Here is a 55,584-nt window from a genome sequence, read left to right as displayed (position 1 = left end):
TGCCTCAAGGTCAAAGACCCCCGGCGCTTCCTCGTAACTCACCTTGATCAGCGCGGTAGCGCTGCGCGCCTGCTCAAGGGTGTCGGCCACCACCACCGCAATCGCCTGATGGTAATGCTCGATAACGTCGCCCCCAAACAGCCGTGCGTCGTTACTTTTGGCGCGGCCCAATGGCTCAATCTCTAGCGTTGTCACCACGCTGACGACGCCCGGCGCGCCACGCGCAGCCGACGCATCCATGTGGGTAACTCGCCCATTGGCAATGGTGGCGCACAATGGGTAGCCGACCTTTTGATTCGCCACCACGTCATGACGCTCGTAGGCGTAAGGTGCACGGCCCGTGACTTTTAGGATGCCGTCAATCCGCGCATGGGGCTTGCCGATAATACGGGCGCGATCAAACAGGTTGTCTTCGGTGGGTTGATTGAAATCCATGGGGTCACTCCTGAGCCAGCAGCGCGGCAAGCGTTCGCTCTGCCAGGGTAAGCTTGAAGGCGTTCTCTTGCGTGGGGCGGGCGCCGTTGAGCAAGCGCTCCATTAGCGCAGTTGCCCCCTTCGGCAACGCCGCATCAGCTTCCTCGCGCCGCCACGGCTTGGGGGCAACGCCGCCCAGCGCCACACGCCCGCTGCCGTCAGGGGTCTTGATTAGCGCAACGGATACCAGTGCAAAGGCGTAAGAGGCGCGGTCGCGCACTTTATAATAGGCGTGACGCCCTTCGACAGGCGCTGGTAGAACCACGGCGGTAATCATTTCGCCTGGTTCCAGCGCATTTTCCACCTCGGGTGTGTCGCCAGGCAGGCGGTAAAACTCATCAAGCGTGAGGCGCCGAGTTTTGCCGCTGGGCATGACGGTCTCTATGTCAGCGTCCAATACCCTGAGCGCAACGGCCATATCCGAAGGGTGGGTGGCGATACACCGATCAGACGTGCCGATAATTCCCAGTTGGCGCGACGTCGCGCCATCACCCAGTGCCGCACAGCCCGCGCCAGGCGCACGCTTATTGCAAGGCATCGCCGTATCATAAAAGTAGGGACAGCGGGTGCGCTGTAAAAGGTTGCCGCCCGTAGTGGCTTTATTACGCAGCTGGCCCGAGGCGCCCGACACCAGCGCCCGGCTTAATACGCCATAATCTCGGCGAATGCGTGGGTCGGCCGCAAGCCCGCTATTGCGTACCATTGCCCCCACGCGCAAACCGCCGCCGCTGGTGGGCGTAATATCATTGAGCCCGGTTCCCGTCACATCGATCAAGTGCTGCGGGATTTCAATCTCGTGCTTCATCAAATCAAGTAGATTGGTGCCTCCGGCGATGAATTTAGCGCCGGGCACCTCTGCAGCCCGCGCGGCCGCTTGGGCCGGGTCGCTCACTCGTTCATAAGAGAAGGCTCTCATGCGCGCTCCTTAGCGACCTGAGTAATCGCTTTTAAAATATTGGAGTAAGCACCGCAGCGGCACAGATTGCCCGACATCCGCTCACGAATTTCGGCATCGGTTATTTCGATCGGTGCGGTTAAATCATTGGTTACATGGCTGGGAAAGCCTGCCTGCATTTCTTCCAGCACTGCGCTGGCCGAACAGATTTGTCCTGGGGTGCAGTAACCGCACTGAAACGCATCATGATCGATAAACGCTTGCTGCATGGGGTCGAGCTGGTCGGCTGCTGCTCGCCCCTCGATGGTCAAAATATCATCACCGTCGTGCATAACGGCCAGCGTCAGGCAGGCGTTAATCCGCTCGCCATTAACCGACACCGTGCAGGCGCCGCACTGCCCATGGTCGCAGCCCTTTTTTGTGCCCGTCAGCTTTAAACGCTCACGCAATGCGTCCAGCAATGTCGTGCGGTTATCCAGCTCAACGTCGTGTCTTGCTCCATTGACCACGAAAGAGACGCTTGAGCTCTCAGCGCCACTGCGTAAGGTGTCGTCACGCCTTTGAACGCTACTAGGTGGGTTCATAAATGATGCCTTCCTTGCTCACTGCGGTCGTTTAATGAATGACATAACCGCTTTAGCATAGCCATAATTGTTGTAAGCAACCTGTCTCCTGAGCCGAAATTGCTTAAAAAAACATGTCGTGAGATGACGGCCCACGCCAACACGGGCAATGGAAGCCGTTTGCTAACAAGGGGATGCGTTTGAAATGCAGCATTTAGATCGACAGGTGATCGAGCAAGCCATCGCGTGGGCACAGAAAAGTGAAACGCTTTGGCTGTGCACCGTACTGGCAACGTTTGGCTCATCGCCACGCGCCCCCGGGTCATGGATGGTGGTCAGCCAAACGGGACAGTTTATCGGCTCACTATCAGGGGGCTGCGTAGAAGAGGACTTTATACAGCGCCTGGGCGCGGGTGAGTTTGATCAGCCGATCACCGTCATGCGCTATGGCGACCCTAACGACGCGCAAGGCGCTCACCTCGCGCTGCCCTGCGGGGGCATTCTAGACGTGTTGATCGAACGTCTACCCGCCGAACCCGAGACACTTGAACACCTAACGACCTTGCTGGCCGCCCTGCAAGGCCACCGCCGCGTGCTACGTAACGTGCATTTATCCAGCGGGGAGCGTTACTTTACCGATGAGCCCGGCCTAGGCCCGCGGGTAATACACGATGCTGAATCAGGCATTGTTCAGATGCGCCTCGCCCCCGCCAGAAGGCTCATTATTGCCGGCATTTCACCGATTTCAGCCCCGTGCGCTGCCTTCGCTGTCACCCTGGGGTTTGAAGTCATTGTCTGTGACCCCGATGAGGCAGCCTGCGAGGACTTTTCAGTACCCGGCGTAGCGGTTAAAGCGTTACTGCCTTCCGTTTATATCGCTGCCGGTGCTTGCCATAGCGCCACCGCAGTTGTAGCGCTCACCCACGACCCGCGCATTGATGATTTGGCCATGATAGAAGCGGTGCGCACGCCGGCTTTTTATATTGGTGTAATGGGCTCAAGACGCACATCAGCTGCCCGCGCCGGGCGGCTGCTGCGCTCCGGCGGGCTAAGCGAAAAAGAAGTCAACCGACTGCATATGCCGATTGGCTTAGCGTTAGGCAGCAAGACCCCGGCGGAAATCGCTCTCGCCGTCATGGCAGACATTGTGCGAGTGCAGCATGGGCGCGCCATTAATGAGCTCTAGCCACGTTGTCGCCTTAGTGATGGCCGCCGGCTACTCCCGGCGCTTTGGCCAGCACGACAAGCGCAGCGCGATGCTAGCCAGCGGGCAGTCGCTGCTGGCAACGTCCGTCGCCCATGCTGAGTATTCCTTTACGCTGCTACGCGTGGCGATTCGTGAAGACGACACGCCAAGCTTACTCGGCCTGGCCGACACCATGGCGCTAATTCAGCTGCAAACAGCGCACTTGGGCCTGGGATCAAGCCTCGCCGAAGCGGTAGCCGCGCTGAGTCATGACCCGCGTCTGGATCACGTTCAGGCGGTCGCGATTTTATTGGGCGACATGCCCTGCATTGAACGCAAGACGCTGCTAACGCTGCAGCGATTAGCCACCCGCGACACCATCCTGCGGCCCTGCTATGAAGGACGACCAGGCCATCCGGTGATTTTTGGACGAGAATTCTGGCCAGCGCTTGAAATGCTAGGTGGCACTAGTGGCGCTCAGCCGGTTATTCGTCGCCATTTATCCCAGTATCGAGAATATGACGTGCAGGATGACGGCACGCTTATCGATATCGACGCGCCAGAAGACATAGCGAATCTCGATAGCAGGCGCACAGAACAAGCCCCATAAAAAAGCGCTACGGGCGGTTTACGAGGCTTTCACGACCGTAATTGCCAGCATTACCCAGCCTAACATCAGCAACAGGCCACCTATCGGCGTGACGATGCCGACGCTAAGCCCCGCCAGCGCCATTAAGTAGAGTGACCCCGAAAAGCCAGCAACACCCAGCGCCCAGCAGGCTAATATCCAGCGCTGGCCACTTAGCGGCTGTACCCGCTTCCATACCAGCACTATCATCATGGCAAGCGTGTGCCATGCTTGATAACGTACGCCGGTTTCAACAGCGCTGACCATTGCTTGGGTCGTCCGTGCCTGCATGCCATGCGCTGCATAGGCACCCAGCATCACCATTAATACGCCCGAGAGCGCCACGACACACCACCACACTTTATCTGTTCGCTGCACGTTGCTCTATTGCCTCCCGTTTGATTGCGCCCTACGCGCTGATTGCACTCATGGCGTACCTTGAACGGCTCGAAACCGCTACAATAGGCAACGCATTGCCACGACGAATGAGACACTCCTATTCATGTCTACACAAGCTATGCCCATACAAATAGAGCTAAACGGTGAGCCACATACGCTGGCGGCTGGCCTTACCGCCGCCGACCTAGTGGAACAGCTAGGCCTTAGCGGTCGTCGTATCGCCGTTGAAATTAACGAAGAGATTGTCCCCCGCAGCCAGCACGCCAATACCTGCCTGGCCGATGGTGACCACGTGGAAGTCGTGCATGCCATTGGCGGCGGCTAAAGGAAATACTATGACGCAACCTACCTCTGCACCGCTAGCCGATGCCCCGCTAACCATTGCCGGGCGCGATTTTCACTCGCGCCTGCTGGTTGGCACCGGCAAGTACAAAAATTTTACAGAAACCGGCGCCGCCATTGCCCAGAGCGGCGCTGAAATCGTCACGTTTGCCGTCCGCCGTACTAACTTAGGCCAGGATGCCGGTGCGCCCAATCTGTTGGACGTTATCTCGCCCCAGCGCTACACCCTGCTACCTAACACCGCTGGCTGCTATACCGCTAAAGACGCGGTGCGCACCTGCCGCTTAGCCCGCGAGCTGCTTGATGGCCATAACCTGGTCAAGCTGGAAGTACTCGGTGACGAAACCACGCTTTATCCCAACGTGGTAGAAACGCTAAAAGCAGCCGAAACACTGCTTGCCGACGGTTTTGATGTGATGGTGTACACCAGCGACGACCCTATTGTGGCTCTCGAATTAGAAGCGATGGGTTGCTGCGCCATCATGCCGCTGGGCTCGCTGATTGGCTCTGGCCACGGCATTCAGAACCCGCACAACGTACGCCTCATTGTTGAGCGCAGCAGCGTGCCGGTGCTGGTGGATGCAGGTATTGGCACTGCGTCAGACGCGGCCATGGCCATGGAGCTAGGCTGCGACGGCGTGTTGCTGAATACGGCCATTGCTCACGCCCGCGAGCCGCTACGCATGGCCAACGCCATGAAGCTGGCCGTTGAGGCCGGACGCGATGCATTTTTAGCCGGCCGCATGCCACGTCGGCAATCCGCCGACCCTTCCTCACCTTTCGCAGGCCGTATTAACGGTTAATTGATTCGAGACCCCATGACTGAATCTAGCTCTGAAAACAGCCCTGAAAATAGCGATTCTCAAGACAGCTCCCTTGAGAACAACACCGGCCCAGAAAGCCAAGATGCTCCGTTGCACCGCCGCGGCATTAAAAGCTATGTGATTCGCGCGGGCCGAATGACCCCGGCACAGAACCGCGGATTAGACGATGTATGGCCGCGCTTTGGCTTGACCATCGCGCAAGGCCGTCAAGACCTAGACGCACTCTTTGGACGCCAGGCGCCACGCGTAGTGGAAATCGGCTTTGGCATGGGTAACTCGCTTATCGAACAGGCCCAGACTCACCCAGAGACTGACTTTATTGGCATTGAAGTCCATGCCCCCGGCGTTGGCAAACTACTTGATGAAGTCGACAAGCGCGGCCTTAGTAACCTGCGCGTTTATCGGGAAGACGCTCTAGCAGTGCTTGAGCAGTGCCTTCCCGAAGGTTCGCTGACCACGCTGCAGCTGTTCTTCCCCGACCCATGGCCGAAGAAAAAACATCATAAGCGACGCATCGTGCAACCAGCGTTCGTCGAGCTAATTCGTACGCGCCTGATGCCCGGCGGCACCTTTCACTTAGCAACTGACTGGGAAGCCTACGCCGAGTGGATGGCCGAGGTGATGGAAATAGCCCCCGGCTATGCCAACACGGCCACCCAGGAAACGGCCCCCTATGTACCCCGCCCCACGTTTCGCCCGCTGACCAAGTTTGAAGCACGCGGCGAAAAGCTCGGCCACGGCGTATGGGATTTGATTTACCAGCGTCAAGATTAAGCTATTTTTAGTGCTGCCTATTCAAACGCAGTGCGCGCGCCGTCAGCATCTTGGGGGGCGCATTTAGCGTTCAACACCTGATGCATCGCCCCTTCACCACTTTCAAAGGCGTCGATATTGGCTAGGGTGGTCTCAGCAATATTCGTTAAGGCCTCTGTGGTGAAGAAGGCCTGATGGCCGGTGATCAGCACATTGTGAAAGGTTGTCAGACGCATAAACTGATCATCGCTAATCACTTGTTCGGATAAGTCTTCAAAGAATAGCTGCTCCTCCTCTTCATAGACATCCAAGCCAAGGCGGCCGATTTTGCCGCTTTTCAGGCCGGCGATGACGGCCTGGGTATCAACCACGCGACCGCGACCCGTGTTTAGAATCATGACCCCAGCTTTCATTTGCGCGATGGCATCGCTATTAATCAAATGATGAGTGTCAGGCGTTAGAGGGCAGTGCAGGGAAATAATATCGGCTTTAGAGAACAGTGTTGGTAGCGGCACGTACTTTATAAATGGTTTTGCATCCGAGTTGGGAAAAGGGTCATAAGCCAACATCTGGCAGCCAAAGCCATGCATGATATCGGCAAAAATCAGCCCGATTTGTCCCGTGCCAACAACGCCGACCGTTTTGCCATTGAGATCAAAACCCAGCAGGCCATCCAGAGAAAAATTTCCCTCACGCACGCGGTTATAGGCGCGATAGGTCATTCGATTCAGGCTGAGCAGAAGCGCCACAGCATGCTCAGCGACCGCATGCGGCGAATAGGCGGGAACGCGTACAATCGTCATGCCTAATCTAGCCGCTGCCGCTAGATCCACATGATTAAAACCAGCTGAGCGCAACGCTACCAGCCTTGAACCGCTTTTATAGAGCATTTCTAATACCGCGGCATCAAGGCAATCGTTGACGAAGGCGCATACTCCGTCAAAACCCTTAGCCATAAACGCCGTGTCAGCCGTGAGGCGCGTATCGAAAAAGCTCAATGTATGCTTGCCAGCCGTATTGGCGCGGGTCAGAAATATCCGGTCATAGGGTTTAGAACTAAAAACGGCAATGCGCATGACCCAGTGCTCCCACAAAAAATCTATTCACAAATGCATTAAGAAATAAGCGGTGATAACGACAGCATAGGCGACGAGCACAAAACGAGTAACGCTAATTTGCGCAGAGCATTAGCAAGGAGAGGTTATTAGCGAGAGGTAGAAAAAAGAAAGCCACTCCAAAGGAGTGGCAAAAGACCGTGACTAGCAATGAGAGGGAGAAACCATGACAGTCAACTGACGCTGATCTTTGCGAAGTATCTGTCTTGGTCGTGGCGTCTCATCAAACGCCACAAACACACTGTAATCATTCTCATTCAAGCCGTCAATACAAATACGAATATTTTTTATTTAGTTTCTTAATTAGCTTACCAGCTTCAGCCATAGCGGCAGTGTGAGCATTGCTAATAATGTTTGCCCCGTGATGATGGCCGCCATCAGCTCGGCATCGCCTCCCAGCTGACGCGCTAGAATATACGCGGACGTGGCGGTCGGCAGCGCTGCAAACAGTAGCGCCACGTCCCGGCTGACAGGGTCTAGCTGTAATATCCAGGTTAATATCAGCACGAATGCCGGCATTAATAACAGCTTAACGCTGTTAATGGCCAGCACGCCACGGTCAATACGTAGCAGCGCCGCTGGGCGTAGTGCAACGCCTACGGCTACCAGCCCAAGCGGCAAAGCCGCGCGGCCTAGCAAGCCAACTGTCGCATGACTCCAGCCGGGTAAACCGATGTCCGAGACATTCAGACCAATACCCACGAGACAAGCCAAAATCAACGGGTTTTTAACCAGCGCCATAACGCTTTTACCCAGGCTTGCACTGCCCAAGGTTCCTGCGCCGACAAAGCTTGCGACACACATGACGTTGACCACCGGCACCATCAGAGCAACAGCGACCGCAGCGGTGGTCGCTCCTAAGCTGCCGTGTAGCGCGGCGGCACCGGCAACGCCAACATAGGTATTAAACCGTACGGCGCCTTGGAACACAGAGGTAAACGCAGCGGGTGCGAGCCGTAACCAGCCACGCAAGCGCCATAGCAGCAGCCCAAAAAAAGCCATCGCGCCCAGTAACACTAGCGCTAAACGGCCGACCGGCACCTGGGTCACATCGGCGGTGGCCAAGGTGCCCACCAGCATCGCTGGGAACAGTACAAAGTAAATCAGCCGTTCCATCTGCGGCCAAAAAGTATCGCTTGGCCACCGCCAGTTACCTAGTACTGCACCCAGTAAAATCAATAAAAACAATGGGCCTAAAGCGCCGGTGATACTCTCCATTTGCGTTCCTTATACCTGCGACACTCAAGCACAACGATATCGACTTGATTACTGTTACCATGGCAATCATTTCCGCCTGACGCCTTGCGTAGCGATTATTCTGCCATGAAGATGATGTCCAAAGCTGCATCCCCTGCAGCCTTCCCCGTATTAAGGGTACTGATACTGATCACCGGCTTAGCGCTGGCCGCCTGCGCATTGATGCATTAGCGATATTACCACTGGAAGTAGCAGTAGAGGGTGTGAAAGCCACGCAGATGGACGTTGATTTTATTGGCCGGGACATGGATGTAGGCTTACATCGTTTTGGCCTTACCGCCCGTTCGCCGGGCCACTTTCAAGGCCAAGGCCAGGTAGGCATCTGCACTCAGGCAGTTATGCCTTGGCGAGCGCGAGTCATACTAAAAACGGCCGACGGCAATGTCGGCAGCTGGTTTGATTTTGATGTCATTCGGAGTTAATGAAAATGGCCAGTAAACCGCTATGGCTTGAAGTAGGTGTTGCCGCATTAGAAACTGAGCTAGAGGATTAATCGATTGGCTCTGGCGCTGTCTGAAGGCGATCGAGCATTGCCATCAATGCGCTAATTTGAACCCCTTCGCGGGTATCGTATTGAGGGCTTACCTGCCAGGTGCTTTCAGCAAATCCCCACCAGTCCCAGCAACCCTGGGGATTGGTCATGCTGCTTTCTGCCTGAGGATAAAGCACGATTTGTTGATGCGCTGCAGCCCAGTCATTTAACCCAGAATAGCGGATGAACGTATCACCAATCGCTGCTTCATTCATTTGGCAGCCGTGAATTGCCAGCGTTACCGGGCAGCCGCCCGCCTCGCAGTCTTGCGGTATAAACACGTAGCCCGTGTCAGCCAACCCTTTTGCCGCAAATTCCGCTTGATCAAAGGCGATTAGCGCCCCGCTCTCTTCTCCACTGGAGCTAGCGTCATCTGAGACGTCGCGCTCGGGATAGAGCCAATCCAGCATTTCGCCAGCAATGTCTTCATCGCAGGATAATACATAGCTACCGCCGCCTTGATGGCAGTCGCCCCACTCATGCGGATCAGAAGCGGCGTTACTGGGCAAACGCACCGGCCAACCATGCCCAATATTTTCGCTACGCACAACGCGCAGCTGGTCGGGCGAAGCAAGCCAGCCCTGCCATTGCTCGGCTAATAAATCACCGAGTTCAGGCTCAACCACTTCATCATCTTCACCGTGCCACAGATAAGCCCGGAGCTGACTAAGGGCATCTGTTTTACCCACAAGATCACGTGCTAGGTAACGCTGATGGCGGGTTTGTAAGTCGTCCAATGACGGCGCGCCGTTGCGAGTCGTTAGGCACTGATTCAACGCCAGTCTGAGCGAGCCTTGGGCACAGCTCCAAGGGCCTGCCGCCAGTACACCCAAGCCGCTAAAACGCTCGGGCCATGCCACTGCCAGCTGGGTAGCCATGTAGCCGCCCGACGATAGGCCCACTACGCTTGCGTCATCAGAAGCGGCGCCCAACGCAGGCAGCGCATTGTGCTCGCTGGCGGCCTCGGCTTGAGCAATCAGCGGCACACACATGCTTACGCAAAGCAGCGTGAAAGCAAGAGGATGCACCGCTAAAGCCGAGGCTGGCAGCATCGCTTATTCGACGCCTAGCAGTTCAACGCGGAAGGTAAGCATCTCATTGGGTCCAATCGGGCCCTGGCCGTTTTCGCCGTAGGCAAGCTCAGCCGGGATATACAGCATCCAGCTATCGCCCACGCTCATCAGCTGCAGCGCTTCCTGCCAACCTTCAATCACTTGATTGGTCTGAAAGCTTACCGCCTCGCCACGTTCAAATGAGCTATCAAAGACCGTGCCATCCAACAGCATACCTTCGTAGTTCACTTCAACAGTGTCTTCAGCACCTGGGGTCGCGCCGTCACCAGATTCAAGCACTTCATACTGAAGGCCAGAATCTGTCACCGTGACTTCTTCACGCTCAGCGTTCTCGGCTAGAAAGGCTTCGCCTTCATCAAGATTCATCTGCGCCATTTCTTCGGCTTCAGCTTCACGTGCCTGCATCGACTGCTCTTGGAAAGCCATTAACGCTTCGGTCATCTCTTCTTCCGTCAGCGCGAGCTCAGCATCTTCAAAAACATCGCGCATGCCGTCGTTAAAGGCATCCAAATCAAGGTCTTCAATATCCGCCTGCATGCTTTCACCCAGGGTAACACCCAGGCTATAAGCCAAACGCTGTTCGTCGGTTTCTGGCGCTGCTGCTGCAAAAGGGGCGACCAAAAGCAGCCCCGTAAGAGCCGTTGTAGAAAGCAGTAGTTTCATGAAAGATCCTTTTAAAGCGGCGCCGAACGCCTATCAGTGTCACCCAAAGACTAACACCCACCGCTCGTCAAATGCATCTGCCGAGCGGTGGGTGTTTAATAAGACCACAAAATACTAAAGAGGTTTAGCGATTAAACCACCAGCGTTGGACAATCCGCCGCGCCCGCTACACGCTGGGAGACGCTGCCAAGTAACGGATTTTTTTCGCCATTGGTGCCCTGTGCACCAATGACAATAAGGTCACATTCACGCTTATGGGCAAAACGCACGATGATCCGCGAAGGGCGACCGCCCTTTACAAAAGCCCGCACGCGGGAAGCATCAGCGCCAAGCTCAACAGCATGGGATTTCGCATGGACGGCAATTTCCGTGGCGTACTCTTTTAACGCATCGTCGGGAAGATCCAGCTGGCTGGGCCGCACCATAGAAAGTGAGGCTTCCAACAGGCTGTGGTGCTTAAAAACGCACAGTAAATAAAGCTCAGCACCGGTCAGCAAATGCAGCCCCACCGCTTTTTCCAACGCCTTGATAGCGCCTTTTGAGCCATCCACCGGGACTAAAATGCGATTAAACATTCGTGTACTCCTCGTGGCCGCTTACCGAAAGGCAACATCACGCAGAAACAGCGCAATCTGCGGGAACATGATCAGCAGCGCGGCGGCCAAGATCAGCATGAAGATGAACGGCGGCGTGCCTTTAATGACATCCCAATAAGGGCGTTTAAAAATCGCAATGGCGGTAAATATATCGCACCCAAAGGGCGGTGTTGCCGACCCTATCGCCACCTGCAGGGTAATTAATATACCCACCAACACCGGATCTAAGCCCGTTGCAGCAATGGCCGGCGCAAAAATCGGCGTTAACACCAAAATGACCACAATCGGGTCGACAAACATACACGCCACAAAGAACGAGATACAAATGGCAATCAAAACGCCCGTTGGCCCAGCGTCATTGACACCCACCGTTTCCAAGATCATCTGCGGAATTTGCGCGAAAGAGATAATCCACGAAAAGCCATTACCGACAGCGACCAAGATAAACACCACGGCCGTAATCAGGCCCGTCGATTTGGCGATAGCATAAATGTCGTGCATCTTCAGCGAACGAAACACCACAAACTCTAGCAAGATGGCGTACAACACGCAGGCAGCAGCGGCTTCGGTTGGACTAAACACACCCCCGTAAATACCGCCTACGATAATGACCGGAAAGCCTAGCGGCCAAAGCGCTTGTTTTACCGCCAATGCGCGCTCTTTCCAGCTCGCCTTTGGCTCGGTAGGCACGTCTTTAACGATGGCATACACAATGCTATAGGCGGAAAACATCACCAGAATCATTAACCCTGGCCCAATCCCCGCAATGAACAGTTCACCAATGGATGTACCTGAGATTACCCCATAGATGATCATGCCAATGCTGGGGGGAATCAAAAAGGCGATGTCACTGGCGTTAATGATTAGCGCTAACGTAAATGAATCGGAATAGCCTGCCTTAAGCATCTTGGGCCGCAGCGGTGAGCCAACGGCCACCACCGTTGCCTGCGTTGAGCCAGAAACAGCGCCAAACAGCGTACATGAGGCAGCGGTACTGACGGCTAGGCCACCTTTGATATGGCCGATAAACGACATGACCATTTCGATCAAACGGTTAGCCGACTGCCCGCGGGTCATAATGTCCGCGGCTAGGATAAACATCGGCACGGCAATTAATGAGGCGGGGCGTATGCCTGCCATCATCTGTTGGATCAGCGTATCCATCTGTCCAAAGCCGTTAAACATCATATAAAAACCAATTACCGCGGCGGTAATTAGCGGAATCATCATAGGAAAGCCCAGCAGCAGCAGGGCAATCATAGCGGTGACCATTATCGTCGTCATATCTGTTCCCCTAGAGTGCAATGCCCTGCATCAGACTTCAGTTTCGGTATCTTTGTAACCATCCACGACGCCCGTCGAGAGATACACATCGTCAGAGGTGACGTTTTTAACCGCCGTCAGCAAATACTGAATACCGGTAATCAAAAACCCCATTGGCACCCACAGGTAAATAATCCATACAGGCAGCCCCAGCGATGGCAGAACGCGACCTTTGCTGTATAGATCAAGAATATAAACGATTGAATAGTAAAGCAAAAAGAACATCACTAGGGATGTAAACAGGGCGATAAAGATCATCAATACTTTGCGCCCACCGACCGGCAACGCATCGTAGATAGCCGACATGCGGATATGACGACCATGGCGGGCGGCATAGCCGATGCCTGCAAAGGTAATCATGATGATCAAAATCCGGTTTAGCTCACCGGAGAACATAATACTGTTACTAAAGACAAAGCGCGCAATGACATTGGTGACCGTATTCAGTGCCATTAGCAAAACGCCTACCGCAAGAATAACGGCTTCAATTTTGCTAATTGCAGTGTCGATCACTCCCAATATCCCCGGCAAACCGGAGTGGTAGCTATTTTCCATCTCTTCATCGGTCATGGCCTGACTCCTCTCTAATGGCTCTAACGGCAGCTCAATGCCCTCAGTACAATCAATACAGCGTTTTCCAGACCCGTCTCGCGCTATTGAGCAAGAGATTATCGCTAGCGTAACGGCATGCTGATGCAGATGTTTCAACGCTAGATGTACGTAACCCACCCGTAGCGCTTACAAGCCCTAAAGTGAATATCCAACTCCACGTCGGCGCAACAAAAAAGGGGCAGCCTTCGCTGCCCCTTGGGTACATCACCCATTTTGCCCGTATGGCTTATAAGGGATGATTACTCGTTGGTAACGGTCTCAAGGTCTGCTTTAAACTGATCAAGCAGCGCTTGACCACCTTCACCGGTCATTTCAAGGAAGGCTTCTTCAACCTGCGGAGCACGCTCACGGAAGGCCTGAATCTGCTCTTCGTTCAGACGCGTCACCGTTACTTCATCAGACGCCGCCTGAATTTTTTCTAGCGCTTCATCGGCTAAGCCTTTGATGTGCTCAATCGTCTGATCATATGCGGCTTGTGAAGCTTCTTGCACCAGCGCTTGGTCTTCTTCAGACAGGCCTGCATAGAAATCCTGGTTGGCCATCATCGCGGTGGTAAACCAGCCGTGACCAGTGAACGTCAGGTGTGGCGATACTTCATACAGACCGCCTGATTCGATCCAAAAAATCGGGTTTTCTTGACCATCAAGAATACCGGTCTGCAGACCACCGTACACTTCACCCCACGGCAGCGGCGTAGGCGTTGCGCCGAAGGCATCGTAAGTTTCCGACAGCAGCGGGTTGGTCATGGTACGGATTTTCTTATTATCCATATCCTCCGGTGAGCTAATCGGCTCATTGGTAGTAATGACCATTTCGCCTTCTGGATACATTTTCAGCAGCTCTAGGCCTTGCTCGGCATAAAGCTCCGGAAACATTTCGTTGATGGCTTTGCTTTCGTCAAAGAACGTCAGCACAGTTTCTTCGTCGGTCGGCAGCAGGTAAGGAATAAAGAAAATTTGCGCTTCAGGGATCAGCGCCCCCGTGAAACCAGGCGACTGGTTCACAAACTGCAGGATGCCGTTCTGCGTCTGTTCCATAATGTCATCAGACTCGCCCAGCTCACCAAAACGATACACCTGCACCGTGTTGTCAGAATTTTCTTCAATATATTCTTTAAAGGCATAGGCAAAGACATCTTGAACGTCGCCTTCGTACTCTTCGTGAGCGTAACGCCAGTTGTCTGCTTGTGCCACCGACGCCATGCCTAACAGCAGTGCGCCAACGCTGGCAGTAGTGATTAACTTCGTGGTGACAGAACGAGTAGAAACGGTTTTGCTTGCCTTCATGCGATGTTCCCCTTGCAGTGGTAAGCGCGCGATACAAATGCGCAACATTATTTTTAAAGCGAACTGCTTAGCATCTAACGTTTAAAACCAACCCATCGTCGCGTTTCTCAACGCGGCATTATTGTTCGCTAATAGGCAAAAATGCGTCGTTAACTGCGTGCTAGCGGGCAAATAACGCTAGGTGATTCAAAACTAGCTTAAATTCAGGCTAGCGCGCTCCTTGATGAGGGTCAAGTTGACGAACGAGCGTTTGCAGCGCCTGAAGCGACGCCGAAGGCGTGTTTGAAGAACCAGTAAACTGGAAGGCTTTTTCACCATGATTCAGCTTTTTTTCAAGCCATTCAGCTACGTTAGAAGGCTTTTCAACGATGTTAGTGACGCATTTTTCATCGATTTTTACTTCCAAAGCCCATATTTGCCAACGTTGAAGGTTCTCACGTTCGGCCATCAGTTCCGCCTGTTTAATGGTCTTGCGCAGCGCTGCCACAGCTTCGTTCGAGGCAGCCGACGACGTTAAGTCGCGGCGCAGTGCGCGCAAAACATCCGTTACTCGAGCCTGCCAGTGAAGACGCTCCTTGCGCACGGCAGACACGGCTGTCGACACGGCTTCTAAGCCGCATGAATATAGCCAGCAATGAAACAACACTTCGCAAACATCTAATCCCGCCTCGTCCTGTAACGTTAAGCACGCCGCTTCAACGCCTGGCTTGGCGTAAAACGCGAGCGCAAAATCCCATAACGGTATCTGCTGCAAGCGCTGCAATCGGGTAGAATCAAGCGCAATAGAATCTGGCATCGTATGACCCACATTTTTTTCGGGAGAAGGCATGATCGCACTGCGCCAAGTCGCCCTGCAACGCGGCACGCAAACGCTACTCGACAACGCGGACGTTACTCTTAATAACGGGGTAAAGGCCGGCATTATCGGGGCAAACGGCGCCGGTAAATCGAGCCTGTTCAAACTCTTGCTGGGCGAGCTTGCGCCCGACCAGGGTGATGTCGAGATGAGCGGAGGCCAGCGTATTGCGCATATGGCCCAGGAAGTTGACGCGCTTGACCGGCCTATTATCGAGTATGTGCTCGACGGCGACCTGGCATTACGACAGGCCGAGGCCGACTTACTTGCCGCTCGTGAAGCCGACGACGCCCATCGCGAAGCCGAACTGCATGGCTTAATTGAAACGCTGGACGGCTACCGTGCTGCGTCCCGCGCGGCACAGCTGCTGGTCGGGCTTGGGTTCTTACAAGCTGACCTGACCCGCCCGCTGTCGGCGTTTTCCGGCGGGTGGCGAATGCGCGTCAATCTCGCCCGCACCCTTTTCATGCCTTCTGACTTGCTACTGCTGGACGAGCCCACCAACCATTTAGACCTGGATGCTTTACTGTGGCTGGAGCAGTGGCTGACCCGCTATCCCGGCACGCTGCTGCTGATTTCTCACGACCGCGACTTTTTAGATGCGGTGTGCGACCACATCGTGCATATGCACCACCAAACGCTGGAGCTTTACCGCGGCAACTACTCCCAGTTTGAGCGCACCCGCGCCGAAAAGCTTGCCCTTCAGCAAGCCGAAGCCGTCAAACAGCAGGCGCGTCGGGAAGAGATCGAGCGCTTTATCGCCCGCTTTAAAGCACAAGCGACCAAGGCGAAGCAGGCACAAAGCCGGGTCAAAATGCTTGAGCGCATGGAAGATATCGCCGTTGCCCACGTGGACTCCCCGTTCCACTTCACGCTGCCCGCTGCCGATAAAACGTCACGTCCGCTGCTGGTGCTGGATCAGGCTCAGCTAGGCTATCGCGGTAAAACGGACGACGGAAGTGACGATAACATCCAGCTGGACAAGGTCAACGTTACCCTGCTGCCCGGCAGTCGCATTGGCCTGCTAGGTCCTAACGGCGCTGGCAAATCGACGCTGATTAAATCACTGACTGGCGAGCTTGAGCTACTTAATGGCAAGCGCGTGCCCGGCGAGCATTTAGCGATTGGCTACTTTGCTCAGCATCAGCTTGAAAGCCTGGACGTTTCATCGACGCCCTTTGTGCATGTGCAGCGCCTCTCGCCCACCGCCAGTGATCAGGATATTCGCAATTTCCTGGGCGGATTTGGCTTTAAGGGCGACGATGCGTTTGGCGTCGTTGGTAACTTTTCCGGCGGCGAGAAGGCACGCCTTGCGCTTTCTTTAGTCGCTTGGCAGAAGCCTAACCTGCTCTTGCTCGATGAGCCGACCAACCACCTGGATTTGGAGATGCGCGAAGCATTAACCCAGGCGCTAGCAAGCTTTGAAGGCACGGTTATTCTGGTGTCTCACGACCGTCACCTGCTGCGGGCGACCGTGGATGAGTTCTGGCGAGTAGCCGATAATCGCGTCGAACCGTTTGACGGCGATCTAGAGGACTATCGGGTTTGGCTTAAAGCACGCCTGGAAGACAGCCGCCGCGATTCACGCGGTGAAAAGGCCGAACGTCAAAGCCAGCAGCCTAGCGGCGACAGCCGTGAAGCGCGCAAAGCATCCCGTAAAGCGGCCGCCGAACTGCGCGAAAAATTACGCCCGTTGAAAAAGCAGCGCGACCAAGCCGAAAAGGCCATGGAAAAGGCCCAGCAAGAACTGGAAGAGGTAGAACACGTGTTGGCTGACCCTGAACTCTACACAGACAGCGCACGTAAAGCGGAGTTGACCAAGACGCTTAGCCAACAGGCTGAGATTAAAGCACGGCTGGATGAGGCAGAGCGGCAGTGGCTCAGCGCCGAAGAAGCGCTAGAGACAATGGAAGCCGAGCTGCTGGCCAGCGAAGAAGCGGTTAGCTAGGCCTCGCCAGATCTCACTAGCTTTCCAGTAAAAACGTGACCGGGCCATCGTTGACCAGCGCTACCTGCATATCGGCACCAAACTCACCGGTGGCCACGTTAGGCCAAGCAGCGTTGGCCTGGGCGACAAGGAAGTCAAATAACCGCGCGCCTTCGTCCGGCGGCGCGGCGCTGGAAAAGCTGGGGCGCAGCCCTTTACGAGTATCCGCTGCCAAGGTGAACTGAGAAACAAGCAGCAGCCCGCCGTTCACCTGCTGAAGGTTTTGATTCATTTTACCGTCAGCATCGCTGAACACGCGGTAATGCAGCAGCTTATGCAACAGCTTGCTAGCGGACGCCTGGTCGTCGCCCTTTTCTACGCCCACCAGCGCTAGCAACCCATGCTCGATTGCCCCCACAGTTTGACCTTGCACCGCTACGCTGGCGCGCGTCACCCGCTGAATCAGCGCTTTCATCATGCTTCTCCTTGGCTGCTAACGACAGCGACTGCCGCCACTGCTCGCTAGCCTCTTCCTAACAGCGCATCGCGAAAATCTTCACCCAAAGGGCGCTCGCCTAGCCAGATACTAAACATGGCGCTGGCTAACTCAGCGTTATCCTCTGCAAACAGAACCTCGCCATTGAGCGCCAAACGTAGCTGCGTGCCGTCCCAGCTAAGTAGATAGCGGTCGCCGGGCACTACGTCACTATAGCGCTGATTAAGCTGCTCTAGGGGCGCTTCAATCTGAGTGAACTCATAAAGCGTCAGCGTGTCCCGCAGTGTTTCTTCCGTGGCTTCGGCAAAATCTGACGCTTTAATGGCATGGAAATAAGCCAGCTCTAGCCGCCTCGGCTGGTTACCCAGCGGCTGAGGTTGCGTATCACCTTCAAGCTGATAGTACGCTCCAGCGTAGGCGTTCCAGACCATATAGCGAAAAACGCCGCTGCCAATCAGCGTATAGCGCTGCCCGTTCTCGTCAACGACGCGTTCAAAACGCTCACCCCGCTCAGAAACGCTGCTGGCAAAGACAGCAGACGTTATCAACATCATACATATCGCCAGTAATGCGCCCAGCGCGGGATGATGGTTCAGCCTTAATCGCATGGTGATACCCTCCTGTTAACAGCGTTTTCTCGCAAACTCTCAGCGCAATACCTAATGCCTAATAAATCTTGCCAAACGGCGCTAGCGTTACCACCACGCATGAAAGTGATGCACTGGACCACGCCCTTTACCCACGTTTAGACGGGCACTTGCTTCTAATGCGGCATGCAGCCACTGCTTGGCCTCGCTAATCGCCATCACGGCTGCATTAGCGGGTGCTAAAGCCGACTGCTTGGCTAAACAGGCGGCGATCGCCGAAGAGAGCGCGCAGCCGGTACCGTGTAAGTTATCAGTATCAATACGCGACGCGGGCAGCCACTCATGGCCGCTGGGTGTTGCCAGCAAGTCAGGGCACGTCGCCCCGCGCAGGTGGCCGCCTTTGAGCACCACATACGGCGCGCCTAGCTGCATCAGCCCCGGCAACATTGCCTCCATTTCCTCTAAGCTAGTCGGCGAGGGTGAATCGAGCAGTACGGCTGCTTCTGGCAGGTTGGGAGTGATGACGTCGGCTAGCGGCACCAAAATATCCCGCACGGCTCGAATACCGGCGTCATCCACCAATATATCACCACTTTTGGCCACCATGACGGGGTCCAGTACGATCCAGCGCGGACGTTTCTGGCGCAGTACGTCAGCGATCACTTCGGCGACTTCGCGGCTAGCCACCATGCCAATTTTGACCGCGTCTAGCGTGACGTCTTGAAGCAAATGCTCTAGCTGTTCACGAATCACCTGCGGCGACACCGGATAAACTGACGCCACACCGCAGGTATTCTGGGCAATCACCGCCGTGATCACGTTGGTGCCATAGACCCCTAATGCTGAAAAGGTTTTCAGGTCTCCCTGCAGGCCTGCGCCCCCGGAAGGGTCAGAGCCTGCAATCGTCAGTACATTGGCAATAGGATGCATGCTTTCCCCTTACATCAACGAAGGCAGCCATGTGGCCAGTCCAGGGAATAGCGCCAGCGCTAACAGCATGCCGAGCTGCATGATGATAAACGGCACGACGCCGCGATAAATCGCCGATGTCGGCACACTTTGCGGTGTCACACCGCGTAAATAGAACAATGCGAATCCAAAGGGCGGCGTCAAAAAAGAGGTCTGGAGGTTGACGGCAATCATGATGCCCAGCCAGATGGGGTCAACCCCCATCGCTAATAGCACCGGACCAACAATGGGCACCACCACAAAGGTGATCTCGATAAAGTCGAGTATGAACCCGAGCAGGAAGATGACCAACATGACCACAATGGTAGCGCCCACCACCCCACCGGGCATCGAATCAAACATATGGTTGACCAGCTCTTCGCCACCAAACGCTCGAAATACCAGCGAAAACAGTGTCGCGCCAATCAGGATCAAAAACACCATGCTGGTTACCTGAGCGGTGGAGCGCACTACCTCACCCAGCATCGAAAAGCTTAACCGCCGATTGGCCGCTGCCAGCAGTAGCGCACCGAAGGCACCCACTGCTGAGGCTTCCGTGGGCGTGGCAAAGCCGCCCAAGATCGAGCCCAGCACGGCCACGATTAGCAGCACGGGCGGTAAAAGTCCTTTCAGTAGCAGCGGCCAGATACTGCCGGTGTGCCCCAACTCCTGCATCAATCCTTCACGATCCGCCGCCGGGGCCGTACTGGGCTTTAGCCACGCCACTGTAAGCAGATAGATAATATAGGCTAGCACCAGCAGCAGGCCCGGTACCAACGCGCCGACAAACAGATCGCCCACCGAAAGCGTCTTGGGGCTCCAAGCGCCCATCGATAGCTGTGCCTGCTGATAGGCATTGTTGAGAACATCACCTAGCAGCACCAAGGCGATGGAAGGCGGAATGATTTGACCCAGAGTGCCCGTGGCACAAATGGTCCCGGTCGCCAGTGCCGGTGAATAGCCGCGTTTGAGCATGGTGGGTAGCGAGAGCAGGCCCATGGTAACCACCGTTGCTCCCACAATACCGGTAGACGCGGCCAGCAGCATGCCCACCAATACCACCGCAATGCCCAGCCCGCCGCGCAGGGCGCCAAATGCCATGGTCATCGCATCCAGCAGCGTTTCCGCCACCCGTGACTTCTCAAGCAGGACACCCATCAGCACGAATAAAGGCACCGCCAGCAGGGTATTGTTCGTCATGATGCCGTAGATCCGGCTAGGCATTGAGCCCATCCAGCGTGCCTCGAAATGCACCGGAACGCCCAGCGATTGCAGCAACCAGCCTAATCCGGCAAAGGCCAGCGCCGTTCCCGCAAGCGACAGAGCCACCGGATAACCCAGCATCAAGACGCCGCATACCGCGGCAAACAGTAAAAGCGGCATGCCTTCCAATAAAATCGCCAGCACTAGACCATCTCCTCATGCACAGGGGCAGAACTGGATAGCTTGCCGCGGATAATCAGCACCTGACGTATCAGTTGCGCTACCGCCTGTAAAAGTAGCAGTGCCACCATTCCCAGAATCAGCGTTTTAAGCAGGAACACGGCCGGAATGCCGCCGTCCCCCGACCGCTCCATAATGGCCCAGCTGGTAATCACATAGTGGAAGCTTGAAATGGCGATAAATGACATGACGGGAATCAGCAGAAATAGCGTGCCGAGCAGGTCGACCCACGCGCGGCCACGCTCAGACATCTTGCGGTAAAAGATATCGACCCGCACATGGCCATCGTGACGTAGCGTCCATCCGGCGCCGAGCATGAACACGGCGGCGTGCATGTACATCACCGACTCTTGCATCACGATGCTATTGATACCGAAAATATAGCGCAGCACGACGATGGCGAACTGCACCAGCATCATTATCACAACCAGCCAGGCAATGGCCCGGCCCACTCCCTCAGTCACGCAGTCGAGCCAGCGCAGCAAGCGCGGCTCATGGGCATTGGCGAGCATGTTAAATGTCCTGGAAAAGAAACGGCCCAGAATCATCGCTGATTCTGGGCCGAACGTCATCCCTAAAAAGGTCTGGGTGGGCCATAAAGCGGCCTAAATTGCTCTTAGCAGCTTATTGAGTTGCGCTGGGTGCGGGTGTCGCCTTTTTAATAGCCAGTAGGCAGGCGGCTGGTAAGGGTAAATCAACCGCAATCGGCAAGTGATCCGAAAACAGGTGATCCATTACCCGCACCTCAGCGGCCTCCAGGGTTTGCGATAGCAAAATGTGATCCAACGCTTGCCTGGGCTGCCACGATGGGTAGCTCAATAAAGGTGTAACGGGATGCAGCGGCAACGAGGTGCTGAATCGCTCATGGGCGTGCAGCTGAGCCGGAGTGCAATTCAGATCGCCCATCACCACCACATGCCGCAGTGGCTGGATGATCTCGCTTAAGTAGTTAAGCTGGCGCACCCGGCCACGATGGCTAAGCGCCAAATGTGCGACAAAAATATGTAACGCATCCGGCCCGTTACCAAAACGCACGTGAATGGCACCACGCCCAGGCAAGGTCCCGGGCAGGCGGTGCTCTTCAATTTTGGTGGGCACGAGACGCGAAAGCAGCCCGTTGCTGTGCTGGGCAAGGTGCCCAAGATTTCGGTTCAATTGCTTGAAGTGATGAGGAAATCCGGCCTTAGCCGCCAGGTATTCCACCTGGTTGATGCGGCTGGAGCGAAAGCTGCCGCCGTCGGCTTCCTGCAGACCGACGACATCAAACTGGCCCAGCACGTCGCTCATCACATCCAGGCGTTTCACCCGTTTCCGATTAGGCAGAAAGTGCTGCCAGCTACGAGTGAGATAGTGATGATAAGCAGACGTCTGAATGCCCACCTGCAGATTGAACGTCAGCAGGCGCAAATGACCATCTTCTAACAGCGGCTTATGGGTGCTCGTGACGCTCGCTGTCTTATCAGCCTTCACTTCATTTGACACCGTTATTCTGCGCGCTCAGCACGCACTTGCTTAATCAACTCATCCGCAACCTGCGGCATGTTTTCAAGGCTGCCAGCAGAACTAGGCGTCACGACATAGCGGCCGTCAACCACCAGGGCCGGCACGCCCATTAGGCGCATTTCGCGCATACGGCTGTTGGCCTTGTTCACTTCACTACGTACACTAAACGCCGTTAGCGCTTGTTTCGCTTCTTCTTCACTCACGCCATAGTTGGCAAAGAACTCAGCGATATCATCAGGGTCGGTTAGTGACTGCTTTTCCTGATGAATGGCATTAAAGAAATCTGCGTGCAGCTCATCTTCGATACCCAGCGATTCAGCCGCATAGAAAGCGGTCGCATGGGTATTCCAATCGCCGCCCATGGTGGCAGGCATATGCACTACGCTGACGTCATCGTCGAGTGTTTCGTACCACTCATTAACCGGCGTTTGCAGACGGTAGCAGTGCGGGCAACCAAACCAGAATACTTCGGTCACTTCAATTTGGCCGTCTTCAACGTTCGTTTCTACCGGCGTCTCAAGAAGCTCATACTGCTGGCCTGCTACTAGTTCCTGGGCACTCACCGCCGCAGAAAGTCCGAGGCCAGCCATTGCGACCATTAGCGTTTTAAACATTGCGTGTATTCTCCATGGGTAAGCGAAGGATGTGACAGTCACTATAGTAGCGAGTTCCCTCCTCTACGACACATTACTAGCGCCCGACAAGGTTTCGCAATCCTGACAAAAAATCGTTTAGGCTCCCAAAGGCTAGTTCAGGCCTAACAAATAGTTAGCGACGGCTTGCATATCGTTATCGCTCATCTTGGCGGCAATATCTTGCATCATATTATTAGGGTCATTGTCACGCTCACCGGCAGCGAACGCCTGCAGCGTCGCGACCGTGTACTGCGCATACTGGCCAGAAAGCCCGGGGTAAACGGCACTGCCGATACCAACGCCAGTGGGCGAATGGCAGGCTGAACAAGCGGGTATGCCCTTAGACAGATCACCCGCGCGGTAAAGTTCTTCGCCACGGGCCAGCAAGTTGGCATCCTCATCGCTCGCTTGCCCAATATGGGTGTCTAATCCGGCGAGAAACGCCGCAACATCCCACGCATCCTGGTCTGAATAACTGTCCACTTGACCGGCCATTTGCGGCACCAAGCGATCGCCATCACGAATATCGATGATCTGCTTGGCCAGATAAGACATTTGTTGACCTGCCAAGTGAGGGAAGGCGCTCGCCGGGCTAATACCGGTTTGACCATGGCAAGCAGCGCACGTCTGCGCCCGCTCGCGGCCAGCGGATGCATCCGCATCGGCCTGGAAGTCCGCTTGGGCGTGCGCGACGCCAACGGCCATAGCAATGGCCAAGCTTGCCAGTAACTGTCTCATTACCCTTCCACATAGCGGTTTATATTTGACGAATGTGCTGGTCGCTGCCGACTAGAGCGCGATGGTACACTAGCGCCTCAGCTCGCAGAGATATACCGCTGGCATTATAACGAATCACCCCTGGCGGCGGGAATCAAAACCCTGGGCTGCTTTAGGGGTCACTCGTCGCGGCACTGCTCTATGCTCTGTCTTTCGTATCATGTGCGCCGAGCAGGCCGCTTTTATGTTCGTTTTTCAGGATCACATCCATGTCTACCCCTCATGATAGCCTTGTCGCTCGGCTGAACTACCCCACGGCAAGTTTTGTTATCAGCGCGCCTACCCTAGCGCTATGCCCTGACGATACCGGTGCAGAAGTTGCTTTTGCCGGGCGTTCGAATGCCGGAAAATCAAGTGCTATCAATGCATTAACGCAACAGAATGCCCTGGCGAGAACCTCTCGCACGCCGGGTCGTACCCAGTTAATCAACTTTTTCCGCGTCATGAACGACGACGCTAGAAGGCTGGTCGATCTACCGGGCTACGGCTACGCAAAGGTACCTGAGTCAGTCAAACTGGAGTGGCAAAAGCACCTAGCAGAGTATCTGCGTAACCGCTTTAGCCTGCGCGGGCTAGTGCTGTTGATGGATGTACGTCATCCGCTGACCGAGTTCGATCAAATGATGCTCAGCTATGCCGACCAGCGAGAAATGCCGGTGCATATTCTGCTGACCAAATCGGACAAGCTAAAGAAAGGCCCTGCCAACGCGGCATTGCAAAAAGTACGCTCGAGCCTCAAAGAGTGGGAAGACCTGGTGTCGGTACAGCTATTCTCATCGCTCAAACGCGACGGCGTGGACACGCTTTCAAAGAAGTTGGATCAGTGGCTACATACGCCGCCTGAATAGTTCGGCGCTTATACTTCGTTTTCTAGCAGCTTAAGCACGCTGGGCAGCTCTTTAATATGGGCGATGCGATGCACTCGCGGCGGCAGCACCTCGTCACCCGCTGCGGCAATCCATACGGCATGCATCCCCAGCTGCTGAGCAGGCAGAATGTCTTCCTCCCAAGAGTCACCTACGTGCATCGCGCATTCCGGCGCGACGTTGAGGCGTGCAAGCGCGGTAAGAAACGGCGTGGGGTCAGGTTTGGGCGCCAGCAACTCGCCCGCGGCAATGGCCACAGGGAAGTGAGCGGCCAGCGGCTGACGCGCCAAATGGATATTGCCATTGGTAATGGCGGCAAGCTGATAGCGCTCCGCCAATGCGGTCAATAGCCCCGTCGCTTCAGGATGAGGCGTTACCTGAATGCGCAGGCGATGAAACTCGTTCATCGCCGCAGCTGCCCACAGCAACGCGCCACTGCGCGTCAAACCCTGAGCTTCTAACTGAGCTTCCAGGGCGCGTAAGCGCAGCCATGTGAAGTCGCCACGCCGTTCGGGCACATCTTTAGCCAGCTGTAAGCGACGCTGCAGATAATCTTGTCCGCCGTTGACCGGGTCGAGCGCAAGGGCTGGCTCTTGACGCGCAGTACGCCATGCCCTGAGCGCGTCCAACAGCCAGCGGTAATGCCCTTCCTCAGTGCGTAACATCACGCCATGGTTGTCCCACAACGTATCGTCTAGATCGAAGGTAATGGCCTTCAGCACCGTCATGGCTTACTCCCAGGGCTGCGTTTGGCGCGCGGATGAGCGGCATCGTAGCTCGTTGCCAGGTGCTGCCAGTCGAGCCGCGTATAGATTTGGGTCGTCGAAAGATTAGCGTGGCCTAATAACTCTTGTACCGCGCGCAGGTCTTGGCTTGATTCCAGCAGATGGCTGGCAAAAGAGTGTCGCAGCCGATGAGGATGTAAATGCTCGGGCAAGCCGCGAGCAAGTGACAGCTGCGCTAAGCGCTTTTGAATAGCGCGATGCCCTAGCCGCGCACCGCGCTGGCCAACAAATAAAGCCAGTTCTCCCGCAGGCGCCAGCGCAGAACGACAGCCAAGCCAGTCGATCAGTGCCTGCTGGGCTCGGCGCCCAACCGGTACTTGGCGCGGCTTGCCTCCTTTACCGATGACCCTCACTCGGCTGCTTTGCAAATCACCCAAGTCCAGCGCAGCAAGCTCGGCTAAACGCAGGCCGCTGGAATAAAACAGCTCAAGAATGGCTTGATCGCGAGTGCCCAGCGGTGAGCCGTCGTGAGGGGTATCTAGAAAACGTGCCAGCGCATCGACATCAACCGGGCGCGGCAGATGGCTTGGCTGCTTCGGAGTGCGTAACAGCCCCACCGGGTTATCCACCAGCACGCCCTGTTTGACCAGATAATCCGCAAAGCGTGACAGCGCTGCCCGGCGCCGCGCCAGGCTTCGGGGCGCCAAGCCCCGGCTGCGTTCTGCGCCCAAAAAGGCGCGTAGCAGGGCGGTGTCTAGCGCAGCTGGATCTGTGACATCACGGCGATTCGTGAAGGTACATAGCGCCGCTAGGTCATGCTGATAGGCCGCCACGGTCGCCGGGCTGGCATGGGCCGCCAGCGCCGCTAAAAATGTCTCAATGCGATCTGCAATAGATGATGGCTTAGCCATGATCGCCTAGACGTATCAGCAGGCGCGCAACGATATCGCCTAGATACTCGGTGAACAGCGTGTCCATACTGGCTCGATAGGCATCGGGGCTGGGACTTGCCAGCACCAAGTAGCCAAGCGGATCGCCAGCAGAGAGACGCGAGATAGCGCACGAGCCGGCTTTGCGCGGTGCTTTAACATGGGGCAGCAAACACTTCCAATCGCTAACGCTGAGCTTAACGCAGCGGCTAGTGCGGCCATCCAACATAGCGGCTAGACGCGCACTAGCATGCTGGTCTAACACGTGGCGCGGCGGCTGGGGCGGCTGCGGCTCGGCATCGCTTAACGTGGCCGGGCACCACAGCGCCATGGCAGGGGTTTCAAAGCGCTCACTCAGCTGAGTCGCCAGCGCCTGTGCCAATGCATCGCGGTCTTGAGCCTCAACCAATGCAATCAGCGTTTCGCGTAGCCGACGATACTGAGACTCGTTATGGCGAGCGGTTTCTAACAAGTGCTCTAAACGACCCTCGGCGGTTTCAGCACGCTTACGCAGATCAAATACCAGCCGCTCCAGCAGCGACACAGCTCCCTCAATATTGGGATGCGGCACTTGCAGCTGCTGCAATAACCCTTCACGACCCACGAAAAAATCGGGATGCCGCGCCAGCCAGAACGCCACTTGATCAGGATCGAGCGTTTTGCGGGGTTCGGGGGCTTGTGACATCGCCGTTCTCCTCGAGTTAATTGAGTGCTACACGGCCATCAAAGACGCGCGTAGCCGGTCCCACCATTGTCAGCGACCCTTCAGGGTCGGGCCATTCAATGCTGAGTTCGCCACCGGGTAAATGCACTTTCACAGGGCTTTTCAGCAGCCCCTGACGAATGCCGCTGGCCACTGCCGCGCAGGCACCCGTACCGCAGGCTAGCGTTTCGCCGCTGCCGCGCTCATAGACGCGCAGGCGTATTTCGCTAGGTGAGAGTACCTGCATAAAGCCTACGTTAACACGCTTAGCAAAACGAGGATGCGCCTCAACCAACGGCCCAAGCCGCTCGACCGGCGCGCTATCAACGCTTTCGACCTGCAGCACCGCATGGGGATTGCCCATTGAGACGACGCCAATCTGCAGCGTGTCATCGCCCACATCTAGCCGGTGCAGCGGCTGGTCGCCCGGCGCATCAAAGGGCAAAGCCAGGGGGCTAAACCGCGGACGCCCCATATCAACACGCACCATTCCATCAAGCTGCACGGTTAATACCAGCGCCCCGCCCGCGGTTTCCACATGAATTTCATGTTTATGCGTCAGCCGCTGATCGCGTACAAAGCGAGCAAAGCAGCGCGCTCCGTTGCCGCAGTTTTCCACTTCACTGCCATCCGCATTGTAAATACGGTAGCGAAAATCCATGTCCGGGTCGCGGGGCGGCTCGACCACTAACAGCTGGTCAAAGCCAATGCCGAAACGGCGGTCTGCCAGCGCGCGAATTTGCGCCTCGTCCAGCCGGGCGCGCTGCGTCACGAGATCCACCATGACAAAGTCGTTACCCAAGCCATGCATTTTGGTGAAGTGCAGAAGCATCAGCGTTCCCCTTCGGGTAGCAACGCTTCGCCGGCCCACAGGCTCGCCACGGTTTCACGCGCCCGGACGACATGGCAGCTGTCGCCATCGACCATAAGCTCCGCGGCGCGAGGACGGCTATTGTAGTTTGAAGCCATCACAAAGCCGTAGGCGCCCGCCGAGCGCACCGCCAGCAGGTCGCCTTCCGCGATCGAAAGCTCGCGCTCTTTACCCAGGAAGTCGCCGGTCTCGCATACCGGGCCAACCACGTCGTAAAGCGCAGTCTCGCGCGCCTCGCGGGTGTCGACCGGCACAATTGCTTGCCATGCTTGATACAGCGCAGGGCGAATCAAATCGTTCATCGCCGCATCCACAATGGCGAAGTTTTTGGTCTCACCGGGCTTGAGAAACTCAACGCGCGTCAGCATTACGCCAGCATTGGCAGCAATCGAGCGTCCTGGCTCAAACAGTAGCGTCAGTGCTTCACCACCTTCCCAGCGCGATAGCCGTGCCAACAACTGGCTAGCGTAATCAAACGGCTGGGGTGGCTTTTCATCGCGATAGGTGACGCCCAAACCGCCGCCTAAGTCGAGGTGATCAATTTCGATGCCTCGCTCACGCAGGCGCTCCATCAGTACCAGCAGCCGCTCCAGTGCATCCAAAAACGGAGCCGTTTCGGTTAGCTGCGAACCGATATGGCAGTCCAACCCTTTGACCTGAAGATTAGGCAAACTGGCGGCTAGCTCATAGGCCGCCAACGCTTCGTCTATCGAGATGCCAAACTTATTATCTTTCAAACCCGTCGAGATATACGGGTGCGTACCCGCGTCAACGTCTGGGTTGACCCGCAGAGACACCGGCGCCACCTTGCCCTGCTCGCCCGCAACGCGATTTAAACGCTCAAGCTCTGGGCGCGACTCGACGTTAAAACACTTAATGCCCACGTCTAGCGCGCGGACCATTTCGTGGGGCTGCTTGGCTACGCCGGAAAACACCACCTTAGCCGGATCACCGCCGGCTTTAAGCACGCGTTCAAGTTCGCCGATCGAGACAATATCAAACCCTGCGCCAAGCTTGGCGAGCAGTCCCAGCACCGCCAAGTTAGAGTTGGCTTTTACTGCGTAACAAATCAGATGCGGATGACTGCCCAGCGCTTCAGTATAGGCCCGAAAATGACGTTCAAAGGTCGCTTTTGAATAGACGTAGCAAGGCGTGCCGTGTTCGTTAGCAATCCGTGACAGCGGCACATCTTCGGCGTACAGCACGCCATCGCGGTAGTTAAAATAATCCATGTGACTCTCCCCTTTTCCTAGGCCAACGGCGCTCTATTCAGCCGCGCGGCTAGGCTGCTCGTCAGACTGTTCGATGGCGGGCGCATCGTCCGGCAGATAAAGCGGCCCTTTTTGCCCACAGCCGGCTAAACCGGCCAGGCTTGCCACCAGCAGTACCATCAGTGCTAACGTTTTCATGCAGCACCCGCCTTGAGTGCGCTCAGCGCATCGCGCGCGCGCTGGGCAGCAGCACGCACTTGATTCGGTGCGGTGCCGCCAATGTGATTACGCGCGGCCACTGAACCTTCAAGGGTCAACACCTCGAAAACATCCTGCTCAATGATGTCGGAGAACTGCTTGAGCTCATCAAGACTCATTTCAGAGAGGTCTTTTTCCGTTTTAAGACCGTAGGCCACCGAGTGACCGACAATTTCATGGGCATCGCGGAAAGCAACACCTTTGCGAACCAGGTAATCGGCAAGATCCGTCGCGGTCGAAAACCCACGCCGCGCCGCTTCATACATGCTGGTTTTTTTCGGCTCAATGGCAGGCACCATATCGGCGAAGGCTTTCAAGCAGTCGCGCACGGTATCCACAGCGTCAAACAGCGGCTCTTTATCTTCTTGGTTGTCTTTATTGTAAGCCAACGGCTGGGATTTCATCAGCGTCAGCAGCGCCATTAAATGGCCGTACACACGGCCGGTTTTGCCGCGCACCAGCTCGGGCACGTCCGGGTTTTTCTTCTGCGGCATAATGGATGAGCCGGTGCAGAAGCGGTCGGGCAGATCGATAAAGTTGAACTGAGCGCTGGTCCACAGCACCAGTTCTTCGCTCATGCGCGATAGATGCATCAACAAAATACTGGCAAAGCTTGTGAATTCGATCGCGAAGTCACGATCTGACACGGCGTCTAGCGAATTTTCCGCCGGGCGATCAAAGCCTAGAAGCTCTGCGGTGACGTGGCGATCAATCGGATAGGTCGTTCCCGCTAGGGCAGCGGCGCCCAGCGGCATCACGTTGACGCGTTTGCGACAATCCAACAGACGCTCATGATCCCGCGACAGCATTTCTTGCCACGCTAAAATATGGTGGCCGAACGTTACCGGCTGAGCCGTTTGCAGGTGAGTAAAGCCCGGCATAATCGTATCGGCTTCACGATCAGCCAGCTCAATCATGCCTTCGCGCAGGCGCTTAAGCTCTACTTCAATGACGTCGATTTCATCGCGCATGAACAGGCGAATATCGGTGGCTACCTGGTCGTTGCGCGAACGCCCGGTGTGCAGCTTCTTGCCGGTAATACCAATCTTGTCGGTCAGCCGCGCCTCGATGTTCATGTGCACGTCTTCAAGCGGCACCGACCAGTTGAATTCGCCGCGCTCGATCTCGCCCTGAATCTCGTTCAGGCCGTTGATAATGGCGTCGCGCTCGTCATCGGTCAGTACGTCTACGCGGGCCAGCATGGTGGCATGGGCAATGGAGCCCTGAATATCCTGGCGGGCTAGGCGCTGATCAAAGGTGACAGACGCGGTAAAACGGGCAACAAAGGCATCGGTGGGCTCGCTAAAGCGACCGCCCCAAGACTGATTCGTAGCTTGGCTCATCGGAGATATATCCTGCTGACAAAACAATGGAGTCGTTGACGGAAAGTGTACCAGAGTCGCCCCGCTCAGCGGCATGCCGTTTTTACTGTGGCGCCCGGTGCTTTATGATAGGGGTATCATAGTGTGAGTCGCCGTGTCTGCGGTATAGGGGAGAATAACGTGCTATCAATTACCAAATTGCGCATTGCCACGCGTAAAAGCCAACTGGCCATGTGGCAGGCTGAGTACGTTCGTGACCGCTTAATGGCAGAGCACAGCGGCCTTGAGGTCGAACTTGTCCCCCTTTCTACTAAGGGCGATAAAATAATCGATACGCCGCTTTCTAAGATTGGTGGGAAAGGACTGTTCGTTAAAGAACTTGAAGATGCGATGCTTGATGGCCGTGCCGATATTGCCGTCCACTCCATGAAGGACGTGCCGATGAACTTTCCTGAAGGATTAGGCCTCTCGATCATTTTGGAAGGGGCCGACCCTACCGATGCGTTTGTGTCTAACCACTACGCAAGCCTCGATGAGCTGCCTGAAGGGGCGAGCATTGGCACTGCTAGCCTGCGCCGTGGCCTGCAAATGCGCGAAGTCCGTCCTGACCTACAAATTCTTAATCTGCGCGGCAACGTGCAAACACGACTCGCCAAATTAGACGCCGGCGATTTTGATGCCATTATTCTCGCCACTTCCGGTCTACAACGGTTGGGCCTGAACGCGCGAATTGCCCAGGCGTTGCCGCCGGAAGTATGCCTGCCTGCCTGTGGTCAAGGCGCGCTAGGCATTGAGTGCCGCCTGCATGATCCTGAGCTTATCAACCTGCTCGCACCACTGGATGATCCTGACACTGCCACCCGGGTACGCGCAGAAAGAGCGATGAATACACGACTCGACGGTGGCTGTCAGGTGCCTATCGCCGGACACGCAGTGCTAGACCTTGCCAACGAAACGCTGTGGCTACGCGGCTTAGTGGGAAACCCAGAGGGTACAGAAGTGCTTCGCGCCGAAGGCAGCGGCTCAATGCATGAGCCTGAGGCGCTGGGCATTCGCGTTGCAGAAGACCTGCTCGACCAAGGCGCAGGTGATATTTTGGAAGAGGTTTACGGTCGAGAAATATGAGCCAGCCAGTACTGATCTGCCGCCCTGGTGAGCGCGGAGAAGCGCTCGCCGCGGCGCTACGCGGCCAGGGCGGAAGCGTTGAATCACTCAATGTGATGCAGCTGGAAACGTTGCCAGAAAATGCTGCCATGCGCAGCACATGGCTAGATATTGATCAGTACCATAAGATAATCGTTATTAGCCCCTTCGCCGCCGTTTGCTTGGCCGAGGCATTAGACCGCTACTGGCCGCAGCTTCCCGTGGGGATTGACTACTACAGCGTCGGTAGCGCTACCGCGAGCACGCTTTATGATCAGCTGGGTGTGCGCGTACACGTGCCCCCAGCCGATGCGAGGGAAGACACCAGCGAAGCGCTGCTGGCACTGGCGTCGCTGCAGCAGCTGGCGCATCAGCGTATTCTATTAGTGGCAGGTGAAGGCGGCAGAACTCTGCTGGCAGAAACGCTCACCGCGCGGGGAGCAAAGGTAAGCCGCATCGCCGTTTACCGACGTACGCTTCAGCCCCTTGCACCCGCCCTACAGGCGTATTTATTTTCAGGTAATTATCGGGCGTTGATCGTCACCAGCAGCGAACTGCTGGAACATCTGGCAAAATGGTGCAATCAGGCGGCTTTCAACCAACCGCTAATCGTTTCCAGTCGCCGTTTGGCTACACTGGCTGGCATACTAGGTTTTTGTAACCTCAAGGTGGCGTCTGGAGCAACGTCGGCTGCGTTGATAGCGGCGTTGGAGACTTGCGACCCACAGGGTGCCGATGTCGATCAAGGAACTTACTAAGGGCTAGCGACAGATGAGCAAACAAGTAAATGATCAGGGCGATGTTCAACCGACATCCGCCGATGCCTCTCAAGGCATCCCTAAAACGACCGACACGGCCGCTGCGACTAGCCGCACGTCTGAGCCCAGCACGCCGACTACACCGCCGAGTTCACCGCCGCCCCCTCAAAGCGGTGCTAATAACCAAAGTGGTGCTAACAACCATCGTTCGCGGCGGCGTGGAAAAGGCGGCGCCAACAGCGCAGCTTCGTCGGCAGCCAGCACGGCGGCCACACCCTCGTCGACAGGCACTGCCGCGCCAAGTTCATCTTCCCAGGCCACAAGTTCACCTTCGCCCGCACAAAGTACCGCATCATCACCCAGCACGGCATCAGCAACGCCGACACCCCCAAAACCAACGCCATCAAAATCTTCGTCCGGTGGTACGCCACCGCCCAGCAATGCGGGTAAAGGCAGCGGTGGCGGTAAGGGCAGCCTCTTCGCTATTGTGCTGATCATTATCGTGGCTATCGTATTGGCCCTCGTCGCCTGGCAGGGCTGGCAGCGCCTTGAGAACCAGCAGCAGCGTATTGATGAACTGACCCAGCAGACCGAAAGTAATGCATCGCAACAGTCGGTGAGCGATCTGGCGTCGCGCCTAGACGGCGGCGAAGCAGAGCGCGATGAGGCCCTGCAAGGTACGCTCAGCGAGCTGCGCGACGAATTTGGCAGCTACCGTAGCGAAGTCGATGAGACCTTGGGCCAGGTGCTGGATCAACTTTCCCAGGAGCAGGACACCGACGAGCGCGATTGGCTGCATGCCGAAGCCGCGTATCTGCTGCGCCTAGCGAATCAACGTCTGCAGTTAGAGGGCGATGTTAACGGCGCTGCTGCGCTGCTGCGCACCGCTGACGCGCGCCTTGTCGATGCGGAAAATCCCGCGTTGACGCCGGTACGCCGCGAGATTGCCAATGAGCTAGCCGCCCTTGATGGCGTACCCCAGGTTGACCGCACCGGCCTCTACTTAGCGCTGAATGCTCAGCAGGAGCAGGTTGCCAACCTGCGGCTTTCGCAAGAGATTGAAGAACGCGCAGTCACTTCCGGCATCGAACAGCCACCGACCGGTACGTTCCAGCGCCAGTTAGCACGCTTCGGTCAAGAGCTGAAAGACTTGGTGGTGATTCGCCATCACGATGAAGCGCTGGAAGCACTTGTGACGCCCGAGCAAGAGTCGTACCTGCGCCAGAGCCTGCGCTTAATCTTGGAGCAATCCCAGCTAGCGCTGCTAAAAGAAGAGCAGGACCTGTATCAGGCCAGCCTTGATAAAGCACTGGGGCTTCTGAACGACTATTACGATACCGACCGCGAAGAAACGCAAAATGTTATCGCGCGCCTTCAAGAGCTTCAGCAGACCGAGATAAAGCCGGAGCTGCCGGATATCAGCGCTTCTCAGCAGGAACTCACGCGTTTTATTGAGAACCGCCATGAAACGCGTGGCCAAAGCGGAGGTGATGCATGAGAAAGCTTGTTCTGCTGATTGTCGCTGGCCTTGCCGTCGGTGCCCTATTTGGGCAGATGATGATGGCGGTGCCCGGCTACTGGCTCATCCGCGTTGGCGATTCCTCCATACAAACCTCGTTTTGGTTTGGCCTGGTATTGCTGTTTGCCGCGTTTATTGTCCTTCATTTCGTCCTGCGCTTGCTAAGCGGCATCATTCGCCCGATGGGCCGTTTTCGCAGTTGGAACAGTCGTGCACGCAATCGCCGCGCTATGCAGCGCACTGTGCGTGGCCTCGTCGCGCTAACCGAAGGTCGTTGGAAAAAAGCCGAGAAAACCTTGGCTAACGCTGCCGATGATTCCAGTACGCCGCTGGTTAATTACCTATCAGCGGCGCTGGCCGCCCACTACCAAGGCAACCACGCTAAGTCTCAAGAGCACCTCAACCAGGCACAGCTTTCAACGCAAGGCGCGGATACGGCCGTTGGCCTAATGCAGGCGCAAATGATGATTGAGCGCCAGCAGCCCGAAGAAGCCCTGGCGATTTTGAATCGACTGGACAAAAAGCTTTCTAACCACCCGCAGGTGCTCAAGCTGCTGAAACAAGTGCATGTGAGCGTCAACGACTGGGAAGGCCTGCGGCGTTTGATTCCACGGCTGGCGGCGCAAAAGCTGATTTCTCAATCAGAGCGCGAGCAGCTAGAGTTTAAAGCTTACCGTGAGCTGATTATCTTTGAAGCCAAAAACCCAACCAACGTTGAGCGTGTGCGTGGGCTGTGGGCGGATATGCCTGACTATATGCGCGGCAATACGGAGCTTATCGCTATTTATTGCGAAGCACTGATTCAAGCCAATGAAGAGTTTATTGCCGAGCGCCTGCTTAATCATTCGCTGGACCATCACTGGGATGCACGCTTAGTAAAACGCTACGGCCTGCTGAAGGTTGACCCAGCACGACAGTTGGCAAAAGCAGAGAAATGGCTGCAAGAGCGACCTAATGATCCGGAGCTACTATTGACCTGTGGCCGGCTGTCTCTGCGCACCGGCAAATGGGAAAAAGCGCTGGAATACTTCGAAGCCAGCCAGCGCCAGCGCCCCAACGGTGAGGTATGCGCCGAGCTTGCCCGTCTTTACGCCAGTATGGGTGAACACAACAAGAGCCAGCTGTACTATCGTCACAGCGTTGAAATGCTGGCTAAATCGCTGCCCTCGCTGCCCCAGCCAAGCGATGCCAGTGATAGCCAAACCCCTGACACGAAAGTAGCTAAAAAACGCGCTTAAAGTAAGCTGCATAAAAACGGGTGCCCTTTTGGGCACCCGTTTTTATAACGAACCATTAAGATTGTAATGGCGTCGACGCTGTATTAAGAGACTGCTGTTCTGCCTCTGTGGGTACAGGCAACTCGGAGGTGCAGTGGCCGCAGCGAGTGGCTTTGATAGGCACGGTCATGAGGCAGTGCGGGCAGGGCTTCTCAACCGGGCTTTTGGGTGATTCCACCTCTTCACGCTTTAAGCGGTTAATCGTTCTTACCAGCATAAAAACAACGAAAGCCACAATCGTGAAGCTGACCACCGCATTGATAAATAGCCCAACGTTTAGGGTGACTGCTCCGGCCACCTGAGCGGCCGCCAAGGTGGGATAAGGGCCTGCAACGGCGCCCTGACTGAGCACGACAAAGAGGTTGGAGAAATCGACTCCCCCCACCAGTAGGCCGATAATAGGATTCATTACATCCTTGACGAGGCTTTGTACGATCAGCGTAAAAGCGCCGCCGATAATGATCCCCACCGCCATATCCACAACGTTACCTTTAACCGCAAACTCGCGGAACTCCTTGAAAAGCTTGGCCATTGATATCTCCTTTCATTGCTTAGCTTATTAGATTATAGCGTTTTTAGATGTAAAACCTTTTGGCTCAATGCCTTATCGAAACGACGCTTAACGTTGAAACGAACGTTTCATTCATCACTGATGCTCGCCTTACATCCACATTAATTGCCTCAGAGGCGACTTCCAGCATTCTATTTGCGACATCGATTGAATTGCTTTTAAGATTGCTTTGTCAGTATAAGTGTCATCCGTGCCAATATGCATTGTAGGCAGTAAGTATCTAGCGCAGGGACCCAGAAAAAAACGCCGGCGATATAAAACGATAATAAAAATAAAATCAATGACGTTTAGGTGATAGAGGTATAGACCATGACTATTAATCAAGTAAAAAACCCAACGACTGTAGGTCACTCGAACGTTCCGCAAACCCTCGGTTTTCTGCTGTTGGACAACTTCACGCTTATCTCTCTAGCGTCAGCGATTGAGCCCTTGCGCATGGCAAACCAGTTGGCTGGACGCGAGCTTTACCGCTGGTACACCCTTACTCAGGATGGCTCCCCGGTTCGCGCAAGTGACGGCCTGCATGTAACGCCAGATGCCTCAATGCACGCACCGCTGTCGCTGGATTGGGTGGTGGTTTGTGGCGGCGTTGCCCCTCAGCATAGTGTCAGCCGTGATCATCTACATTGGCTGCAGGCACAGTCGCGCCAGCTACGTCGCTTAGGCGCTATCTGTACGGGTAGCTGGGCGTTAGGCCAGGCAGGTCTGCTTGATCATTACGAAACCAGCATTCACTGGGAGTGCCTGGCCTCTATTCAGGAGGCATTTCCAAAGATTGTGCTGACGACACGGCTGTTCTCTATTGATCGCGACCGTTTTACCGCCTCTGGAGGCACGGCGCCGCTGGATATGATGCTCAACCTGATCGCTCACGATCATGGCAAAGAGATTTCTGCAGGCATCTCCGAGATGTTCATCTACGAGCGCATGCGTAACGAGCAGGATCAGCAGCGCGTGCCGTTAAAGCATGTGCTGGGCACGACACAGCCCAAGCTGCTGGACATCGTTGCGCTGATGGAGTCCAACCTGGAAGAGCCGCTTGAGCTCGACGAACTGGCCAGCTACGTTGGCGTCTCGCGGCGCCAGTCGGAGCGGCTTTTCCAGCGCTATCTGCACTGCTCGCCCTCCCGGTATTATCTCAAGCTGCGACTGGTGCGGGCACGTCAGTTACTCAAACAGACGCCTCTCTCAATCATCGAGATTGCCTCTGTGTGCGGCTTTGTTTCAACCCCGCATTTTTCCAAGTGCTATCGCGAGTGCTTCGGCGTTCCGCCGCGCGACGAACGCCTGGGCATTCATTCCTGCCCAAAACATCAGGAAAAATCGCCGCCACTGCTCAAGCGTTGGGGCGTAGAACCGGCGAGCAGCGAACCGGCATCAAGTGCTCTTCTGGCGCTTGCCTATGCTCAAGGTGAGCCGACCTTTGCCAGCGTACCGCTCGTCACCTGACGGGGTCTGTCATCATTGCTATCAGAGCTGCCCAAAAGGCAGCTCTTTTTCGTTAGACCCTCGGTCATATTGCGCCCCCTTTCGCGCCCTTGCCTCTTTTGTATCGCTTAACCCGCCTACTTGCCATATTTGCCACGCGTGCATTTCGCCTAATGACGCTTTTGGAATTTCCGTCGTCGTTTCCAAGAGCTGATCAGCAGCAGGGCAACGCTATGCTTCCTATATAAACAATTCTGGAGCTACGCTATGAACCCTGCTGAGTTGCACCAAGATGCCATCGTCATTGACGGCCTGATTATCGCCAAATGGAACCGCGAATTACTTGAAGACATGCGTCGTGGCGGCCTGACTGCAGCCAACTGCACTGTCTCGGTCTGGGAAGGCTTCAAGGCAACGGTCGACAATATCGTGGCGTCCAAAAAGCTAATGGCAGAGTGCAGCGACCTGGTACGCCCGGTTCGCACCACCGCCGACATTATGCGCGCCAAGAAAGAAGGCAAGACCGGTATCATCTTCGGCTTTCAGAATGCCCACGCCTTTGAAGATCAAATCGGCTACGTCGAGATCTTCAAGGAGCTCGGCGTGGGCATCGTGCAGATGTGCTACAACACCCAGAATCTGGTCGGCACCGGCTGCTACGAGCGTGACGGCGGCCTGTCTGGCTTTGGACGCGAGATCGTCGCGGAAATGAACCGCGTCGGCATGCTGTGCGATCTTTCCCACGTGGGCGCCAAGACCTCTGAAGAAGTCATCCTCGAATCCAAAAAGCCGGTGTGCTACTCGCACTGCCTGCCATCAGGCCTAAAGGAACACCCCCGCAACAAGTCCGATGCAGAGCTTAAGTTCATCGCCGACCACGGCGGCTTTGTCGGCGTGACCATGTTCACCCCGTTTCTCAAGAAAGGCGTTGATTCAACCATCGACGACTACTGTGAAGCGATCGAGTACATCATGAATATCGTGGGTGAAGACGCCATCGGCATCGGCACCGACTTCACTCAGGGCCATGACCAGAACTTCTTCGAGTGGCTGACCCATGACAAGGGCTACGCCCGTCGCCTGACCAGTTTCGGCACGATCATCAACCCCGAAGGCATCCGCACCATCGGTGAATTTCCCAATCTGACAGAAGCGCTTCTAAAGCGAGGGATGAGCGAGTCCCAGGTCAGAAAAATCATGGGCGAGAACTGGGTCAGAACCCTAAAAGACGTCTGGGGCGAATAAGGGCCTAGAAGTCCTTGAACAGCCAAACGCTCTTACAAATATAAGTTTAAGGAAGACGACCGTGACCAAGACTGCTCCCGAACTCCCCATTGAAGTCGACAGTGAAACCGGTATCTGGACGAGCGATGCCTTGCCGATGCTGTATGTCCCGCGTCACTTCTTCATCAACAACCATGTGGCCGTTGAAGAGGCGCTGGGTGCCGAAAAATATGCCGAGATTCTTTACCAGGCGGGCTACAAAAGTGCCTGGCACTGGTGTGAGAAAGAGGCCGAACTTCACGGGCTAGAAGACGTGGACGTGTTCGAGCACTACATGAAACGCCTCTCCCAGCGCGGCTGGGGCATCTTCATTACCGAAGAGATCGACCTTGATGCAGGTACCGCGCGCGTACGCCTTGAGCACAGCGCATTCGTCTACCAGATGGGCAAGGTGAATCGTAAAATCGAATACATGTTTACCGGCTGGTTTGCCGGTGCCATGGATCAGATTCTGAGTGCTCGCGACAGTACGCTGCGCACTGTTGCCGAACAGACCCAGAGTGGTGCCGAAGAAGGCCACGATAACGGTCTGTTTGTTGTCACGCCCGTGAACTGAGGATCAATGCCATGGCATTCGAGGCACTGTTCAAGCCGATCCAGATCGGCAGTCAGACCATTCGTAACCGTGTGGTCAGTACGGCCCACGCAGAGGTCTACGCCACCGATGGCGGCATGACCACGGACCGTTACGTAAAATACTACGAAGAGAAGGCCAAGGGCGGCTGTGGGCTGTGCATCTGTGGCGGCTCGTCGATTGTTTCCATCGACAGCCCCCAGGGCTGGTGGAGTTCGGTCAACCTCTCGACCGACCGCATCATCCCTCACTTCCAGAATCTAGCCGACGCTGTGCACAAGCATGGCGGCAAAATCATGATTCAGATTACCCATATGGGGCGCCGCTCGCGCTGGGATGGACACGACTGGTCGACGCTGGTGTCACCATCAGGTATCCGTGAACCGGTTCACCGTTCGACCTGCAAAACCATCGAAGAGGAAGATATCTGGCGCATCATCGGTGACTTTGCCCAGGCCGCGCGCCGGGCGAAGGAAGGCGGCCTGGATGGGGTCGAACTCTCTGCGGTGCACCAACACTTGATCGACCAGTTCTGGAGCCCGCGTGTTAACAAGCGTACCGACGAATGGGGTGGCAGCTTCGAGAACCGTATGCGCTTCGGTATGGAAGTGCTAAAGGCGGTGCGCGCCGAGGTAGGTGACGAGTTCGTGGTGGGCATGCGTATCACCGGTGACGAATTCCACCCGGATGGCCTTGATCACGAAGAAATGAAGCGGATCGCTGCCTATTATGATGCCACCGGCAAAGTCGACTTTTTCGGCGTGATCGGCTCGGGCTGCGATACCCACAACACCTTAGCCAACGTTATTCCCAACATGTCCTACCCACCGGAGCCGTTTTTGCACCTGGCGTCGGGCATAAAGGAAGTGGTCAACGTTCCGGTCATTCATGCCCAGAATATCAAGGACCCCAATCAGGCCCAGCGCATTCTTGAAGGTGGTTATGTGGACCTGGTGGGCATGACGCGTGCCCACATTGCCGACCCGCACCTTATCGCCAAGATCAAGATGGGTCAGATCGACCAGATCAAGCAGTGCGTGGGCGCCAACTACTGCATTGACCGCCAGTACCAAGGGCTCGACGTGCTGTGTATTCAGAACGCCGCGACCTCGCGTGAATACATGGGACTGCCGCATATTATTGAGAAAAGCGACGGCCCCAAACGCAAGGTGGTCATCGTGGGCGGCGGCCCTGCCGGCATGGAAGCGGCACGTATCTGCGCCGAGCGCGGCCACGACGTCACAATGTTCGAAGCACAGGAGCAGATCGGCGGCCAGATTACGCTGGCGTCAAAAGCGCCGCAGCGCGATCAGATTGCCGGTATCACGCGCTGGTACCAGCTGGAACTGACGCGCCTGGAGATTGACCTACGCCTGGGTACTCGCGCCGACGAGGACACTCTTGCAGATCTGCGTCCGGACGTAGTGATCCTGGCAACCGGCGGTCAGCCGTTTCTTTCGCAAGTGCCGGAGTGGGGCTACGACAGCGACAGCGATAAAAGCCTGGTAGTCAGCACCTGGGACATTCTCAACGGCAACGTGGCGCCCGGCAAGAATGTGCTGGTCTACGACACCATCTGCGAGTTTTCCGGCGTATCGGTGGCGGATTTCCTGGCCGACAAAGGATCAAAGGTCGAGATCGTCACCGACGATATCAAGCCGGGAGCCGCGGTAGGCGGCACCACCTTCCCAACCTATTACCGCAGCCTCTACGAGAAAGAGGTGATCATGACCTCGGACCTCGCGCTGCATAAGGTGTACCGCGAAGGTGACTCGCTGGTGGCGGTGCTTGAGAACGAGTACACCGGCGCCCAGGAAGAGCGTGTGGTCGATCAGGTCGTGGTGGAAAACGGCGTGCGCCCCGATGAAACGCTCTACTACAGCCTCAAGGAGCAGTCGCGTAACAAGGGCCAGATGGATCTCGAAGCGCTCTACGCGATCAAGCCCCAGCCCTGCCTGTCTGAAAGCGGCGATGGCTTCTTGTTGTTCCGTCTGGGTGACTGCACCGCGCCACGCAACACGCATGCGGCCATCTACGATGCGCTGCGACTGTGCAAAGACTTCTGAAACAATAACGCTGTAAGCTGAACTCATGGGTCGTAAGGCCCATGATTCAGACCTTACGGTGTCTCTGAGAGGAGAGACGCCATGCTTGATGCCCTTTTGCCGATTCTGCTTTTTTCTGCGCTACTGCTGACTGCCATCGGTGCGGTTCGCCGCGTTCGACTATGGCGCCAGGGGCGGCCCTCTCGCGTGCCCGTTTTCAAGGGGCTGATGCAGGTGCCCAGACGCTACCTGGTCGACCTACACCACGTCGTTGAGCGGGACAAGTACATTTCCCACACCCACGTGGCCACCGCCGGTGGCTTCGTGCTGGCTGCGCTGTTGGCGATTATCGTCCACGGCTTTGGCCTAGACAGCGCCATCCTTGCCTGGGTGCTCCTGGCCGCGACGACCAGCATGCTTGTGGGTAGCATTCTGGTCGCCAAGCGACGCAGTCCGCCGCCATCGCGGCTTTCTAAAGGGCCCTGGATGCGCCTGCCGAAAAGCCTGATGGCGTTCTCGGTGGGTATGTTCGTGGTCACCCTGCCCACCGCCGGCATTCTGCCGGAAGGCGTTTTCCAAAGCGGTGTGGGTTGGTTCACCGCGCTCGCACTGGCCGCGGTCATCATGTGGGGGCTGGGTGAAATGTTCTTCGGCATGACCTGGGGCGGGCCGATGAAGCATGCCTTTGCCGGCGCTCTTCACTTGGCCTTCCACCGTCGTCCCGAGCGCTTTTCAAAGCGCAACGGCGGTGAGCATCGCTCCACCGGACTCAAGCCGCTAGCACTGAATGACGACCATGCAAAACTGGGCGTTGAGATACCGGCTGACTTCACTTGGAACCAACTGCTGGGCTTTGATGCCTGTGTACAGTGCGGGCGCTGTGAAGCGGTCTGTCCCGCCTTTGCCGCCGGGCAGCCGCTCAATCCCAAGAAGCTGATTCAAGACATGGTCGTCGGCATGGCCGGCGGCAGCGATGCGAACTACGCAGGCTCCCCCTACCCCGGCAAGCCGGTGGGCGAGCACGACGGCAGCCCTCATGGCCCCATCGTCGGCCGTGACGGTGGCGCGCTGGTGGATGCCGAAACGCTATGGTCATGCACTACCTGCCGGGCCTGCGTTGAAGAGTGCCCGATGATGATCGAGCACGTGGACGCCATCGTGGACATGCGCCGCTTTCTGACCCTGGAGCACGGCAATACGCCTAACAAGGGCGCCGAAGTACTGGATAACCTGATAGCCACCGACAACCCTGGCGGGTTCGACCCCGACTCTCGCTTGCACTGGGCCGCGGATTTGAATCTGCCGCTGATGGCCGACAAGCGCGAAGCCGATGTGCTGCTGTGGCTGGGCGACGGCGTGTTTGATATGCGCAACCAGCGTACGCTGCGCGCGTTTATCAGCGTACTGCGTGCTGCGGGAGTCGACTTTGCCGTGCTGGGTAATGAAGAGCGCGACAGCGGCGATGTGGCCCGCCGCCTGGGCGATGAGGCCACGTTCCAGACCCTGGCGCGGCGCAATATCAACACTCTAAGCCAATACCGCTTCGCGCGCATCGTGACCTGCGACCCGCACAGTTTCCATGTGCTTAAAAACGAGTACGCCGATCTCGGCACCGCTGACATGCCGGCCCGGTACGACGTCTTCCACCACAGTACTTATCTCAACCAGCTGTTGGAAGACGACAAGCTCATGCTCAAGGCCTGGAAAGGTGGCAGCGTCACTTATCACGACCCCTGTTATCTAGGCCGCTATAACGGTGAATACGAAGCACCGCGCTCCGTGCTCAAGGCGTTGGGTATCGAGATTAAGGAAATGGCCCGCTCCGGCTATCGCTCCCGCTGTTGCGGTGGCGGTGGCGGCGCGCCGATTACCGACATCCCCGGCAAGCAGCGTATTCCTGATATGCGCATGGAAGACGTTCGCGAAACGGGTGCCGATCTGGTCGCAGTAGGTTGCCCGCAGTGTACTGCCATGCTGGAAGGCGTGGTTGAGCCCCGCGCCGACATCAAGGATATCGCTGAACTGGTCGCCGATGCGCTGATCATCAAAACGCCTGACGAAAAGGCGGCCCAAAGCAAGCCCGCATCAGCAGCACCGCGCACTGTCGAGGAGGTAACGCCATGAGCGAGCTTGTTCGTCGCGACCCTCGTAAGGAGTGGATCGCCCGTAACCGTCTGCACCCACAGCACCTTGAGGTGCTGGCTGAACTCGGCGGAGGCGCCGTAGCCAGTGAATGGATGGGGCCTAACGGCGTCATACGCCGCAACCCGCACGCAGTCGGCTTTATCGGGCCCAACGGCATCCGACGGGTCGACCGCAGCGGCGTTCAACAGGCGGCCCAGTCGCCGGGACGCAGTGTTGAGTCCAAGGATGCACGCCGCCCGGTGGCTATCGATACTCCAGCATTTATGGTGGCGGTAGTGCCCGATATGACCGGTGGGCGTCTTTCGTCTCACGATCGCGACTTGCTGGGCCTGGCCCGGCAGTTGGCCGATGCCGATGTGACCCAGCCCGGCGCCGTGCTGGCTATCGTCTTTGGCGAACATAAAGAAATCGCCTTTGGCGAGGCAGGCATTGATCGGTTGCTGCACCTGGAGGGCGAACGCTTCTCGGGCTACTTGCCGGAGCTTAGCGTCGCCACCTTGCAGGGGGTGGACCGTGAAACGGCGCCCCGCTACTGGCTGCTGCCTGACTCATCCATTGGCGGAGAGCTGGGGCGGCGGCTGGCCGCGAGGCTTGGCGAGCGCCCAGCCGCTCAGGTCTGGCAGGTTGAGGCCGAGACAAAAAGCGCGACAGGCTGGCGCTGTACCGCACGCGGCGCAGCGGGCAGAAACGATATTACCCGCGCCCTGCCACGTATTGTGATGGCCTTGGCCGAGTGCGCCGACCCGGTCAGCGAAACCCGCCATGCGGCTGAGCCGATCGCTCTTTCGCACGGGCTTCCCGACATGCTCAGGCGGATTGAGGACATGGGCGAAGTGGCGGTTGACCCGGCCAGCGTGTCGCTTGCTGAAGCCGAGTTTATTCTTTCCGCTGGTAACGGCGTCAAAGATTGGGACAGCTATCACCACGCCGCCGAAGTGCTCGGTGCCACTAAGGGCGCCTCACGCGTGGCGGTGGATGATGGCTTTATGCCACGGGATCGCCAAGTGGGCGCGACCGGCACCTGGGTTTCCGCCCGAGTCTATATGGCGGTGGGGATTTCCGGCGCCATCCAGCACCTTCAAGGCATTCAGAGCTGCGATAAGGTCGTGGCCATCAACCTGGATGAAGGGTGCGATATGGTCAAACGTGCTGATCTGAGCGTAATCGGCGATGCCAGTCAGGTCCTCGCGGCCCTTGTCGCGCGCATGGAGCAGTACCGCGCCGAACAGCAGGAGAATCGCGATGCCGCATGATGCCAGTAACACCAGTGTTAGCCACTCGAATGCCAGCAGCCTGAACGTGACCGTACTGGTCTCGGTAGGCCGCCACCCGCTGACTGCACGAACGCGGCGCGCTGACCAGGACGCCCGAGCGGTGGAAATGGCCCTGATGCTGACAGGCGCCTCGGTCAGCCTGCTACATGCAGGCCAACAGGACAGCGACCATGAAGAGGCCATCCGCGGCTATCTCGGCATGGGCATCGACTCGGTCGGCCTGATCGAACAGAGTCCCCAGGCCGATGTGGTACCCGCCCTGGCGAAAGCACTGCGCGAAAGCACCCCGCAGTTGGTGCTGACCGGCACCCGCGCCGAAACCGGTGAGGCCTCGGGCGTGACGCCGTACCTGTTGGCCGAGGCGCTTGGCTGGCCGATCATTACCGGCCTGGCCGCGGTCGAGAAAATCGAGCAGGGAACGGCGGTAGTGCTTCAGGCCCTACCCCGCGGCAAGCGGCGGCGCCTGCGTATTCGCTTACCGGCGATTGCCACCGTCGACAGCAGCGCGCCTCCGGCACGCCAGAGCGCGTTTGGCCCAGCCAAACGCGGCGAGCTAGCGCATCAGCAAGCGCCCAGCGAGATCGACGAAGACCTGGCCACGTGGCACATTCAGCCAGCGTGCAAGCGCCCTAAACGGCTCAAGATCGTCAAGTCGTCATCGGCGCGTGACCGCTTCAAGGCAGCAGCTGCCAAAGCCGGTAGTGGCGGCGGGCAAACGCTCAACGACGTCACCCCGGAACAGGGAGCCGAGGCGATCTTCAAGCTGCTCAAGGAAGAAGGGGTGCTGCGTTAGGCATTCTCTTCTACGTCACCTTTCACAACCGTTCAACCCGCCTAACAAGGCGGGCTGAACAGTTTGGAACTGGCCAGATTCTGCACGATGCTCGGCGTGGTCAGGAGTAACCCGTAGCGGGGGTCTTTAGCCATGGCCGAAAAATGCCCCTGCATCTTCGGCATTCCCTCTCGGGTTCAAGCCCTCCTCCTTCGGTTTTTGGTTATTTACCCACAAACCCCGGATACAGCCGCAAACGCTGCCTTTCACGATGCAGGCCGATCCCCGCGTGCACCACCAAAACGGTGATAACCACCGCCCCGCCCGCCAGCGTCGAGGCCGTAGGCTCCTCGCCCAGCCACCACCACACCCACAACGTGCCCAGCGCTGTTTCCACCAAATAGAAAAGTGCCACTTCTGTCGATGACAGATAGCGGGTAGCGCTGTTGATTAGCACCGTGGCCAGCGGCATCTGAATAAGCCCCATCACCGCGAGTACGCCGTAGCGCGGGACATCCAGCGAAAACGGCGCAGCCAAGGGCAATGCAATAGCCGCCGAAAGCAAGCCCCCGCCGGCAATCACCACGATACGGTCAATATTTGGATAACAACGCAGCACCGTCAGATTGCCCCCGATTGCCAGCGCCGCCGCCAGGGCATACAAGTTGCCCACCAGCATCCCCGTGGCGCCCTCGCCCATAAAGACCAGGCTCATGCCTAGCATGCTGATGACAATCGCCACCAGCGTTCGCAAGGCAACACGCTCGTTGAGAAAAACCCGCGAAAACAGCGCGGCGAACAGAGGCGCGGTACTAAGAATCACCACCACGTTAGCTACGTTGGCGTTCATCACCGCCAGCACGAAAAGCGCCGAAATCAGCCCAAGCAGTATTGCCGAGACCAGTGAGGCGAACGGATTGACGCGCAGCCTGACCAGCCGATTGCCTACAAGGGACAACAACCCCAGCACGCTGAACATCAAAAAACCGCGCCAGAACACGATGGTCCAGCCATCAGTATCGGCAAGGCGAATCAGCAGGCCATCAAAGCTGAGGAATATCACCCCCAGTACCACCATAAGCAAGCCGCGTTGATAAGCACTTAGCTGCATGGGTCTGACTCCTGATCGGCAAAAAAGATAACCGCCCACCGAAGGGGCGAGCGGTTAAGCGTAACAGTGGATCACTGGCTTAGGGGAGACCAGGAGATGCGCGAGTACTCCAGTTTCGCTTTGCTGCCGCCCAGGCGTATCCGCCCAAGTGGCAAACAGATCAACACGAGACAGAACACCACAAACATATTGCCTGCAATCATGAACAACCATCGACCAGCTTTTGGCAACGCCCAACGGGGTATTAGCGGCCAGTTACGGGTACACTGACAGGCCAAACGACCAACACGTGAGAGGGTGCCGTCATGATGATTGTGGAACTGATTGATGGTGACGATTTTCGAGCGCGCCTAACCGCGCTGGGTATCGATATTCCTGATGGTGCCGACCCCGATACATGTGCGCGTATCGCGGCACAGGCGCATCAGCAAAAAGCGGTTCCAGGACTCCCTGCACTGGTCCACGAACTCATGGCACAGCAAGCCATCATGCTACCGTCGGTACGCCAAGCAATTGAGCGTTTCCTGCCCTTTGAGTGATGGCTAATCAGTAATGGATAAATAGCGCCTGACAGCGGGCCCGCCAGCACGGGCCCGTTTGTTATAAAAGCGTTCTAGCCCTGGGCCAACTGTAGCGCTACGCTATCGCTGCCCAAGTTGGTGAGCATGCACTCGGCGTACCAGTCGATAAAGTCGATAACCCCAAACTCATAGGTTTGTGAATAAGGCCCCGGCTGGTAGGCCTTTGAATTGATGCCGCGCTGGTTCTCTTCCACCAGTTGGCGATCCTGATCGTTGGTGGCATCCCATACGTGGCGCATGTTTTCAGGATCGTAATCCACGCCTTCCACCGCATCCTTATGCACCAGCCATTTGGTGGTGACCATGGTTTGCTGTGGGCCGAGCGGCAACACCCGAAACACCACGGCATGATCACCCATGAAATGGTTCCAGGAGTTGGGCAGGTGCAGAATGCGCAGCGATCCCATATCCGGGCTGGTCAGCCGGCCCATGAGCTTCTGGCAGCCCGGCTTGCCGTCCATGGTCATGGAGACCACGCCATCGAGTAGCGGCGTTCTCGTCACGCGATTGCGCTTGCCAAAGCGTTTTAGCTGCCAGGGTATCTGCTCGCCGTTCCAGTCGGCCTGCTTGCGGGTTACCAGATCCTTGTACTTATCTGTCGCACGCGGGTCTTCGGTATCGTCAAACTCGATCAGCGAGTTAAGCAGCTCTGGGTGCGCGCCGTTACAGTGGTAGCACTCACGGTTGTTTTCGATGACCAGCTTCCAGTTAGCCTGCTCGATAATGCTCGACTCAGCGGCGACCTTGACGTTATCCATCTGGTACGGCTCAAGGTAATGCTCAAGGGTGACCAGAAAATCATCGATGGCCGGCGGGTTATCACTCAGGTTGATAAACACAAAGCCGCCGGCGGTACACACGCTGACGGGCTTCAAACCAAACTGATTAAGATCGAAGTCAGTGCCCATATCGCTTCCGGCAAACAGCAACCGGCCATCGAGCTCATAGGTCCACTGGTGGTAGGGGCACACCAGCTTGGCGACTTTACCCTTGTCCTTGGTGCACAGCCGTGAACCGCGGTGGCGACATACGTTATGAAACGCATGAATCTGACCTTCGCCGCCGCGCACGATAACAATCGGGTTGTCACCGATCTCTAACGTCATGAAATTGCCCTTGGCCGGGATCTCACAGGTCATGCCCGCAAATAGCCATTCCTTTTCAAAGACTTCCTGCATATCGAGCGCAAACAGGCGGGCATCGTTGTAGAACGGTTGGGGTAGAGAAAAGGCGCTCGCCCGGGACTGCAGCATATCAACCGTCGCTTCACGCATGAATGCCAGTGGGTCGTTGTGTGTGTAATCCATTGTCTTGTTCATACCAGATATCCTTTTTAACACCGCCTCCCTTACTCAGGACGGCGACAGGGTCGTTAACCAAACGTGATTGTCTTGTTGTTAAGTTGCGTAACCTGGCGATTGTGTGAAGCGCGCAGCGCTTGTTACTTATTGATGGATTGTGGTGCAGGGCTTTTGCCGTCAATTATCTGCCCACGACACTATGTGGCGTGGCGACGACGTAAGCGGAGATTTTTGATCAGCAGAAGGTGTTGCAAGGTAAGCGTGTGTCGCTAACAGGCAAGCTGGCCGCAAAGCGCGTACCCAGAATGCAGGGTAATGGTGCTGGGCCGTGCAAACAGGACGGGCCGGTGAAGGCAACCCGATAGCACAGCCATATTGAGACGACGATGACAATGAACTTCTTCAATCCCGTCACTACCCAGACCTGGACCAACGGTCGCCACCATGTGCGGTGCGTCAAGATCATTCAGGAAACCTTTGACGTTCGCACGTTCTGCTTTATGGCTGAACAGCCGGTAATGTTCTTCTTCAAGCCGGGCCAGTTTGTGACGCTGGAGCTTGAAATAGACACTCAGCCGATCATGCGCTCCTATACGATCTCAAGCTCTCCCTCAGTGCCTTATAGTTTTTCAATCACGGTCAAGCAGGTGCCAGGCGGCCATGTCTCCAACTGGCTGCACGCCAACCTCAAGGTAGGCGACGAGCTGGTAGTCCATGGCCCGGTGGGTAACTTTAACTCAATCGACTTTCCTGCCGAAAAGGTGCTGTTCCTCTCCGGCGGAGTGGGCATTACCCCACTGATGTCGATGACCCGCTGGTTCTTCGATACCAATGCCAACGTAGACGTCGAGTTTATTCACAGTGCACGGGCGCCACGTGACGTCATCTATCACCGCGAGCTAGTGCATATGTTCTCGCGTATTCCCGAGTTCAAGCTGCATATCGTGTGCGAAAAGAAAGACGATATTGGCGAGGCGTGGGCCGGCTACCGGGGCTTTCTGACCCAGCCCATGCTTGAGCTGATGGCACCGGATTTTCTGGAAAGAGAAATATTCTGCTGTGGCCCGACGCCCTATATGAACGCCATCAAGGCGATTTTACGCGCTAACAACTACGACATGGATCACTACCATGAAGAGTCGTTTGGCGCCACGCCGATGGACGTTCAGGAAGATGTCCTGGAGCTTGCCGAACAGGCCGAAGTGGCAGCCGAGCAGGCCGAGCCCGAGGACCTGATCAATATCGAATTCGCCCAATCGAACAAAAGCGTGCGTATTCAGCCAGGCGAGACGGTGCACGCGGCGGCGGCCAAGCTGGGCCTGCATATTCCCAAGGCCTGCGGTATGGGCATCTGCGGCACTTGCCGGGTGGAACTGAAATCCGGTGAAGTGGAAATGGAACACAACGGCGGCATTACCGACGAGGATATTGAAGAAGGCTACATCCTGTCCTGCTGCAGCAAACCGAAAGGCGATCTGGTGGTCGATTTCTAACGCGGCAAGCCGATGCTCTTCAAGCAGGTCTGCCAAAAGCGGATACCGACGTGCTTCGGTATCCGTTTTTTATGCCGCTAACTCACCATAAGCAGACACAAAAAAATGCTCATGGCCTTTGGCCATGAGCATTTTCAGCGTTGATTAACCGTTCTTTCGACGCTTAATTAGGCAACGCCCAGCATTCCATGGGGGTCGAGTACAAACTTGCTCGCCACGCCCGCATCGAACTGCTCGTAGCCGGTCGGTGCATCTTCAAGCGAAATAACCTGCGCATTAACGATCTCGGCAATGTTCAAGCGCCCGTGCAGGATGGCTTGCATCAGTTGGCGGTTGTACTGTACCACCGGCGTCTGGCCTGTATGGAAAGAGAGCCCCTTGGCCCAGCCCTGGCCAAAGCGCAGGCTCAGATTACCAGTTTGCGCGGCTTTCTCGGTTGCGCCCGGATCTTCGGTCACGTAAAGCCCCGGAATGCCGATGGAGCCACCCTCACGGGTAACTTCCATCATCTGGTTAAGCACCACCGCCGGCTGCTCCTTACCGCCGTGTCCGATCGCCTCAAAACCGACTGCATCAATGGCGCTGTCAACGCTGGGCTCGCCGACCACCGCGGCAATCATTTCGCCCAGACGGTCATGCTTGCTCAGATCAATCGGCACAAAACCCATCTTGCGAGCGTGCTCCAGGCGCTGCTGATTGAAGTCACCAATCATTACCACGGCCGCCCCTAACAGGCGCGCCGAGGCTGCTGCGGCTAGCCCCACCGGGCCTGCGCCGGCAACGTAAACCGTAGAACCCGCACCCACGCCGGCTTTCAAAGCGCCGTGGAAACCGGTCGGGAGAATATCGCTCAGCATGGTCAAATCGCGGATCTGAGTCATGGCCTGGTCGCGATCCGGGAACTTGAGCAGATTGAAGTCGGCGTAAGGCACCATCACGTAGTGCGCCTGCCCGCCTACCCAGCCGCCCATGTCGACATAACCGTAGGCACCGCCCGCACGATCATCGTTAACATGCAGGCAAAGGCCGGTATGACCTTCCTTGCAGGTACGGCAGCGGCCACAGGCCACGTTGAAAGGCACTGACACAATATCGCCAATGCTGAGGAATTCAACGCCCTTGCCCTTCTCGATCACCTCACCGGTGATCTCATGGCCCAGCACCATACCCGCAGGCGCCGTGGTCCGTCCGCGCACCATGTGCTGGTCGGAGCCACAAATATTCGTTGAAACCACTTTCAAAATGACGCCGTGATCAATGGGCTTGCCATTGGGCGTTTCCATTTTCGGGTAGGCGATATCCTGAACTTCGACCTTACCGTCGCCGATATAAACAACACCACGATTGTTGGACATGCGGAATCCTCTCTTCTGGGCACTGGCGCAGTCTCAAGAACGCTCTCAATAACTGCGCTGGCATCATTATTCTTGAATCGAGCTGGCGTATTTGAAGCACCTGCGAAAAGTGCTTCCGAACAAGCAGGCCAACTAAAAACATCAACCTGTTGCCGCAGCATGACGCACCCGGCCCCCCCACAATTACTCATAAGCGACGTCGAACAATAAATGGGCGACGCCTCATAAAGCCCCATAAAAAATTCAGGCCAATGTCGCAAATACGCCGAGCGGTGACGTCGGCAAGCATCTTGGGGGAAAGGCCCAACGATACTATCGCTGCAGGATAGCGTTGATCGGTGATGTGATTACCGACGCTAAAAGACTTCCGTATCGAAAAAAGCGACTAGCATGGAGACGCAGATGGCTCACAACAATTTTTCTCCCGACGCCCGCTTGGCTAACTACGACACAGCACTTGCTTCGGCAATTGCTGAAGAGACAGTGCGTCAAGAAGCCCATATCGAACTGATTGCTTCTGAGAATTACACCAGCAAACTGGTCATGGAAGCCCAGGGCACTCAGCTGACCAACAAATATGCGGAAGGCTATCCGGGCAAGCGCTATTACGGCGGCTGTGAATTCGTCGACAAGGTTGAAGCGCTGGCGATCGAGCGGGCATGTAGTCTCTTTGGCGCCAATTATGCCAACGTACAGCCCCACTCCGGCGCTCAAGCCAATGCGGCTGTGTTCATGGCGCTGGTAAGCCCCGGCGACACCATCCTGGGCATGAGTCTGGCCCACGGCGGCCACCTGACTCATGGCGCGGCGCCGAACTTCTCGGGCAAGCACTACAACGCTATCCAGTACGGCTTGGTTGAAGGCACCGGTGAGATCGACTACGAAGAAGTCGATCGTCTGGCGCGCGAGCATCAGCCGAAAATGATCATTGCTGGCTTTTCGGCCTATTCACGGGTCGTTGACTGGCGTCGTTTTCGCACCATCGCCGATGAAGTTGGTGCCTATCTGATGGTTGATATGGCCCACGTAGCCGGGCTGGTGGCCGCCGGGCTCTACCCAAGTCCGCTGCCCCACGCTCATGTCGTAACTACCACGACTCACAAGACACTGCGCGGCCCGCGCGGCGGCTTGATTCTGTCGGCCGATGGCGACGAGACGCTGTACAAAAAGCTCAACGGCGCGGTATTCCCCGGCCAGCAGGGCGGCCCGCTGATGCATGTGATCGCCGCCAAGGCCGTCGCGTTCAAGGAGGCCATGAATCAGGGTTTCGTCAACTATCAGCGCCAGGTCATCGAAAACGCCCGCACCATGGCCCGCGTCTTCGTTGAGCGCGGCTTTGACGTCGTTTCCGGCGGTACCGACGATCACCTGTTCCTGGTCTCGCTGATCAAGCAAGGCATTACCGGTAAAGATGCCGATGCGGCACTTGGGCGTGCACATATCACGGTCAACAAGAATACCGTGCCCAACGACCCGCAAAGCCCCTTCGTTACGTCGGGTCTGCGCATCGGCACGCCGGCGGTGACCACTCGCGGGATGGTAGAGGCGGACTGCGAACAGTTAGCTGGCTGGATCTGCGACATTCTGAATGTACTTACCGACCAGCAGGACACCACGGCGGTAGAAAACCAGGTGCGCGAAAATGTCTCCGATCTGTGCGCCCACTACCCGGTGTATGGCCAAGCCCAAACCACGAGTGAGCAAGTGGCCGATAGTGCAACCTCAGTCGCCTGACGATAGCCGCAGCGGGCTCCACGGAGCCGATCAAGGAGAAACTTTATGCAACGTTATTCCGGCTTCGGACTGGTCAAACATGCGCTCGGGCACCACGAAAACTGGGAGCGCCAATGGCGCAACCCCGAACCTAAAAAGCGCTACGACGTCATTATCGTCGGCGGTGGCGGCCACGGGCTAGCCACCGCCTACTACCTGGCAAAAGAGTTCGGCATCAAAAATGTCGCCGTGGTCGAAAAAGGCTGGCTGGGCGGGGGTAATACCGCACGTAATACGACCATCGTACGTTCCAACTACCTGTGGGATGAAGCGGGACGGCTCTATAACCACTCGCTGGATCTATGGAAAGGCCTTTCCCAGGATCTGAACTACAACGTGATGTTTTCCCAGCGCGGCGTGCTCAACCTGGGCCACACCTTGCAGGATATGCGCGACATTCAACGCCGCGTTCACGCCAACCGCCTGAACGGCATCGACAGTGAAGTGGTCACCCCCCAGCAGATCAAGGAGATCGAGCCTGAGCTGGATATCTCCACCCGCGCCCGCTACCCGATCATGGGGGCTTCCTGGCAGAAGAGCGCGGGCGTTGCACGCCACGACGCGGTCGCCTGGGGATATGCTCGCGCCGCCGACGCGCTGGGTGTCGACCTTTTGCAGAATACCGAAGTCACCGGCTTCAAGATCCGTGACGGCAAGGTGCTCGGCGTCCATACCAATCGCGGCGATATCGAAGCCAACACCGTGGGCTGTGTTGCGGCGGGTAATTCCGGCGTGCTGGCCAACATGGCGGGCATCAAACTGCCGCTAGAGTCGCATCCGCTACAGGCGCTGGTCTCCGAGCCGCTCAAGCCAATTCTCAACACCGTCACCATGTCCAACCACGTTCACGGCTATATCAGTCAGTCCGACAAAGGCGATCTGGTCATCGGTGCCGGTATCGACGGCTACATAGGCTACGGCCAGCGTGGCAGCTACCCGACCATTGAGCACACTCTTCAGGCCATCGTTGAGATGTTCCCGATGTTCTCCCGGGTGCGCATGAACCGCCAGTGGGGCGGCATTGTAGATACCTGCCCTGATGCCTGCCCGATTCTGTCCAAGACAAAGGTCAAGGGTCTGTATTTCAACTGTGGCTGGGGCACCGGTGGCTTCAAGGCGACCCCCGGCTCCGGACATATTTTCGCCGCGAGTCTGGCCAAAGGTGAAATGCATCCCATCGCTGCGCCTTTTTCCATCGATCGTTTCCATACCGGTGCGCTGATCGATGAACACGGCGCTGCTGGCGTGGCGCACTAAGGAGAGCCCATCATGTTTTATATCTTCTGCCCTTACTGCAAGGAGCACCGCGAGGAAGAGGAGTTCCACGCTCGCGGCCAGGCCCACCTGATGCGCCCCTCCGATCCGGACAATACCAACGACGAAGAGTGGGGCGACTACCTGTTCTTCCGCAACAACCCGCGCGGCATTCACCACGAAATGTGGGTGCACTCAGTGGGCTGTCGCAAGTTTTTCAATATCACCCGCAACACGGTGACCTACGAGATCCTTGAAACCTACCCCATGGGTGAGCAGCCGACCATGACGGCGGCAACGCCCAACGTTCGTCACGAACAAGGCGTTCAAACGGCCGATGGTGGCTGGCAGACCGTGGGCGCACGCCCTGAAAGCAAGGCACTGAACGAGGAGGCCTCGTCATGACCCAGAAAAATCGTATTGATGCCGGCGGTCGCGTCGATCGCTCCCAGGTGCTTGAGTTCACCTTTAACGGCCAGAGCTACCAAGGTTTTAAGGGCGACACGCTGGCCTCGGCACTGCTCGCCAACGGCGTGGATATCGTCAACCGCAGCTTCAAGTACTCACGCGCTCGCGGGATTGTCGCCGCAGGTGCTGAAGAGCCCAATGCGGTCGTCCAGCTAGGCGCCCGGGATAACACTCAGGTGCCCAACGTCCGTGCCACCCAGCAAGGCCTGTATAACGGTCTGGTGGCGCGTAGTACCAACGGTTGGCCTAACGTCCAGCGTGACGTAATGAGCTGGGTAGGCCGCCTGGGTGGTAACTTCATGCCGCCGGGGTTCTACTACAAAACCTTCATGGCTCCTGCCTCAATGTGGATGACTTATGAGAAGTACATCCGCATGGGCGCGGGCCTGGGCCGCGCGCCCACTGAATCCGACCCAGATATCTACGATCACATGCATCATCACTGCGATGTGATGGTGATTGGTGCGGGCCCGGCGGGTCTTGCCGCGGCGCTTACCGCCGCCCGTGCCGGCGCCCGCGTTATCCTGTGCGACGAGCAAGAAGAAATGGGCGGCTCGCTGCTGGACAGCCGCGAGACCCTTGATGGTATCGCCGCGTCGCGCTGGATTAAGCAGACACTCAACGAGCTTGCTGGTATGGAAACCGTGATGCTGTTGCCGCGCACCACCGCTAACGGTTATCACGATCACAACTTTGTCACGCTGCACGAGCGGCGTACCGAGCACCTGGCCGATACTGCTCGTGAAGCGGGCTTCCCCGATGAGTCGCGGGCACGGCTGCACCGCGTGCGCGCCGCCCAGGTGGTGCTGGCCAGCGGCACCCACGAACGCCCGCTGGTGTATGCCAACAATGACCTGCCAGGCAATATGCTCGCCGGAGC

General features: G+C 56.7%; 59 protein-coding genes (2 of these 59 only partly in view). 25 read left to right on the top strand and 34 right to left on the bottom strand.

The annotated features are described in order from the left end of the window. The 3 genes in view from paoC to ACT3TF_RS13310 are tightly spaced (at most 4 nt apart) and all read right to left on the bottom strand, a layout consistent with a single transcriptional unit that may run on beyond the window. On the bottom strand, window positions 1-435 hold the beginning of the coding sequence (gene paoC, locus ACT3TF_RS13320; protein ID WP_444672339.1) for an aldehyde oxidoreductase molybdenum-binding subunit PaoC. Its footprint begins 1,752 nt before the window's first position; only the first 435 of its 2,187 coding nucleotides appear in the window; the start codon lies at window positions 433-435; its stop codon lies off the left edge, out of view. 4 nt (window positions 436-439) lie between these two features. Continuing rightward, on the bottom strand, window positions 440-1,390 hold the full coding sequence (locus ACT3TF_RS13315) for an FAD binding domain-containing protein (protein WP_096277078.1): 951 nt from the start codon (window positions 1,388-1,390) through the stop codon (window positions 440-442). Next, window positions 1,387-1,953, bottom strand: coding sequence for a 2Fe-2S iron-sulfur cluster-binding protein (locus ACT3TF_RS13310; protein WP_096277076.1), 567 nt, complete (start codon window positions 1,951-1,953; stop codon window positions 1,387-1,389). Before ACT3TF_RS13310 ends, ACT3TF_RS13315 begins: the two co-directional genes overlap by 4 nt. 184 nt (window positions 1,954-2,137) lie before the next feature. On the opposite strand from ACT3TF_RS13310, the gene ACT3TF_RS13305 reads away from it, so the two are divergent. Beyond that, window positions 2,138-3,118, top strand: coding sequence for an XdhC family protein (locus ACT3TF_RS13305; RefSeq protein WP_096277074.1), 981 nt, complete (start codon window positions 2,138-2,140; stop codon window positions 3,116-3,118). After that, entirely contained in the window at window positions 3,108-3,728 is a 621-nt protein-coding gene (locus ACT3TF_RS13300; protein ID WP_444672338.1) for a nucleotidyltransferase family protein, read from the top strand. Before ACT3TF_RS13305 ends, ACT3TF_RS13300 begins: the two co-directional genes overlap by 11 nt. Before the next feature lie 18 nt (window positions 3,729-3,746). On the opposite strand, the gene ACT3TF_RS13295 is transcribed toward ACT3TF_RS13300, so the two are convergent. Then, window positions 3,747-4,124 carry a DUF423 domain-containing protein gene (locus tag ACT3TF_RS13295; protein WP_444672337.1) on the bottom strand — a complete coding sequence of 126 codons (378 nt, stop codon included), beginning with the start codon at window positions 4,122-4,124 and terminating at the stop codon, window positions 3,747-3,749. A 139-nt stretch (window positions 4,125-4,263) separates the two neighbouring features. Between ACT3TF_RS13295 and thiS the strand changes: the two genes are divergently transcribed. Genes thiS through trmB form a run of 3 tightly spaced genes read left to right on the top strand, consistent with a single transcriptional unit; the run spans window position 4,264 to window position 6,085 of the window. After that, window positions 4,264-4,470: a sulfur carrier protein ThiS gene (gene thiS / locus ACT3TF_RS13290; protein WP_096282237.1), complete on the top strand. Its 207-nt coding sequence runs from the start codon at window positions 4,264-4,266 to the stop codon at window positions 4,468-4,470. Between the two features lie 10 nt (window positions 4,471-4,480). Continuing rightward, complete coding sequence (locus ACT3TF_RS13285) at window positions 4,481-5,290, top strand: thiazole synthase (protein WP_193063151.1); 810 nt, start codon at window positions 4,481-4,483, stop codon at window positions 5,288-5,290. Between the two features lie 15 nt (window positions 5,291-5,305). Continuing rightward, window positions 5,306-6,085 (top strand): tRNA (guanosine(46)-N7)-methyltransferase TrmB, encoded by a 780-nt coding sequence (gene trmB / locus ACT3TF_RS13280; RefSeq protein WP_192536002.1) that lies wholly within the window; start codon window positions 5,306-5,308, stop codon window positions 6,083-6,085. A gap of 17 nt (window positions 6,086-6,102) precedes the next feature. On the opposite strand, the gene ACT3TF_RS13275 is transcribed toward trmB, so the two are convergent. After that, window positions 6,103-7,140, bottom strand: a complete 1,038-nt coding sequence (locus tag ACT3TF_RS13275) for a 2-hydroxyacid dehydrogenase (protein ID WP_192536003.1) — start codon at window positions 7,138-7,140, stop codon at window positions 6,103-6,105. A 342-nt stretch (window positions 7,141-7,482) separates the two neighbouring features. Continuing rightward, entirely contained in the window at window positions 7,483-8,397 is a 915-nt protein-coding gene (locus ACT3TF_RS13270; RefSeq protein WP_444672336.1) for an AEC family transporter, read from the bottom strand. Window positions 8,398-8,639: 242 nt separating this feature from the next. Here ACT3TF_RS13270 and ACT3TF_RS13265 point away from each other — a divergent pair, with 242 nt between their 5' ends. After that, complete coding sequence (locus ACT3TF_RS13265) at window positions 8,640-8,858, top strand: hypothetical protein (RefSeq protein WP_225734384.1); 219 nt, start codon at window positions 8,640-8,642, stop codon at window positions 8,856-8,858. Window positions 8,859-8,925: 67 nt separating this feature from the next. Here the strand turns inward: ACT3TF_RS13265 and ACT3TF_RS13260 are convergent, their stop codons facing one another. The 7 genes from ACT3TF_RS13260 to ACT3TF_RS13230 form a co-directional block, all read right to left on the bottom strand. After that, the gene (locus ACT3TF_RS13260; RefSeq protein WP_192536005.1) at window positions 8,926-10,020 is read right to left on the bottom strand and encodes a poly(3-hydroxybutyrate) depolymerase; all 1,095 of its coding nucleotides are present in this window, start codon (window positions 10,018-10,020) and stop codon (window positions 8,926-8,928) included. A gap of 3 nt (window positions 10,021-10,023) precedes the next feature. Then, window positions 10,024-10,704 carry an FKBP-type peptidyl-prolyl cis-trans isomerase gene (locus ACT3TF_RS13255; RefSeq protein ID WP_192536006.1) on the bottom strand — a complete coding sequence of 227 codons (681 nt, stop codon included), beginning with the start codon at window positions 10,702-10,704 and terminating at the stop codon, window positions 10,024-10,026. Window positions 10,705-10,835: 131 nt separating this feature from the next. Then, window positions 10,836-11,279, bottom strand: a complete 444-nt coding sequence (locus ACT3TF_RS13250; RefSeq protein WP_192536007.1) for a universal stress protein — start codon at window positions 11,277-11,279, stop codon at window positions 10,836-10,838. Window positions 11,280-11,300: 21 nt separating this feature from the next. Next, window positions 11,301-12,584 carry a TRAP transporter large permease gene (locus tag ACT3TF_RS13245; RefSeq protein ID WP_192536008.1) on the bottom strand — a complete coding sequence of 428 codons (1,284 nt, stop codon included), beginning with the start codon at window positions 12,582-12,584 and terminating at the stop codon, window positions 11,301-11,303. A 30-nt stretch (window positions 12,585-12,614) separates the two neighbouring features. Next, on the bottom strand, window positions 12,615-13,193 hold the full coding sequence (locus ACT3TF_RS13240) for a TRAP transporter small permease (RefSeq protein WP_192536009.1): 579 nt from the start codon (window positions 13,191-13,193) through the stop codon (window positions 12,615-12,617). A gap of 281 nt (window positions 13,194-13,474) precedes the next feature. Beyond that, window positions 13,475-14,521, bottom strand: a complete 1,047-nt coding sequence (locus tag ACT3TF_RS13235; protein WP_192536010.1) for a TRAP transporter substrate-binding protein — start codon at window positions 14,519-14,521, stop codon at window positions 13,475-13,477. 208 nt (window positions 14,522-14,729) lie between these two features. Further along, window positions 14,730-15,317 carry a TIGR02444 family protein gene (locus tag ACT3TF_RS13230; protein WP_192536011.1) on the bottom strand — a complete coding sequence of 196 codons (588 nt, stop codon included), beginning with the start codon at window positions 15,315-15,317 and terminating at the stop codon, window positions 14,730-14,732. Between the two features lie 31 nt (window positions 15,318-15,348). Between ACT3TF_RS13230 and ACT3TF_RS13225 the strand changes: the two genes are divergently transcribed. Then, window positions 15,349-17,325: an ATP-binding cassette domain-containing protein gene (locus tag ACT3TF_RS13225; RefSeq protein ID WP_444672335.1), complete on the top strand. Its 1,977-nt coding sequence runs from the start codon at window positions 15,349-15,351 to the stop codon at window positions 17,323-17,325. A gap of 16 nt (window positions 17,326-17,341) precedes the next feature. Here the strand turns inward: ACT3TF_RS13225 and dtd are convergent, their stop codons facing one another. The 8 genes from dtd to ACT3TF_RS13185 form a co-directional block, all read right to left on the bottom strand. Next, window positions 17,342-17,779, bottom strand: a complete 438-nt coding sequence (gene dtd, locus ACT3TF_RS13220; protein WP_444672344.1) for a D-aminoacyl-tRNA deacylase — start codon at window positions 17,777-17,779, stop codon at window positions 17,342-17,344. Between the two features lie 47 nt (window positions 17,780-17,826). Beyond that, window positions 17,827-18,408 (bottom strand): chalcone isomerase family protein, encoded by a 582-nt coding sequence (locus ACT3TF_RS13215; protein WP_444672334.1) that lies wholly within the window; start codon window positions 18,406-18,408, stop codon window positions 17,827-17,829. A gap of 87 nt (window positions 18,409-18,495) precedes the next feature. Continuing rightward, window positions 18,496-19,317, bottom strand: a complete 822-nt coding sequence (gene thiD, locus ACT3TF_RS13210) for a bifunctional hydroxymethylpyrimidine kinase/phosphomethylpyrimidine kinase (RefSeq protein WP_444672333.1) — start codon at window positions 19,315-19,317, stop codon at window positions 18,496-18,498. Window positions 19,318-19,326: 9 nt separating this feature from the next. Then, window positions 19,327-20,742 carry a TRAP transporter large permease gene (locus ACT3TF_RS13205; protein WP_096277033.1) on the bottom strand — a complete coding sequence of 472 codons (1,416 nt, stop codon included), beginning with the start codon at window positions 20,740-20,742 and terminating at the stop codon, window positions 19,327-19,329. Further along, the gene (locus tag ACT3TF_RS13200) at window positions 20,742-21,290 is read right to left on the bottom strand and encodes a TRAP transporter small permease subunit (RefSeq protein WP_096277031.1); all 549 of its coding nucleotides are present in this window, start codon (window positions 21,288-21,290) and stop codon (window positions 20,742-20,744) included. The genes ACT3TF_RS13205 and ACT3TF_RS13200 overlap by 1 nt, the downstream gene beginning before the upstream one ends. A 112-nt stretch (window positions 21,291-21,402) precedes the next feature. Continuing rightward, complete coding sequence (locus tag ACT3TF_RS13195) at window positions 21,403-22,248, bottom strand: endonuclease/exonuclease/phosphatase family protein (RefSeq protein WP_255249083.1); 846 nt, start codon at window positions 22,246-22,248, stop codon at window positions 21,403-21,405. 14 nt (window positions 22,249-22,262) lie between these two features. Further along, complete coding sequence (locus ACT3TF_RS13190) at window positions 22,263-22,895, bottom strand: thiol:disulfide interchange protein DsbA/DsbL (protein WP_096277028.1); 633 nt, start codon at window positions 22,893-22,895, stop codon at window positions 22,263-22,265. A gap of 132 nt (window positions 22,896-23,027) precedes the next feature. Continuing rightward, a complete protein-coding gene (locus ACT3TF_RS13185; protein ID WP_441684451.1) occupies window positions 23,028-23,654 on the bottom strand; it encodes a c-type cytochrome in 627 nt (208 codons plus the stop codon). A 248-nt stretch (window positions 23,655-23,902) separates the two neighbouring features. Between ACT3TF_RS13185 and yihA the strand changes: the two genes are divergently transcribed. After that, window positions 23,903-24,541, top strand: coding sequence for a ribosome biogenesis GTP-binding protein YihA/YsxC (yihA, locus tag ACT3TF_RS13180; RefSeq protein ID WP_096277023.1), 639 nt, complete (start codon window positions 23,903-23,905; stop codon window positions 24,539-24,541). Window positions 24,542-24,549: 8 nt separating this feature from the next. On the opposite strand, the gene ACT3TF_RS13175 is transcribed toward yihA, so the two are convergent. From ACT3TF_RS13175 to argH, 7 genes are read right to left on the bottom strand one after another with little or no spacing between them, the layout of a single operon-like run. Further along, complete coding sequence (locus tag ACT3TF_RS13175) at window positions 24,550-25,287, bottom strand: HAD family hydrolase (RefSeq protein WP_096277021.1); 738 nt, start codon at window positions 25,285-25,287, stop codon at window positions 24,550-24,552. Next, window positions 25,284-26,195: a tyrosine recombinase XerC gene (locus tag ACT3TF_RS13170; RefSeq protein ID WP_096277019.1), complete on the bottom strand. Its 912-nt coding sequence runs from the start codon at window positions 26,193-26,195 to the stop codon at window positions 25,284-25,286. The genes ACT3TF_RS13175 and ACT3TF_RS13170 overlap by 4 nt, the downstream gene beginning before the upstream one ends. Continuing rightward, the gene (locus tag ACT3TF_RS13165; protein ID WP_096277017.1) at window positions 26,188-26,898 is read right to left on the bottom strand and encodes a DUF484 family protein; all 711 of its coding nucleotides are present in this window, start codon (window positions 26,896-26,898) and stop codon (window positions 26,188-26,190) included. Before ACT3TF_RS13165 ends, ACT3TF_RS13170 begins: the two co-directional genes overlap by 8 nt. A gap of 16 nt (window positions 26,899-26,914) precedes the next feature. Further along, the gene (gene dapF, locus ACT3TF_RS13160; protein WP_096277015.1) at window positions 26,915-27,748 is read right to left on the bottom strand and encodes a diaminopimelate epimerase; all 834 of its coding nucleotides are present in this window, start codon (window positions 27,746-27,748) and stop codon (window positions 26,915-26,917) included. Next, window positions 27,748-29,019 (bottom strand): diaminopimelate decarboxylase, encoded by a 1,272-nt coding sequence (gene lysA / locus ACT3TF_RS13155; protein WP_096277013.1) that lies wholly within the window; start codon window positions 29,017-29,019, stop codon window positions 27,748-27,750. Before lysA ends, dapF begins: the two co-directional genes overlap by 1 nt. A 33-nt stretch (window positions 29,020-29,052) precedes the next feature. Beyond that, entirely contained in the window at window positions 29,053-29,196 is a 144-nt protein-coding gene (gene lptM / locus ACT3TF_RS13150; protein ID WP_096277011.1) for an LPS translocon maturation chaperone LptM, read from the bottom strand. After that, complete coding sequence (gene argH / locus ACT3TF_RS13145; RefSeq protein WP_096277009.1) at window positions 29,193-30,599, bottom strand: argininosuccinate lyase; 1,407 nt, start codon at window positions 30,597-30,599, stop codon at window positions 29,193-29,195. The genes lptM and argH overlap by 4 nt, the downstream gene beginning before the upstream one ends. A gap of 159 nt (window positions 30,600-30,758) precedes the next feature. Here argH and hemC point away from each other — a divergent pair, with 159 nt between their 5' ends. After that, window positions 30,759-31,703 carry a hydroxymethylbilane synthase gene (gene hemC, locus ACT3TF_RS13140; protein ID WP_192536015.1) on the top strand — a complete coding sequence of 315 codons (945 nt, stop codon included), beginning with the start codon at window positions 30,759-30,761 and terminating at the stop codon, window positions 31,701-31,703. Further along, window positions 31,700-32,479 (top strand): uroporphyrinogen-III synthase, encoded by a 780-nt coding sequence (locus ACT3TF_RS13135; protein ID WP_096277005.1) that lies wholly within the window; start codon window positions 31,700-31,702, stop codon window positions 32,477-32,479. The genes hemC and ACT3TF_RS13135 overlap by 4 nt, the downstream gene beginning before the upstream one ends. 165 nt (window positions 32,480-32,644) lie before the next feature. Here ACT3TF_RS13135 and ACT3TF_RS13130 read toward each other — a convergent pair whose 3' ends face one another. After that, on the bottom strand, window positions 32,645-32,977 hold the full coding sequence (locus tag ACT3TF_RS13130; protein WP_444672332.1) for a hypothetical protein: 333 nt from the start codon (window positions 32,975-32,977) through the stop codon (window positions 32,645-32,647). A gap of 4 nt (window positions 32,978-32,981) precedes the next feature. On the opposite strand from ACT3TF_RS13130, the gene ACT3TF_RS13125 reads away from it, so the two are divergent. Continuing rightward, window positions 32,982-33,977, top strand: a complete 996-nt coding sequence (locus ACT3TF_RS13125) for a uroporphyrinogen-III C-methyltransferase (protein WP_255249082.1) — start codon at window positions 32,982-32,984, stop codon at window positions 33,975-33,977. Then, on the top strand, window positions 33,974-35,236 hold the full coding sequence (locus ACT3TF_RS13120; RefSeq protein WP_096276999.1) for a heme biosynthesis HemY N-terminal domain-containing protein: 1,263 nt from the start codon (window positions 33,974-33,976) through the stop codon (window positions 35,234-35,236). The genes ACT3TF_RS13125 and ACT3TF_RS13120 overlap by 4 nt, the downstream gene beginning before the upstream one ends. 55 nt (window positions 35,237-35,291) lie before the next feature. On the opposite strand, the gene mscL is transcribed toward ACT3TF_RS13120, so the two are convergent. After that, window positions 35,292-35,807 carry a large-conductance mechanosensitive channel protein MscL gene (mscL, locus tag ACT3TF_RS13115; RefSeq protein ID WP_096276996.1) on the bottom strand — a complete coding sequence of 172 codons (516 nt, stop codon included), beginning with the start codon at window positions 35,805-35,807 and terminating at the stop codon, window positions 35,292-35,294. Window positions 35,808-36,155: 348 nt separating this feature from the next. On the opposite strand from mscL, the gene ACT3TF_RS13110 reads away from it, so the two are divergent. The 7 genes from ACT3TF_RS13110 to etfB all read left to right on the top strand — a co-directional run bounded on the left by ACT3TF_RS13110 (window position 36,156) and on the right by etfB (window position 45,389). After that, window positions 36,156-37,295, top strand: a complete 1,140-nt coding sequence (locus ACT3TF_RS13110; protein ID WP_096276994.1) for a GlxA family transcriptional regulator — start codon at window positions 36,156-36,158, stop codon at window positions 37,293-37,295. A 246-nt stretch (window positions 37,296-37,541) separates the two neighbouring features. After that, window positions 37,542-38,519, top strand: coding sequence for a dipeptidase (locus ACT3TF_RS13105; protein WP_096276992.1), 978 nt, complete (start codon window positions 37,542-37,544; stop codon window positions 38,517-38,519). 61 nt (window positions 38,520-38,580) lie between these two features. Next, window positions 38,581-39,114: a 4-vinyl reductase gene (locus ACT3TF_RS13100; protein ID WP_096276990.1), complete on the top strand. Its 534-nt coding sequence runs from the start codon at window positions 38,581-38,583 to the stop codon at window positions 39,112-39,114. A gap of 11 nt (window positions 39,115-39,125) precedes the next feature. Next, on the top strand, window positions 39,126-41,198 hold the full coding sequence (dgcA, locus tag ACT3TF_RS13095) for a dimethylglycine demethylation protein DgcA (protein ID WP_441684457.1): 2,073 nt from the start codon (window positions 39,126-39,128) through the stop codon (window positions 41,196-41,198). 81 nt (window positions 41,199-41,279) lie between these two features. Continuing rightward, a complete protein-coding gene (locus ACT3TF_RS13090; RefSeq protein WP_441684458.1) occupies window positions 41,280-43,301 on the top strand; it encodes a (Fe-S)-binding protein in 2,022 nt (673 codons plus the stop codon). Further along, window positions 43,298-44,575: an electron transfer flavoprotein subunit alpha gene (gene etfA, locus ACT3TF_RS13085; RefSeq protein WP_441684459.1), complete on the top strand. Its 1,278-nt coding sequence runs from the start codon at window positions 43,298-43,300 to the stop codon at window positions 44,573-44,575. Before ACT3TF_RS13090 ends, etfA begins: the two co-directional genes overlap by 4 nt. Next, the gene (etfB, locus tag ACT3TF_RS13080; protein WP_444672331.1) at window positions 44,565-45,389 is read left to right on the top strand and encodes an electron transfer flavoprotein subunit beta; all 825 of its coding nucleotides are present in this window, start codon (window positions 44,565-44,567) and stop codon (window positions 45,387-45,389) included. The genes etfA and etfB overlap by 11 nt, the downstream gene beginning before the upstream one ends. Before the next feature lie 202 nt (window positions 45,390-45,591). Here etfB and ACT3TF_RS13075 read toward each other — a convergent pair whose 3' ends face one another. Together ACT3TF_RS13075 and ACT3TF_RS13070 are read right to left on the bottom strand one after the other, a co-directional pair. Next, window positions 45,592-46,479 (bottom strand): DMT family transporter, encoded by an 888-nt coding sequence (locus tag ACT3TF_RS13075; protein WP_441684461.1) that lies wholly within the window; start codon window positions 46,477-46,479, stop codon window positions 45,592-45,594. Between the two features lie 71 nt (window positions 46,480-46,550). Next, window positions 46,551-46,667 carry a BCCT family transporter gene (locus ACT3TF_RS13070; RefSeq protein WP_444672343.1) on the bottom strand — a complete coding sequence of 39 codons (117 nt, stop codon included), beginning with the start codon at window positions 46,665-46,667 and terminating at the stop codon, window positions 46,551-46,553. A 117-nt stretch (window positions 46,668-46,784) separates the two neighbouring features. On the opposite strand from ACT3TF_RS13070, the gene ACT3TF_RS13065 reads away from it, so the two are divergent. Next, complete coding sequence (locus ACT3TF_RS13065; protein WP_096276978.1) at window positions 46,785-47,018, top strand: hypothetical protein; 234 nt, start codon at window positions 46,785-46,787, stop codon at window positions 47,016-47,018. 74 nt (window positions 47,019-47,092) lie between these two features. On the opposite strand, the gene ACT3TF_RS13060 is transcribed toward ACT3TF_RS13065, so the two are convergent. Further along, the gene (locus ACT3TF_RS13060; protein WP_441684463.1) at window positions 47,093-48,379 is read right to left on the bottom strand and encodes an aromatic ring-hydroxylating oxygenase subunit alpha; all 1,287 of its coding nucleotides are present in this window, start codon (window positions 48,377-48,379) and stop codon (window positions 47,093-47,095) included. A gap of 368 nt (window positions 48,380-48,747) precedes the next feature. Here ACT3TF_RS13060 and ACT3TF_RS13055 point away from each other — a divergent pair, with 368 nt between their 5' ends. Continuing rightward, entirely contained in the window at window positions 48,748-49,854 is a 1,107-nt protein-coding gene (locus ACT3TF_RS13055) for a hybrid-cluster NAD(P)-dependent oxidoreductase (protein WP_096276974.1), read from the top strand. Window positions 49,855-50,021: 167 nt separating this feature from the next. On the opposite strand, the gene fdhA is transcribed toward ACT3TF_RS13055, so the two are convergent. Continuing rightward, on the bottom strand, window positions 50,022-51,209 hold the full coding sequence (gene fdhA / locus ACT3TF_RS13050; protein ID WP_096276971.1) for a formaldehyde dehydrogenase, glutathione-independent: 1,188 nt from the start codon (window positions 51,207-51,209) through the stop codon (window positions 50,022-50,024). Between the two features lie 402 nt (window positions 51,210-51,611). Between fdhA and glyA the strand changes: the two genes are divergently transcribed. The 4 genes in view from glyA to ACT3TF_RS13030 are tightly spaced (at most 45 nt apart) and all read left to right on the top strand, a layout consistent with a single transcriptional unit that may run on beyond the window. Beyond that, on the top strand, window positions 51,612-52,943 hold the full coding sequence (glyA, locus tag ACT3TF_RS13045; RefSeq protein WP_096276969.1) for a serine hydroxymethyltransferase: 1,332 nt from the start codon (window positions 51,612-51,614) through the stop codon (window positions 52,941-52,943). 45 nt (window positions 52,944-52,988) lie between these two features. Next, the gene (locus ACT3TF_RS13040) at window positions 52,989-54,239 is read left to right on the top strand and encodes a sarcosine oxidase subunit beta family protein (RefSeq protein ID WP_096276966.1); all 1,251 of its coding nucleotides are present in this window, start codon (window positions 52,989-52,991) and stop codon (window positions 54,237-54,239) included. A gap of 12 nt (window positions 54,240-54,251) precedes the next feature. After that, window positions 54,252-54,641: a sarcosine oxidase subunit delta gene (locus ACT3TF_RS13035; protein WP_444672330.1), complete on the top strand. Its 390-nt coding sequence runs from the start codon at window positions 54,252-54,254 to the stop codon at window positions 54,639-54,641. Further along, window positions 54,638-55,584, top strand: the start of a protein-coding gene (locus tag ACT3TF_RS13030; protein WP_193063148.1) for a sarcosine oxidase subunit alpha family protein. Its footprint extends 2,095 nt past the window's final position; the window shows 947 of its 3,042 coding nt (coding positions 1-947); it begins with the start codon at window positions 54,638-54,640; the stop codon falls past the right edge of the window. Before ACT3TF_RS13035 ends, ACT3TF_RS13030 begins: the two co-directional genes overlap by 4 nt.

Source organism: Halomonas sp. AOP25-F1-15, from assembly GCF_052378675.1.
GTDB lineage: Bacteria > Pseudomonadota > Gammaproteobacteria > Pseudomonadales > Halomonadaceae > Vreelandella > Vreelandella casei.
Note: the sequence above shows the minus strand (reverse complement) of the source record. Positions and strands in the feature narration are given on the sequence as shown.

Coding starts and splice junctions, on each gene's coding strand:
- ACT3TF_RS13315 (WP_096277078.1), bottom strand. CDS start 1,390: ATGAGAGCCTTCTCTTATGAACGAGTGAGCGACCCGGCCCAAGCGGCC.
- ACT3TF_RS13310 (WP_096277076.1), bottom strand. CDS start 1,953: ATGAACCCACCTAGTAGCGTTCAAAGGCGTGACGACACCTTACGCAGT.
- ACT3TF_RS13305 (WP_096277074.1), top strand. CDS start 2,138: ATGCAGCATTTAGATCGACAGGTGATCGAGCAAGCCATCGCGTGGGCA.
- ACT3TF_RS13300 (WP_444672338.1), top strand. CDS start 3,108: ATGAGCTCTAGCCACGTTGTCGCCTTAGTGATGGCCGCCGGCTACTCC.
- thiS (WP_096282237.1), top strand. CDS start 4,264: ATGCCCATACAAATAGAGCTAAACGGTGAGCCACATACGCTGGCGGCT.
- ACT3TF_RS13285 (WP_193063151.1), top strand. CDS start 4,481: ATGACGCAACCTACCTCTGCACCGCTAGCCGATGCCCCGCTAACCATT.
- trmB (WP_192536002.1), top strand. CDS start 5,306: ATGACTGAATCTAGCTCTGAAAACAGCCCTGAAAATAGCGATTCTCAA.
- ACT3TF_RS13275 (WP_192536003.1), bottom strand. CDS start 7,140: ATGCGCATTGCCGTTTTTAGTTCTAAACCCTATGACCGGATATTTCTG.
- ACT3TF_RS13270 (WP_444672336.1), bottom strand. CDS start 8,397: ATGGAGAGTATCACCGGCGCTTTAGGCCCATTGTTTTTATTGATTTTA.
- ACT3TF_RS13260 (WP_192536005.1), bottom strand. CDS start 10,020: ATGCTGCCAGCCTCGGCTTTAGCGGTGCATCCTCTTGCTTTCACGCTG.
- ACT3TF_RS13255 (WP_192536006.1), bottom strand. CDS start 10,704: ATGAAACTACTGCTTTCTACAACGGCTCTTACGGGGCTGCTTTTGGTC.
- ACT3TF_RS13250 (WP_192536007.1), bottom strand. CDS start 11,279: ATGTTTAATCGCATTTTAGTCCCGGTGGATGGCTCAAAAGGCGCTATC.
- ACT3TF_RS13245 (WP_192536008.1), bottom strand. CDS start 12,584: ATGACGACGATAATGGTCACCGCTATGATTGCCCTGCTGCTGCTGGGC.
- ACT3TF_RS13240 (WP_192536009.1), bottom strand. CDS start 13,193: ATGACCGATGAAGAGATGGAAAATAGCTACCACTCCGGTTTGCCGGGG.
- ACT3TF_RS13235 (WP_192536010.1), bottom strand. CDS start 14,521: ATGAAGGCAAGCAAAACCGTTTCTACTCGTTCTGTCACCACGAAGTTA.
- ACT3TF_RS13230 (WP_192536011.1), bottom strand. CDS start 15,317: ATGCCAGATTCTATTGCGCTTGATTCTACCCGATTGCAGCGCTTGCAG.
- ACT3TF_RS13225 (WP_444672335.1), top strand. CDS start 15,349: ATGATCGCACTGCGCCAAGTCGCCCTGCAACGCGGCACGCAAACGCTA.
- dtd (WP_444672344.1), bottom strand. CDS start 17,779: ATGAAAGCGCTGATTCAGCGGGTGACGCGCGCCAGCGTAGCGGTGCAA.
- ACT3TF_RS13215 (WP_444672334.1), bottom strand. CDS start 18,408: ATGCGATTAAGGCTGAACCATCATCCCGCGCTGGGCGCATTACTGGCG.
- thiD (WP_444672333.1), bottom strand. CDS start 19,317: ATGCATCCTATTGCCAATGTACTGACGATTGCAGGCTCTGACCCTTCC.
- ACT3TF_RS13200 (WP_096277031.1), bottom strand. CDS start 21,290: ATGCTCGCCAATGCCCATGAGCCGCGCTTGCTGCGCTGGCTCGACTGC.
- ACT3TF_RS13190 (WP_096277028.1), bottom strand. CDS start 22,895: ATGTTTAAAACGCTAATGGTCGCAATGGCTGGCCTCGGACTTTCTGCG.
- ACT3TF_RS13185 (WP_441684451.1), bottom strand. CDS start 23,654: ATGAGACAGTTACTGGCAAGCTTGGCCATTGCTATGGCCGTTGGCGTC.
- yihA (WP_096277023.1), top strand. CDS start 23,903: ATGTCTACCCCTCATGATAGCCTTGTCGCTCGGCTGAACTACCCCACG.
- ACT3TF_RS13175 (WP_096277021.1), bottom strand. CDS start 25,287: ATGACGGTGCTGAAGGCCATTACCTTCGATCTAGACGATACGTTGTGG.
- ACT3TF_RS13170 (WP_096277019.1), bottom strand. CDS start 26,195: ATGGCTAAGCCATCATCTATTGCAGATCGCATTGAGACATTTTTAGCG.
- ACT3TF_RS13165 (WP_096277017.1), bottom strand. CDS start 26,898: ATGTCACAAGCCCCCGAACCCCGCAAAACGCTCGATCCTGATCAAGTG.
- dapF (WP_096277015.1), bottom strand. CDS start 27,748: ATGCTTCTGCACTTCACCAAAATGCATGGCTTGGGTAACGACTTTGTC.
- lysA (WP_096277013.1), bottom strand. CDS start 29,019: ATGGATTATTTTAACTACCGCGATGGCGTGCTGTACGCCGAAGATGTG.
- lptM (WP_096277011.1), bottom strand. CDS start 29,196: ATGAAAACGTTAGCACTGATGGTACTGCTGGTGGCAAGCCTGGCCGGT.
- argH (WP_096277009.1), bottom strand. CDS start 30,599: ATGAGCCAAGCTACGAATCAGTCTTGGGGCGGTCGCTTTAGCGAGCCC.
- ACT3TF_RS13135 (WP_096277005.1), top strand. CDS start 31,700: ATGAGCCAGCCAGTACTGATCTGCCGCCCTGGTGAGCGCGGAGAAGCG.
- ACT3TF_RS13130 (WP_444672332.1), bottom strand. CDS start 32,977: ATGATCAGCACAATAGCGAAGAGGCTGCCCTTACCGCCACCGCTGCCT.
- ACT3TF_RS13120 (WP_096276999.1), top strand. CDS start 33,974: ATGAGAAAGCTTGTTCTGCTGATTGTCGCTGGCCTTGCCGTCGGTGCC.
- mscL (WP_096276996.1), bottom strand. CDS start 35,807: ATGGCCAAGCTTTTCAAGGAGTTCCGCGAGTTTGCGGTTAAAGGTAAC.
- ACT3TF_RS13110 (WP_096276994.1), top strand. CDS start 36,156: ATGACTATTAATCAAGTAAAAAACCCAACGACTGTAGGTCACTCGAAC.
- ACT3TF_RS13105 (WP_096276992.1), top strand. CDS start 37,542: ATGAACCCTGCTGAGTTGCACCAAGATGCCATCGTCATTGACGGCCTG.
- dgcA (WP_441684457.1), top strand. CDS start 39,126: ATGGCATTCGAGGCACTGTTCAAGCCGATCCAGATCGGCAGTCAGACC.
- ACT3TF_RS13090 (WP_441684458.1), top strand. CDS start 41,280: ATGCTTGATGCCCTTTTGCCGATTCTGCTTTTTTCTGCGCTACTGCTG.
- etfA (WP_441684459.1), top strand. CDS start 43,298: ATGAGCGAGCTTGTTCGTCGCGACCCTCGTAAGGAGTGGATCGCCCGT.
- etfB (WP_444672331.1), top strand. CDS start 44,565: ATGCCGCATGATGCCAGTAACACCAGTGTTAGCCACTCGAATGCCAGC.
- ACT3TF_RS13075 (WP_441684461.1), bottom strand. CDS start 46,479: ATGCAGCTAAGTGCTTATCAACGCGGCTTGCTTATGGTGGTACTGGGG.
- ACT3TF_RS13070 (WP_444672343.1), bottom strand. CDS start 46,667: ATGTTTGTGGTGTTCTGTCTCGTGTTGATCTGTTTGCCACTTGGGCGG.
- ACT3TF_RS13065 (WP_096276978.1), top strand. CDS start 46,785: ATGATGATTGTGGAACTGATTGATGGTGACGATTTTCGAGCGCGCCTA.
- ACT3TF_RS13060 (WP_441684463.1), bottom strand. CDS start 48,379: ATGAACAAGACAATGGATTACACACACAACGACCCACTGGCATTCATG.
- ACT3TF_RS13055 (WP_096276974.1), top strand. CDS start 48,748: ATGACAATGAACTTCTTCAATCCCGTCACTACCCAGACCTGGACCAAC.
- fdhA (WP_096276971.1), bottom strand. CDS start 51,209: ATGTCCAACAATCGTGGTGTTGTTTATATCGGCGACGGTAAGGTCGAA.
- glyA (WP_096276969.1), top strand. CDS start 51,612: ATGGCTCACAACAATTTTTCTCCCGACGCCCGCTTGGCTAACTACGAC.
- ACT3TF_RS13040 (WP_096276966.1), top strand. CDS start 52,989: ATGCAACGTTATTCCGGCTTCGGACTGGTCAAACATGCGCTCGGGCAC.
- ACT3TF_RS13035 (WP_444672330.1), top strand. CDS start 54,252: ATGTTTTATATCTTCTGCCCTTACTGCAAGGAGCACCGCGAGGAAGAG.